Genomic DNA, 56362 nt, shown 5'->3' with positions numbered 1-56362 from the left:
ACGAGCCGCAGTTGGGACAGTTTTCTGAAGCGATGCTGCCTTTCAGACGACCTGCACTTTCTTTGATTTCGTCTTCGCTGCGGGTGTTTTCCAGCTTCAAATCATCCAAGTTCACCATGCGTCCGAAGAAGGTTTCGGGGGTGTCGCCGCTGTAATCGAGCGTGATGAAAAGGTCTTCGCAACGCCAGTCGGCAACTTTATTCTGACGGTCTTCGTCCAAAACAAACGGCAGCTCGCCCTGCGCGGCAGCGCGTTTCAGGCTGATGTGGCGCACGTCTGAGGCGACATAGCGTTTGTTTTGGAAAGTCAGTTCGCTAAATCCTGCCCGAATATCCTCAAATCGCGGCAGGTTGTCGGTTTCGACGGGCATGGTCATCACATACAAATCGCCTGCTTCAGAAAGCCAGCCCGTCCTGCCGTCGTCAAACAGCGCGTACCATTCGTTCCATGCGCCGTCGTCGTATTGCACCTGAAGCCGCCCGACCAGGGTGAAGTGTTGCGTAAGCAATGTGCCGACTGTGCCGATTTGCAGCGGGCTGAAATCTTCCAGCAATGCGGAATCGCGGCCGGAATCGACGATGCCGTCATCCTGCCGCACCAGCATGCTGTTGCAGTAGCCGCACACCAGCGTAACGGCTGAGGCGGAATGCGCTTCGACAGGCGCGCCGCAGCTCGGGCAGTCGGTTTTAAAGAAGGGGGTATTTGACATGTTTGCTTTTTCGAGTGGAGAGGAAGGTTTCAGACGACCTTTTAAAAGCGGATTTGAATAAAAACTACCATGTCGTCATTCCCGCGCAGGCGGGAATCCATTTTTGAGATTCAGAAACGGTTTCAAATCAGGGTTTCTTGAGTTTGACGATGGATTCCCGCCTGCGCGGGAATGACGACACTGAGTTTTGATGTATAGTGGATTAAATTTAAATCAGGACAAGGCGACGAAGCCGCAGACAGTACAGATAGTACGGCAAGGCGAGGCAACGCCGTACTGGTTTAAAGTTAATCCACTATAAAAACGAATTTTCAAAACCACCGACAGGCCGTCTGAAAACCCGCAATCTGTTTTCAGACGACCTTCTTAATATCAGCCGATCAACTGCTTCAACACTTCCGCTTTAGCTTTATCGTAATCCTCTTGAGAAATCAAACCGCCGTCCAGCAAAGATTTGAGTTTCGCCAATTTTGCCTGCGGGTCTTCGGAGGCCGTCTGAACGCTTTGCGCGGGTTGTGCTGCCGGTTGAGCCGCTGGCTGCATCATGCCCGCCATCGCGCCAGCCATTGCCTGACCGACGCCTGCACCTACGCCCAAGCCTGCGCCGATTCCAGCAAGTCCGCCTTCGTTTTGCGCGGCGAGCGGGATGGATTCGGCAGTTTGGTATTGGGTGTAGCGTCCCAAGTCGCCGATGACGCCCATGGAAATTTTCTTATCCAAGGCTTCTTGGATGGCGGCAGGCAGAGTGATGCTTTCGACGGTGAAGTTTTCCAGCGTCAAGCCGAGTTTGGCAAATTCCGCGCCGAGCAGTTCGCCGATTTTTTGCGACAGCAAAACTTGGTTTGCCGCCATGTCCAAAAACGGAATGCCTGAGCTGCCGAACGCTGCCGCAAGCTGGGTTACAGCAATGTTGCGCAACTGGGTTTCCAACTCGGCGCCGCTGTATTCTGCCGCTACGCCGCTGACTTCTTTGAAGAATTTTGCCGGATCGCTGATGCGGTAGGCGTACATGCCGAACGAGCGCAACTGCACCGCGCCGAACTCGGCATCGCGCACGGTAACGGGTTGCGACGTGCCCCATTTCCGCGCAAGCTGTTGTTTGGCATTAAAAAAGTAAACGTCGGATTTAAACGGGGATTCAAAGAGCTTGTCCCAGTTTTTCAGATTGGTCAGCAGCGGCAGCGTTTGCGTGTTGAGCGTGTAACGCCCCGGTCCGAATACGTCGGCGGTTACACCCTCGTCGACAAACATCGCCATCTGCGCCTCGCGCACGGTCAGGCTCGCGCCGTTTTGGATTTCCTCATCGGCAATCGGGAAACGCCACATCAGCAGGCTGTCGTCGGGATTCGGCCATTGGATGACGTCGATAAACTGTTTCTTGATAAAGTTGAACATTGCGGTTCCTTATTTTGAAGAATGGGATAACACGGAGCGGGGCGGAAATGCGGCCAGCCGTATATTTTGTAAACCGGTTATATAAATCAGGTCAAACAAGCGGCATTCAAGATGCCGATGGACACGGACACCGCGCCAAACAGCGCGCCGACTGCGATATTGTTGCCGATAAGTTCTTCCGTTGCGCCTTTAATCATCATCGTGGCGGCAAAATACACCAAAATTTGAATCACCGCCGCGGCGAGACCCCACAGGATAAAATCGACGAAACTGACGCTGTGGGCAATGCTGGACGCGAGTGTCAGACAAAATCCGACCAGCGCACCGCCGAACGAGAAGGCGCAGGCAAGGTTGCCGTTTTTAATCAGCCGCAACTCTTCCGCAGGCGTAATCCGCAGATACACCGCGCCGAAAACGGCAGTCATCACTACACCCGCAAGCATATATTGCAGGTAAAGCAGGTATTGGGGCAGGGAAATACTCACGATAGGGATTCCTTGTCAGATATTTTTGATGCTTTTGATTATGCCATATTTCAATAGTAAAGGTCGTCTGAAAAGGGTTTCAGACGACCTTTTACTGTTTTTTGCTTTTTTTAGGTTGTTAGGGAGGTAAAGGCATAAGAGTGAATAAGACCATCACCTGTCCCGCACCATCCGCGATTAGGCCTCAAAAAGCTATAAAAATCGTCTGAAAAAATGCGCGGAGTTTTCCGCGCATTTTACTTAAAATGTACTCTCGTTTTCAGACGACCTTTTACAAGGCGGCGAGTACGGCGTCGCCCATTTCGGAGCAGGAAACGAGTTTCGTGCCTTCTTCGTAAATATCGCCGGTGCGCAAGCCTTGCTGCAGCACTTTTTGGACGGCGCTTTCGACTTGTTGCGCGCGCGCTTTGTCGTTCAGGCTGTAACGCAGCAGCATGGCAAGGGAGAGGATGGTGGCAAGCGGGTTGGCTTTGTTTTGTCCGGCGATGTCGGGGGCGGAGCCGTGCGACGGTTCATACAGGCCTTTGCCGTTTTCGTCCAGCGAGGCGGAGGGCAGCATGCCGATGGAGCCGGTCAGCATGGAGGCTTCGTCGGAGAGGATGTCGCCGAAGATGTTGCCGGTGGCGATGACGTCGAATTGTTTGGGCGCGCGCACGAGCTGCATGGCGGCGTTGTCCACATACATGTGGGAGAGTTCGACGTCGGGGTATTGTTTGCCGATTTCTTCAAAGATTTCGCGCCACAGTTCGGTAGTTTCCAAGACGTTGGCTTTGCCGACGGAGCAGACTTTTTTGCTGCGTTTTTGGGCGGATTGGAAGGCGACGTGGGCGATGCGGCGGATTTCGCTTTCGCTGTATTTCATGGTGTTGTAGCCTTCGCGTTCGCCGTTTTCCAGAACACGGATGCCGCGCGGTTCGCCGAAGTAGATGTCGCCGGTGAGTTCGCGCACGATGAGGATGTCGAGGCCTGCGACGATTTCGGGTTTGAGCGTGGAGGCGTTGGCAAGCTCGGGGTAAAGGATGGCGGGGCGCAGGTTGGCAAACAGGTTCAGGTCTTTGCGGATTGCCAATAGGCCGCGTTCGGGGCGCAGCGGGCGGTCGAGATTGTCGTATTGCGGGCTGCCGACCGCGCCGAGCAGGACGGCATCGGCTTTGCGGCAGAGGTTTTGCGTGAATTTGGGATAGGGATGGCCGTATTCGTCGTAGGCTTCTCCGCCCAATGGGGCGTATTCGTAGCTGGCGTCCAAGCCTTGGGCGATGAGTTTGTCGAGTACGCGGACGGTTTCGGCGACGATTTCGGGACCGATGCCGTCGCCTCGGAGGATGGCGATATGTTTGGTCATGGCAAAATCCTTATGAGGGTTTGGAAAGGGGAAGGTCGTCTGAAAACGGCGATGCGTTTTCCATTTCTAAGAATGGTGTTTTCAGACGACCTTTTGTGTCTGTTTGCAGGTCGGTTTGCTTGAACGAGGCTGATTGTACCATTGCGGCATTGATAAAGCTGCGTGGAAATCATGCTGGCGGATTCGTCGGGAACGCGATGGAGTTTTACAGTATTTGCGAAGAATTGAAGGGAGTCAGTAACGTTCTGCTTCGATACGGATTTTAAAGACGGCTTTGCGTATGGACTTTTCTTCGCCCACCAATGGGGCGTGCGCATCGTTGGGAAAGAAGAGGGCAAACTCGCCCGGTTGGAGCGTGATCCAGGTTTCCGGTTCGCAGTCGAAAAATTCGATGTCGCGCTTTTCGTCGTAGCCGAAACCGTTTTTCAGACGACCTCTGTCTATCCAGCCGTAGGTTTCCTCTCCGCTGATGGGGACTTGGATGTCGATGTGTTTCAAATGCGCTTCGGGCTTGGCATCGGCTTTGCTTCTCATTGGTTCGCTGCCGATAAAGAGGCGGATGTTTGGGTTTTCACACGGTACTTGTCCGTCGGGCAGAGCGGCGAAATCCAGCGTTTGCAGCAGGCGGACGGCATCGGCGAAGTCGGGGTGCAGCGCGGCGTAGCGGGCGGCGTTGGTGATGGTGTCGGTAATCATGTTTTGAAGGATGGGACGAAAAAAAGGTCGTCTGAAAACTGTTTTTGCGTTTTAGCGAAACTAGCTACGCTCATTTTCAGACGACCTGATCGTTTATCAACCGTTAAACAGCCAAGGCTGGCTTTGGCGGCGTTTTTCTTCGAAATTGCGGATTTCGTCGGCATGTTGCAGGGTTAAGCCAATTTCATCCAAACCGTTTAAGAGGCAGTGTTTGCGGTGTTCGGTAATGTCGAACTTGAACGTTTCGCCGCTCGGCGTGGTCAGGGTTTGCTCGGCAAGGTCGATGGAGAGCTGATAGCCTTCGTTGGCTTCGACTTCTTTGAAAAGCTGGTCGACTTGTTCTTCAGTCAACACGATGGGCAGGAGGCCGTTTTTGTAGCAGTTGTTGAAGAAGATGTCGGCGAAGCTGGGGGCGATGACGGCGCGAAAACCGTAGTCGTCCAATGCCCAAGGGGCGTGTTCGCGCGAGGAGCCGCAGCCGAAGTTTTTGCGCGTCAACAGGATTTGTGCGCCTTGGTAACGCGGCCGGTTCAGCGAGAAATCGGGGTTCAGCGGACGTTTGCTGTTGTCCATACCCGGTTCGCCGTGGTCAAGGTAACGCCATTCGTCAAAGGCGTTGGGACCGAAGCCACTTCGTTTGATGGATTTTAAAAATTGTTTGGGGATGATGGCGTCGGTATCGACGTTGCTGCGGTCGAGCGGGGCGACGATGGCGGTGATTTTGGTAAAAGGCTTCATGTTCTGTACTTTTCTGTTGGTCGGAAGATTATAAGAAGATTACAAAATGCCCCGTCATACGGGGCATTTGAGATTGAATCAAGACAATTTAGTAAGTTTTGTCTTTTTCAGCGGTATCACTAACGGCAGTGCCGGCAGCTTTGACATCTTTGCCCATACCGGAAATAGTGTTGCATGCTGACAAAAGGGTCATTGCGGTCAAAGCAATAAGTGCGAATTTTTTCATAATATAGTTCCTTACGGGTGGTGAATGTTCAATTAGTAGCTTTTTACAGACTCGGCAGAACCGCTGACGGCGGATCCGGCGGCGCTGACATCTTTACCTACACCGGAAACGGTGTTGCATGCCGACAGCAGGGTCATAGCGGTCAAAGCAATAAGTGCGAATTTTTTCATTTGAAGCTCCTAAATTAATCAATCAATCAATCAAAAAGTACAGTGTGTTTTGCTGCGTTGTTAATAATATGCTGCATCCGGATAAAAGGCAATAGGCCGACTGATGTGAAATTTTGATGCTTAAGATGTAAACAGTACTAAATCAATTTCACAAGCCGCGGATGTCGGTAAATTTGCCCTTTACCGCAGCGGCGGCAGCCATAGCGGGGCTGACTAGATGCGTGCGCCCGCCGTTGCCTTGGCGGCCTTCGAAGTTGCGGTTGGAAGTGGAGGCGCAGCGTTGACCCGGAGTGAGGCGGTCGGCGTTCATGGCGAGACACATTGAGCAGCCCGGTTCGCGCCATTCGAAACCGGCGTCGATGAAGATTTTGTCCAAACCTTCCTGTTCCGCCTGCCGTTTGACCAAGCCGGAGCCGGGAACGATTAACACGCGCTGTACGTTGTCGGCTTTTTTACGGCCTTTGGCGACGGCGGCAGCTTCGCGCAAATCTTCGATGCGGCTGTTGGTGCAGGAGCCGATGAATACGATATCGACGGGGATTTCGTTCAGCGGCGTACCGGCTTCCAAGCCCATATATTCGAGGGCGCGTTCCATGCCGCTGCGTTTGACGGGATCGGTTTCTTCGGCAGGATTCGGTACTTTGCCGCTAATGTCCAAAACCATTTCGGGCGATGTGCCCCATGTTACTTGCGGTTCGATGTCTTCGGCTTTGAAACGGTATTCTTTGTCGAATACCGCGCCTTCGTCGGAAACCAGAGTGCGCCAGTATTCGACGGCTTTGTCCCATGCTTCGCCTTTGGGTGCGAAGGGTTTGTCTTTGACGTAGTCGATTGTGGTTTGATCGACGGCAACCATGCCGGAGCGCGCGCCGCCTTCAATCGCCATGTTGCACAGGGTCATGCGGCCTTCCATAGAAAGGCTGCGGATGGCTTCGCCGCCGAACTCGATGGCGTAGCCCGTACCGCCTGCAGTGCCGATTTGTCCGATGATGTAGAGGGCGACGTCTTTGGCGGTAACGCCCGGTTTCAGACGACCTTCAACGGCAATCAGCATGGATTTGGATTTTTTCGCGGTAATGCACTGGGTCGCCATGGTGTGTTCGACTTCGGAAGTGCCGATACCGTGCGCCAGCGCGCCGAACGCGCCGTGGGTAGAGGTGTGCGAGTCGCCGCAGACAACGGTCATGCCGGGCAGGGTCGCGCCTTGTTCCGGTCCCATGACATGAACGATGCCCTGACCTTTATCCATAAACGGGAAGTAGGCGAGTGCGCCGAACTCTTTGATATTTTTGTCCAAAGTATCGACTTGCAGTTTGGAAATCGGGTCTTGGATGCCTTTGTCCCAATCGCCGGTCGGGGTGTTGTGGTCGGCGGTGGAGACGACGCTGTCGATACGCCACAGCTTGCGCCCCGCTATTTTCAGACCTTCAAATGCCTGCGGGCTGGTGACTTCGTGCACTAAATGGCGGTCGATGTAGAGCAGGACAGTGCCGTCTTCTTCTTCGCGGACGACGTGGCTGTTCCAGAGTTTGTCGTAGAGGGTTTGTGCGCTCATGATGGGTTATCTTTACTTATTAATAATAGGGGTAGATGGTTTGTTTTGATTGGCGGATTTTAGGCTTTTTGCAGGGGCAGTGCAATAGAAATTTGTCTAATTTGTACTCTCTTAGATAAATTCTAAAAAATAATCTTAATAAATTAGACAAATTGTACAATTCTGATAAAAATAAGCATTTTGTTTAAAGCACTTTATTCGAAACAATTTAAACAATATATTTAAAACAATGCTTGTCCTACCGCCTAAAAAAGCACTATCATTTCCATCCGTATCCCACATCCGACATCAGAGGTATAGAGAATGAAATTACCGGTCATGGCTGCCGAACATCTGTCGCAACTTCAGGCGTTTGAAGCGAAAATCTTGTGCAACCACGCCAAAATCGAAGCATGGTTCCGTTCGCAATGGAATGCACACCGCCCGCCGTTTTACGGTTCGGTCGATATCCGCAATGCCGGTTATAAAATGTCATCTATTGATATGAACCTGTTCCCCGGCGGTTTCAACAATCTGAATCCGAATTTCATCCCGCTGGCGGCAGTCGCGGCGCAAGACGCAGTGCAACGCGCCTGCGAAACGGCAAAATCCGTATTGATCATTCCCGAAAACCATACCCGCAACACGTTCTACCTGCAAAACGTTTACGCACTCAGCGAGATTTTGCGTTCGGCAGGGTATGAAGTCCGTTTGGGCAGCCTGAATCCGGAAGTTACCGAGCCGACCGAGTTCGAAACTGCATTAGGCAATAAAATCCTGCTGGAGCCTTTATTGCGTACTCGCGAGCGCGTCCATCTTGCAGACGGCTTCTCGCCTTGCGTCGTTTTGTTGAACAACGACTTGTCCGCCGGCGTTCCCGATATTCTCAAGGACATCAGCCAAACCGTATTGCCTCCGCTGCACGGCGGTTGGACGACGCGCCGCAAAACAGAGCATTTCGGCGCATACAATCAAGTCGCTGCCGAATTTGCCAAGCTGATTAATATCGACGAATGGCAGATTAACCCGTATTTTGAAAAAATCGGCGGTTTGGACTTCCAAGAGCGCGAAGGCGAAGATGCATTGGCAGGCGCGGTAGAGCGCGTGCTGGCGAAGATTCAAGCCAAATACGACGAATTGGGCATTACCGACCAGCCTTTCGTGATTGTCAAAGCCGACGCAGGTACTTACGGCATGGGCGTGATGAGTGTCAAATCCGCCGACGAAGTGCGCGGGTTGAACCGCAAAAACCGCAACAAAATGGCTAAGGTGAAAGAAGGCTTGGAAGTCAGTGAAGTGATTGTCCAAGAAGGCATTTATACCTATGAAACCATGAACGGCGCCGTGTGCGAACCCGTTGTTTATATGATGGACCGTTTCGTTATCGGCGGCTTCTTCCGTGTGCACGAAGGACGAGGCGCAGACGAAAACCTCAACGCCGGCGGTATGGTGTTCGTCCCATTGTCCAACAGTATTCCCACCGGCAACGGCGACAATTCCCAAGAAGCCCCCGAAGCATGTAAGCGTGTGTTCGAACAATGGCAATCGCTCGGTATGCCGCGCTCCGGAAAAGACTGCGACGTGGACAACGAACACAACCGCCTCTACGTTTACGGCGTAATGGCGCGCCTGTCGCTTCTTGCCGCCGCGCTTGAGTTGGAGCAAACCGCTCCGTAAAGGATTACTTAAAATAGTGAAAGGTCGTCTGAAAACCCACAATCAGGTTTTCAGACGACCTTTTTCATGACGTTTGCGGTAAATTCAATTATTATTTCCGTTTAATTTCAAAACTAATAATAAAAAAGGGAAACCGTTTTGCTGAAATATTATGGATTGCCGTTTTGGGTAATCGGCGTCATCGCTTCGTTCGCTTTGCCGTCCGTACCGCATTGGGGCGTGTGGCTGGCGGCGGCATTGGTTTTGCTGGCGGCTTCGCGGCGGTTTGCGGCGGCGGGAATGATGCTGTGTGTCCTGCTCGGCGCGGTTTACGGCGTGTTTCGGACGGAAGCGGCTTTGTCGGCGCAATGGCCGCTGAACGTGGCTTCGGAATCGGTGTTGACGGTTGAAGTCGCGGATATGCCGCGCGGCGACGCGCGGCGGGTGCAGTTTGCGGCGAAGGCGTGGACGGAGGATGGGCGGCAGTTTGATTTATTACTGTCGGATTATCAGAAACGCGATTGGGCGGTGGGCAGCCGCTGGAAGGTGTCGGCACGGCTCAAGCCGGTTATCGGCGAAGTGAACCTGCGCGGGTTGAACCGCGAGGCTTGGGCGTTGGCAAACGGTTTGGATGGCGCGGGTACGCTGGGCAAAGGCAGGAGCTTGGTTCGCGAGGGCGGCGGTGTCGGCTTGGCGGTGTGGCGCGATGCGGTCAGCCGCCGTTGGCAGGCCGTCGGGACGGACAGTCCGGATTTTTCCGATGGTATCGGTCTGATGCGGGCTTTGAGCATAGGCGAACAATCGGCATTGAGACCCGAATTGTGGCAGGTGTTCCGACCTTTGGGCTTGACGCACTTAGTCAGTATTTCGGGGCTGCACGTTACGATGGTGGCGGTGTTGGCAGGTTGGCTGGTCAAACTGATTTTCAGACGACTGCCTTGGATACCGGTAAAACCGCGCGTATGGATTTTGGCGGGCGGCGCTGCAGGGGCTTTGTTTTATGCTTTGCTGGCGGGCTTTTCCGTGCCGACGCAGCGCAGCGTCTTGATGTTGGCGGCGTTTGCTTGGGCTTGGTGGCGGGGCAGTCTGTCTTCGGGCTGGACGGCGTGGTGGCAGGCTTTGGCAGTAGTGTTGCTGCTTGATCCGCTGGCGGTTTTGGGCGTCGGTACTTGGCTGTCGTTCGGCTTGGTTGCCGCCTTGATTTGGGCTTCGGCAGGTCGTCTGAAAGAACGCGGCTGGCGTTTGGCAGTACGCGGACAATGGGCGGCGACGATATTGTCGGTGGTATTGTTGGGCTATATTTTTGCGTCCTTGCCCATCATCAGCCCTTTGGTCAATGCGGCGATGATTCCATGGTTTTCTTGGGTATTGACGCCTTTGGCGTTGCTGGGGTCGGTGTTGCCGTTTATGCCTTTGCAATGGGCGGCGGCAGGTTTGGCGGAATACACTTTGCGCGGCTTGGTTTGGCTGGCGGAGGTATCGCCCGAATTTGCCGTAGCTGCCGCGCCTGTGCCGCTGTTGGTTTTGGCTTTTGCGGCGGCTTTGCTGTGGCTGTTGCCGCGCGGGCTGGGTCTGCGGCCTTGGGCGTGTTTGGTGTTGGCCGGATTTGTGTTTTACCGCCCCGACCGTTTGGACGACGGCTTGGCGCGGATTACTGTGATGGACGCTGGACAAGGTTTGTCGGTATTGGTACAGACGCGCAACCGCAACCTGCTGTTCGACACGGGGACGGCGCAGACGGCACAAACGGGTATCGTGCCAAGCCTGAACGCCATGGGCGTGCGCCGTTTGGACACGCTGATTCTGTCGCATCACGACAGCGACCACGACGGCGGTTTGGATGCCGTTTCCGATATTGAAATCGGCGAAACGCTGGCGGGGCAGCCTGAGTTTTATCCGAATGCAAAATTTTGCGCCGAAGTGCAATGGCAATGGGACGGCGTGGATTTCGAGTTATTGAGGTCTTCTGAAAACCCGGGCGGCGAAGACAATGACCGAAGCTGCGTCTTGCGCGTCGTTTCTGACGGACAGGCTTTGCTGGTTACGGGCGATTTAGGCGTGAAGGGCGAAGCGGAATTGGTACAGCATTACGGCGGCTCGCTGTACAGCCAAGTTTTGATATTGGGACATCACGGTAGCAACACGGCTTCATCCGGCAGTTTCTTAAACACGGTCGCGCCCAAATACGCCGTTGCTTCCAGCGGCTACGCCAATGCCTATAAACACCCCACGCCCGCCGTCCAAACCCGCGTCCGCGCACACGGCGCAGCATTGTTGCGCACGGATTTGTCGGGCGCGCTGGTGTTTGAATTGGGCGGCGATGAAATCTTCAAAGGTCGTCTGAAAAAGGATAAGTTTTATTGGCAGAAAAAGCCGTTTGAGTAAATGTGTTCGCGGTATGATAGAAACAGGTTTTCGGACAACATTAAATCTGGATTTCAAGCGCAACACTAGGACACCAATGTTTGGAACAGGCTCAAGAATAAAACACTTGGCGTTTCGTAGCCGAGTGTTTTCCTTAGCCGGTGGTTCAATTGATCTTGAGTATAGAGAGCTTGAAGGCATTGCAATCAAGCTGCCCAATGGCTCGGATATGAAAAAACCGCCTCCTACTTCCGTACGGTCAAAGGCGTTTTGTCAGCCGAAGCGGACAGAAGGATGCAGCTTCATTCCGAACATAACGGATTGAGATAAAACGGGGCATTCTGTTTCTACTTTGCCACATAGAAAATAAAGAAGGTCGTCTGAAACTTTGAGTCCAAGATTTCAGACGACCTTTTTGTATCGTGCCTGCATTTTATGTGCGGCAAAATGAAACGCGCTATATTTTGCCGGCTTATCCAATCATCAGGTTTTCGGCAGGGTAACGCCGGTTTGTCCCATGTATTTGCCGTTGCGGTCTTTGTAGGAAGTTTCGCAGATTTCGTCGCTCTCGAAGAAGAGGACTTGTGCCACGCCTTCGCCGGCGTAGATTTTGGCGGGCAGGGGGGTGGTGTTGGAAAACTCGAGGGTAACGTAGCCTTCCCATTCCGGCTCGAACGGGGTGACGTTGACGATGATGCCGCAGCGGGCATAGGTGGATTTGCCCAAGCAGACGGTCAGGACGTTGCGCGGGATGCGGAAGTATTCGACCGTGCGCGCCAGTGCGAAGGAATTGGGCGGGATGATGCAGCAGTCGTCTTCGACGGTGACGAAGTTTTTAGGGTCGAAGTTTTTGGGATCGACGATGGTGCTGTTGATGTTGGTGAAAATTTTAAATTCGTTGGCGCAGCGGATGTCGTAGCCGTAGCTGGACGTGCCGTAGGAGATGATGCGCTGTCCGTTGGCTTCTTTGATTTGGTTCGGCTCGAAGGGGTCGATCATGCCGAACTCTTCGCTCATGCGGCGTATCCATTTGTCGGACTTGATGCTCATAATGTTTTCCTTGTTTCTTGCGGTTTCAGACGACGTCTGCGGGGAGGTCGTCTGAAAATGCGGGACGGGGTTATTTGGTTTTGGGCAGTTTCACTTCTTTAATGATGCCGTTTTCGCATTTCATGATGAAGACGGTTTCGCCGTTTTGCGAGGCGGTGAATTTGCCGTGTGCGAGGCCTTTTTTGAACGTGCCCGACAGTACCATGTTGCGGAACTTGGTGCTGTTGGAATTGAACGGCTCGATGAAGGTTTCGCGGTTGACGGAGACGGTGTAAACGCCTTGTCCGTCGAATTTGCCGTTTTTAAACGTGCCGGTGTAGCTGCGTCCGTCTTGGCAGCGCCATGTGCCTTTGCCGGCGGGTTTGCCGTCTTTGCCGACTTCGCCGTCGTAGGTGCAGCCCGGCTCCTGATAGGAAGTCAGGACGGCGGCCGAGGTGGGGAGGGTAAGCATAATGGCAAGCGGCAGGAATGCGAGGTGTTTAAACATAAGGTTGTCCATCGGATGTAGGTTTCAGACGACCTTTTATCGTGTAAAGGTCGTCTGAAAAATTAGTCTTGCCAGCCGCCCAAATAGGAAACCAGCTCTTCCAACATGGTGCTGACGGATTCCGCCATCAGGATTTGCGAGGCGAAGGCAAGGCTGGCGGCATCGTCGCCGTTGCTCTCGGCTTCTTCCTGCAATACGTCGAGGTATTGGATGCGCTTGAGCGTGAAGTCTTGCGTGAGGATGAAGGCGATTTGTTCGCGCCACACCAAGCCCAGTTGGGTCACGGTTTTGCCGTTTTTGACGTGTTGGACCACTTCATCGGCGGTCAAATCTTGTTTGGACACTTTGACGACGGGAACAACATCGCCCACGCCTTTGAGTTCGCAATCGCTGTCCAATTCAAAACCGCCTTCGCAATGTCCTCGCAAAAGCCACTCGGTCATCAGGGAAGAGGGCGATTGTTTGGTATTCGGCAGCGAGGCTTTCAAGCCGCCCAAGGCTTCGCGCAGCTTGGTCAGGATGTTTTCCGCTTTGGCGGAAGCCGCGTTGTTGACGAGCAGATAGCCGTGGCGGGTGTTGAACACGGCTTCAGTGCGGCTGCTGCGGGTAAACGCGCGGGGCAGCAGGTCGTCTGTAATTTGCTCTTTAAGCTCTTGTTTTTCCTTGCGGCCGACATTGCGGGCTTCATTGTTTTGAATTTCCGCCACCTTCTCTTCCAGAATATCGCGGATGACGCCGGCAGGCAGGACTTTTTCTTCTTTTTTCAGGGCGACGCGCAAAGTAAAATCGGCAGGGAAAAGGAGTTCGGGAGAGAACGAAACCGGTGCGGCAAAGCCTTCGCTGGACCAGTCCAAACCTTGGCAGCGGGTAAATTCAGCCTCTGCAAGTTTGTCGGCAAGTACGTCCGCTTTGGGTAGCTTTTCTTTGTTGAGCGGATAAAAACTGATCTGCTTGAACCACATGGTTTGTTTTCCTTTTCATTAAAAGCGGCATTATACAGGCAAAGCCGATACAAAGATAAGGCGCAGAAGGGTCGTCTGAAACCAGTTTGACCATAAAAACGCCAGACCCGTTGACAGCGTTTTAACGCTTATGTATAGTTCGCAACTCGGTTACGCGCCCATCGTCTAGAGGCCTAGGACACTGCCCTTTCACGGCGGCAACCGGGGTTCGAATCCCCGTGGGCGTGCCAGATTTTCAATAAACCCTTACTAGAAAATAGTAAGGGTTTATTTTTTGTTTTTTGAAATGGGTGGGATTGGGTTTGAGTGTTTTAATGTAGCCATTTTAGCAGGGCATCATTCTTCATATTTAGATAGATCGATACCTTTGCAATAACATAGGTTACTAAAATTTTATGCTCAATCTCATTTTCAAAATGCAAAACCTTTCTGATTTTTCCTACTTTTTGCTCAATATTAGGAAGAAGGTTTTAGGCAATTGAAAATTTTTTGGCGCATTTTTATGCGTCAAATCTGGTTAACAGACTATTTATTGAAGGCGGCTGACGGGCTAAGTGCATCTGTTGCCGCCTAAAAGGTGACCCGGATGTCCTGTTATCAGGTACCTGCAGGGAATTAAGGGAATATTTGGGTGGTATGGGAAGAGTGATTGGGAATGAAAACAACTGAAAAACTGTGTTTGGGTTTTGACTTTTGGGTGGAAAGGTAAAAAAGCGGAATTTGCTAAGGTCTCAGGTTGTCTGAAAACGCTTACGCGTGTATTTTCAGACGACCTTTGTGCTTCGATTTACAGCCATTGCGCCAAGGACTCGGTATCCAAGTCCCATTGCCAGACACCGTTTTCCGTGCCGTCCAATCCGCGCAGGAAGAGGTATCGGATGGCGATTTTGGGTAACGGTTTGCCGCGTAGTTTGAAGTAGCGGGCTACGGCGATGGCGTAGATAAGTGCTTGCAGGTAGTAGTGGTGGTCTGCTACGGCCTCGTTCATGGCTTGTTGCGTATAGGCTTCGGCGTTGTCGCCCAAATGGTTGGATTTGTAATCGATGATGCACACGAGGTCGTCTGAATCTTGGCAGACCATGTCGATAAAGCCGTTGAGAAAACCTTGTACGTCTTGGAAATCCAATCTTTCTGCGGCTTCGATACATTCCGGCGGCAGTGAACTGTTTTCGCGGGCAAACCAGCGGCGCAGGTCATGGAGCTTGAAGTCTTCGGTGTAGAAGGTGAACCCCATTTCCGGAAGGCGGCGTTCGGGCGGTATTTCAGACAGGCTTTGTGCAGAAAGGCGCGTTTTGCGGCAGGTGTCGAGCATTTGTTTGACGGCATCTGTCCAAAGCAGCTCGAAGCCGTAGCGGGTCAAGGTTTCGGCTATCAGGCTGCTTTGGCTTTCGGCGCTTTGGGCAAAGTCGAATTTTTCCAACATTTCATGCAGGCAGACGCCGGCATTGGCGCCGCGCGGGAAATGGTAAATGTCGGCATTTGGGAGGTCGTCTGAAACGGGAAGGGCGGTTTCAGACGACCTTTCTGTGTCGGCGGCGGTTTCTGCGGGGTCGAGTGCGGGTTGTAATTCTTCGCGCTCGTCGTCTCGGGTTTTGACTTGGCGGCTGAGGCCGGTAAAGCTGGTATGTCGGATGAACTGAAATCCGCGGGCGGGGATAACGGCGGCTTGATAGAGGTCGTCTGAAAGATGGCGGTTTTGCGCGGCAGCGGGTTGCGGGGCTTCTTCGGAAAAGCTGAAGTCGGTATGTTCGGGCTGATTTTTGAGGAAACGCAGCCAGTTGTTTTTCAGCATTTGCAGTTCGCCTAGGGCTTTGTTTGCTTTGCGTTCTTGGTCATAGGCCTGGCGGGTATCCGCCCGATTGCTGTCGGCGCTGCCTTCGAGCAGGTAGGCGAAAGGGGAATCAGCGGTATCGCCGCAATGGGCGGCATAGAGGACGAGCTGTTCTTCGGCGCGGGTCAGCGCGACGTAAAGCAGGCGCAGGCGTTCCGCCATTTCTTCGTCGGCAAGGTGGATGCGGTCTTCATCGTCGAGTTGCGATTTGGCAAGCAGCTCAGTGGTGTTGTCGGCGGTGTGGAGGATTTGCCAATCGGCGGGCTTCATGTCTTTCGCGTCCCAAACGAAAGGGCAATAGACCAAAGGATATTGCAAACCTTTGGAGGCATGCATGGTGACGATTTTGACCAGTGCTTCGTCGCTTTCAAGCCGTAGAAGCCCTGATTCGCCGACGGAACGGTCTTGCGCCAGACTGATTTGGTCGTTGAGCCATTGATGCAGGGCGGCGGGGCTGAGGCTTTGTCCTTCTTCTTCGGAGAGACACTCTAAAAGCTGATGGAAATTGGTGAGGCCGCGTTCGTCGCCGCGTGCGAGCAGTCCGGTTTCGATGCCGTGCAGCGAGGAGAAGTATTGCAACGCGGCATAAATCCCGCTTTTCCGCCAAATGGCGACGGATTCGGCGGCGGTGTTTATCCAGTTTAATAATTCGGCTTCGTTGCGGTTGAGTTGATACAGGGCTTGCGCGTCATAACCGAACAATGTGCCGGATAAGACGAAGCGCAACGAGCCGATTTGTCCGGGATTGAGCCAGTAATCCAACAGCGCGGCAAGGGCGAGGGCTTCGGGCGTGGTGAAAACCGATTCCCTTGAGAGCAAAACGCTTGGTATGCCGCGCGTTTTCAATGCTTTTGCCACCATTACGCCTTCGTTAAACGTCCTAACCAAGACGGCAATGTCGCCCGAAACGACCGGTCTGTCTTTGAATTTCAGACGACCTTCGGCAGCTTCGTTGAGCGTGTGGGCGATTTCGTCGGCGCAATATTCGGATGCGCGGCGGCGTAAGATGTCTTTGTTGAGCACTTCGTCGTCTTTGCCGTTGAGCCAGCGTATCTGTATGGCGGTACGCGGCGGTGAAAGCCGGCTTTCGGAACGTGCGGCGCCGACTTCGGTATAGTCTATGCCGTCCAAGACGAAAGGGCGGTTTTTGCAGCGGAACAATGCACCTATGCCGTTAATCAGCTTAGCATGGCTGCGGTAATTGGTTGCCAACGTGTAGCTGTGTTGCGCGTCGGCTGCGGCTTGCAGATAGGCGTAAATATCGGCGCCGCGAAAGCTGTAAATGGCTTGCTTGGGGTCGCCGACTAGGAATAAGGGCTTGTGTTGGCTGATGAAGATTTTTCGGAAAATCTCATATTGCAGCGGGTCGGTGTCTTGAAATTCGTCAATCAAGGCGATGCGCCAGTTTTGCGCAACCGCCTGAGCCAATGAATCTGCTTGCGGGTTGTCGGTCAGGGCATCGTAAACATCCAGCAGCAAATCGTCGAAACCGCGTTCGCGCTTAGATTTTTTCTGTTCGCTCAGACTGGCATTAAGATGGTCGAGCAGGTCGAGATGGAGCAGGGTAAGCGTCTCTTCCTCGGCTTGCGTAATGGCAGCCGAATCTGCGCCGAGATTCGCCAATATCTGCAAATCGGCAAAGGCTGCAGCGTCAGGAGTATTGCCTTTTTTGACTTTGGACTCTAAAGCTTCTACGGCAAACATGGGCAGCTTGTCTGCCGTCGTTTTGCTAAAAGAAGGAAGGGCATCGGATTGGGCGGCGGATTGGAGTTCGAGAAAGACGGTTTTGAATGTTTTTTCTTGATAGGATTGCCCATTTAATATCGGACGGATGCGCCAGAATGTTTCTTCCAAAGCGTCCAGTTTGGAACGTACTTTTTCCCATGTTTTCCGAAAGTTTTCCTGCGCGGCGACTAAATCTGCTTCGGGTCGTCTGAAAACCAAATACGGACGGCTGACGAACTTTTGTATTGCCGCCAGCATGGTTTGCGGCGTTTGACGGCGTTGGAATACCAGCTTCGCTAAAACGGGATCATTGACGATACGGTCGCGCCAAAAATCTTGGGCAGGAATCAGCAGGCGGTCGCGGTTGTCTTCGGTCAATTCGACATCCATAGGCGCACGGCACAAAAACGCATAATCGCGCAAAATGCGTTGGCAGAAGCCGTGAATGGTATAAATCGCGGCGTTGTCGAATTGTCCGATGGCGGCTTTGAGGCGGACAATCAGCCGCGCCCGACTTTCTTGAGCCAACGCCTGTTTGAGCAAGCCGGTCAAAAACACATCGCCCGGATGATTATCTCGGCAGTATGTTTCAAGGTCGTCTGAAAGATTGTCCGTATCCTCCACGCTTTCTAAAGCCTGCAACACTTCGTCCAAACGCGCGCGCAAACGGGTTTTTAATTCCGCCGTCGCCGCTTTGGTAAAAGTAACGGTCAAAATGCTTTCAACCGGCATCTGCGCAAGCACGACCAAACGCGTGAACAAAGCTGCAATGCCGTAGGTTTTGCCCGTACCGGCAGAGGCTTCAATCAGATTGGTACCTGATATGGGGATGCTTAAAGGATCGAAAGCGGGAATGGAGGCGTTGGCAGGCATGATAAAAGGAGGATGAGTTAAGGAATAACAGGATACGGAGATAATTTTGCTCTTGCGCTTCAGATTGGTTCCCAATCTTCACCGTTTAAATCGGCTATATTTTTCGCTATTGTCGAAGCGTTGTTGGATTTGTTTTCCGGCTTGCCGAGACGGACAATATTGTTCTGTCTAACCATCAGGTAATTTTATAGTGGATTAACTTTAAACCAGTACGGCGTTGCCTCACCTTAGCTCAAAGAGAACGATTCTCTAAGGGGCTGAAGCACCAAGTGAATCGGTTCCGTGCTATCTGTACTGTCTGCGGCTTCGTCACCTTGTCCTGATTTTTGTTAATCCACTATATTCTGTGTATAGGGATACCAAAATGCTTGGTATTGGAGCATAACATTGGAATTGAAAAAAAGGTCGTCTGAAGACAGCTATTTTCCTAAACGGAGAAATGATTTTCAGACGACCTTTTTAAGCGGAGGCTTTTTCATCTAACTACGGTGGTTATTTACCCATACCCGTGCCGCTTCCAATGCCTGCGCCAAGTCAGCAAGCAAATCATCGATATGCTCGATGCCCACGCTCAGGCGTACCATATCGGGGCTGACGCCCGCTGCGGCAAGTTCGGTATCGTCAAGCTGGCGGTGGGTAGTGGTGGCGGGATGGGTGGCAAGCGATTTGGCATCGCCGATATTTACCAAGCGCAGGAAGAGTTGCAGTGCGTCGATGAATTTTGCACCCGCTTCGCGTCCGCCTTTAATGCCGAAACTCAGCAAACCGGAGGCTTTGCCGCCGTAGTAGCGGTCGATTAAGTTTTTGTACGGGCTGTCAGGCAAGGCGGGATAGTTTACCCATTCGACCTGCGGGTGTTTCTTTAAGAATTCGGCTACTTTCAAGGCGTTTTCACAATGACGCTCCATGCGTAGGGCGAGGGTTTCCAAACCTTGCAGCAGTAAAAACGCGCTGTGCGGCGATAGGGCGGCACCGGTATTGCGCAGCGGGACGACGCGGGCACGGGCAATGTAGGCGGCCGCACCAAAATGCTCGCAGTAGTTTACTCCGTGGTAGGACGGGTCCGGCTGGTTGAAGGTTCGGTCAAAACGCGGATTACCTGCCCATTGGAATTTGCCGCCGTCGATAATGGCACCGCCAATCGTTGTGCCGTGGCCGCCGATGTATTTAGTCAAGGATTGGATAACGATGTCGGCACCGTGTTCGATAGGGCGGAACAGCGTGGGTGTAGCGACGGTGTTGTCCACCATCAGTGGCAGCCCTTGAGCGTGTGCGGCTTGGGCAAATGCCTGAATATCGACGACATTGATGGCGGGATTGCCGATGGATTCGCAATACACCAGTTTGGTTCGGCTGTCGGTATTGGCGGCGATTTCTTCGGGTTTGGCAGGATCGATAAAGCGCACTTCTATGCCTTGGCGCGGCAGGCTGTGGGCAAAGAAATTGTATGTGCCGCCGTAGAGGGTTTTGGTTGCGATGATGTTGTCGCCTGCTTCAACCAATGTTTGAACGGCATAGGTAATCGCCGCCATACCGCTGGCAACAGCCAATGCGGCAATACCTCCTTCCAAACGGGCGACACGCTCTTCTAAAACGGCGGTGGTCGGATTCATGATGCGGGTGTAGATATTGCCCGCAACGTCAAGGTTAAACAGGTCTGCGCCATGCTGCGTGTTGTCGAAAGTGTAGGAAGTGGTTTGGTAAATCGGGACGGCAGCGGATTTGGTGGTCGGTTCGGATTGATAGCCTGCGTGTAGGGCGATAGTTTCCCGTTTCATATGAATATCCTTGTAGTGATTTAAACGTTGATAAATAGAGGCCGTCTGAAAAAACGTAGATTGTTTTTCAGACGGCCTGTTTCTTGCTTTATTGCGGTGTATTGTCTTCTGTCGTTACGTTTGACTCGGTAGTGTTTTCTTCACCTGAAGCTGACGCGTCTTCCGGCTCTTCCGCTACCCGCTCGAGGCTGACCAGTTGCTCGCCTTCGTCCAGATTAATCAGGCGCACGCCTGCTGCGGCGCGGCCGGTTTCGCGGATTTGTTCGACTTTGGTGCGGATGAGGACACCGCCGCTGGTAATCAGCATCAGGTCGTCGGTTTCGCTAACCAAAGTTGCAGCGACCAAATCGCCGTTGCGCTCGCCGGTATTGATGGCGATATTGCCTTGTCCGCCTTTGTTTTTGCGGCTGTAATCGGCAATCGGGGTACGTTTGCCGTAGCCGTTGGCGGTGGCGGTCAGCACTTGCAAATCGCTTTGCGCGGCTTCGGGGGCAAAGGTAATCAGGCTGACGATTTTGCCGTCGGCAGGCAGGCGCATACCGCGCAGGCCGCCGCTGCCGCGACCGGACGGACGGACACCGTGTTTGCCGCTTGGCAGGGTGTTTTCGTTGTCTGCGGTTTCGTCTTCGAGGTCGTCTGAAATCTCGGTTTCGATGTCGGCATCTTCTGCTTCGTCGTTACCGGATTTTTCCCAGTATTCGTTGAAACGGATGGCTTTGCCCAAGTTGGAGAACAGCATGATGTCGTCCGAGCCGCCGGTTTGGGCGGCGCCGACGAGGTAGTCGCCTTCTTTGAGCGCGATGGCTTTGATGCCTTGGCTGCGGACGTTTTTGAAGGCGGAAAGCTGGACTTTTTTCACCATGCCTTGCGCGGTGGCGAAGAAGACGTATTGGTCTTCGGGGAACTCGCGCACAGCGAGGATGGCGCTGACTTTTTCGCCTTCTTCCAACTGGATGACGTTGTTAATCGGGCGGCCGCGGCTGTTGCGTCCGCCTTCGGGCAGTTTGTAAACCTTAATCCAGTGGCACTTGCCGAGGTTGGTGAAACACATCAAATAGTCATGCGTATTCGCAACGAACAAGGTTTCGATAAAGTCTTCGTCTTTGGTCGCCGCCGCCTGTTTGCCGCGTCCGCCGCGACGCTGAGCCTGATAGTCGGTGGTCGGCTGGGTTTTGATATAGCCGCCGTGAGTCAGGGTAACGACCATTTCGCGTTGAGGAATCAGGTCTTCATCGGCAATGTCGCCGCCGAACGGGTTGATCTCGCTGCGGCGCTCGTCGCCGAAATTGGTTTTGGTTTCTTCCAATTCTTCGCGGATGATTTGGGTGATGCGTTCCGGCTTCGCCAAAATGTCCAAAAAGTCGATGATTTTTGCCATGATGTTTTTGTAGTCGCCGACGATTTCTTCTTGGTCGAGACCGGTCAGGTTGCGCAGGCTCATGCGCAGGATGGCGTCAGCCTGGATTTCGCTCAGATAATAGCCTTGTTCCTGCAAGCCGAGGTTGGCGGGCAGACCTTCGGGGCGCGCCATGCTCAGGTCGAGGTCGGTACGGCTCAACATGTCTTCAACCAAACCGCTGCGCCATGGGCGGGACAGCAGTTTTTCTTTGGCTTCAGGCGCGTCGGCGGATTCTTTAATCAACCGAATCATCTCGTCGATATTGGACAGAGCAACGGCTTTACCTTCGGCGATGTGGCCCTCATGACGCGCTTTTTTCAGACGGAACAGGGTGCGGCGGGTAACGACTTCGCGACGGTGACGCAGGAATTCCGCCAAAATCTGTTTCAGGTTCAACAGGCGCGGCTGACCGTCAACCAAGGCGACCATGTTGATGCCGAAGCTGTCTTGAAGCTGGGTGAGTTTGTAGAGTTGGTTTAAAACGACTTCGGCGTTTTCATTACGTTTCAATTCGATAACGACGCGCATACCGGATTTGTCGGATTCGTCGCGCAGGTCGGATACGCCTTCCAACGTTTTTTCGCGCACCAACTCGCCGATTTTTTCCACCAGCTTGGCTTTGTTCACCTGATACGGGATTTCATCGATGATGATGGCTTCGCGTTCGCCGTTTTTGCCTATGGGTTCGATATGGGTTTTACCGCGCATAACGACGCGGCCGCGGCCGGTTTTATAGCCTTCGCGCACGCCGCTCAAGCCGTAGATGGTTGCGCCGGTTGGGAAATCGGGTGCTTGAAGGATGTTGATCAATTCGTAGATTTCGGTTTCGGGTTCGTCCAAAAGACGCAGACAGGCGTTGATGGTGTCGGTGAGATTGTGCGGCGGGATGTTGGTCGCCATACCGACGGCAATACCGGACGAACCGTTGACCAAAAGCGCGGGGAAGCGGGTCGGCAACACCAGCGGCTCGTGTTCGCTGCCGTCGTAGTTCGGACCGAAATTAACGGTTTCTTCTTCGATGTCCGCCAGCATTTCGTGGGCGATTTTCGCCATGCGGATTTCGGTATAACGCATCGCCGCGGCGCCGTCGCCGTCAACCGAACCGAAGTTGCCCTGACCGTCGATTAAGACGTAGCGCATCGAAAAATCCTGCGCCATGCGCACGATGGTGTCGTAAACCGCGGAATCGCCGTGCGGATGGTATTTACCGATGACGTCGCCGACGATACGCGCCGATTTTTTGTAGGCGGCATTCCAGTTGTTTTTCAGCTCGTGCATGGCGTAAAGCACGCGGCGGTGCACCGGCTTCAAACCGTCGCGCACATCGGGCAGCGCGCGGCCGACAATCACGCTCATGGCGTAATCGAGATAGCTTTTGCGCATTTCGTCTTCAAGGCTGACGGGCAGGGTTTCGAGTGCGAATTTATGGTCGTTGCGGATAGTTGCGTCGGTCATGGTTTTCTTTATTTCGTATGGCAAAAATTAGCTCGAATTTTAGCATAAAAACGGCTTGGACAGGGCGTTTTGCGGGGCAATGCGGCAAATCCGGGCAACTTGCAGAACGATGGTTGTAAAATAGACAAAAGGTCGTCTGAAACTTTTCAGACGACCTTTTGTCTTGGATTGCAAACGATGCTTAAGCGCGTTTGCGGAATTCGCCGGTACGGGTATCGATTTCGACTTTGTCGCCGTTTTCGATGTAAGACATCACTTGGATTTCAGTGCCGCCGACCAGACGCGCGGTTTTCATCACTTTGCCGGAAGTGTCGCCTTTAACGGCAGGCTCGGTGTATTCGACTTCGCGTACGATGATGGTGGGCAGCTCGACAGAAATAGGGTTACCTTCGTAGAAGGTTACTTCGCATTGGTCTTCCATACCGTCAACGATGAATTTCAACGCGTCGCCGATGTTGTCGGCTTCGATTTCGTATTGGTTGAATTCTTCGTCCATGAAGACGTACATAGGGTCGGCAAAGTAGCTGTAAGTACAGTTTTTGCGGGACAGGATGACGACGTCGAATTTGTCGTCGGCTTTGTAAATGGTTTCGGAAGCGGCACCGGTCAGCAGGTTTTTCAGTTTCATGCTGACTTTGGCGGAAGAGCGACCGCCTTTGATGTATTCGGTTTTTTGAACGACCATAGGATCGTTGCCGACCATGAATACGTTGCCGGCGCGCAGTTCTTGTGCTGTTTTCATGTATTGTCCAATCAAATCGGTTGTAAATAAACGCGCTATTTTAGCGTATTTTTTTAAGCTTTGAAATAAAGGCGGCGAGTTTTTCGGGGGCGGAAGGCTGCTCGGAAAGATAACGGCTCCAGTCCTCCGCACCTTGCCGCCAGTCGTTTTGGTGTTGTTGCAGGATTTGCCAACATTCTAGGCGCTGCGTGGCGGATAATGCCTCTTTGCCGTTGAGGTCGTCTGAAAGGCGGCGGTGTGCCGAGGCGGTTTCGGGCGTGTAGAAGCCGTGTGCCTTATCCCAAAAGGCGTGGAGTTTGTCGAGATGGACATGCTCGTCTTGCGGGTAGATGTGCCAAAAAAAGGGTTTGCCGGCAAGCTGGGCGCGGACGAAACTGTCTTCGCCGCGTATCACGGCGCAGTCGGCAAGGTGCAGCAGTTGGTCGAAATCCTGTTGCGGCACGAAAGGGATTTTGACGAGACGGATTGAGGTCGTCTGAAAAACATCGCCGTCGTTTTGCAGAGCATCTTGCGGAATAACGCCGCTTTGTTTAAGGCTGTCAATAATTTGCGTACCCGCCAGCAACAGGGTCAGCGGGCTGCCTGCCTGTTGCCACATGTCCAGCCATTTCGCCCAAACATCGCTCCGATAGCCGAAAAGCAGCCATTCGGGGGCATTTTTTTCAGGAAGCATCAGCCGCTGACGCAGGGCTTCGGTATCGAAATGGACGGCGTCGCGATAATCCCGCTCGCGTATCAGCCCGCCGCTTTTTTCGCTAAATCCCATAAACCAAAAATATTTTTGAACACCCTCCTGCGGCGAAGGCATCAGATGCAGCCTCTCATTGCTTTCTTCCGCGCTCAAATACTCCCAATTCAGCCAAAGCGGTTTGTGCTGGCGGATAACGTTCAAGACATTTTCAGGCAGGTCGCAGGCGAAAGTTTCGATGACGATATCGGGAACAGGGGCAGCATCGATGTCTGCCGCATCGGAACGCCAAGTGCGGACATGAATATCCTGATGAACACAGGGAACATCAGGCAAATCCGGGCAAAGCGCACGCAAGGCGGACACATCGTCCGTCCACAAATGCACCTGCCAACCGAGTTCACGATGCAAAACACGGGCAAGCCGCAGGGAAACGCCGATGTCGCCGAAATTGTCGATGAGGTTGCAAAAAATCCAACAAACAGGAAAAGCGTGTGTATTCATAAAAGACTTGAGGTCGTCTGAAATCGGTTTCAGACGACCTTTTCAAAACTAAAACGCGCCGAAATAGTGGAACAAATACACAATCAGCAAAACGATCGGAATAAACAGCAACATGGTTTGACGTTTCAAATCAAACTCTTGCTTAAGATGATGCTTGATGGTTTCGAAGAGGATGAATTTGAAGAGAAACGTCGCTTCGCAGGCAAGGATAATGCCGTTGATTAAGTGTTGCGCCGCGTCTTCAGGCGGATTGACGGCAAAAACGGCAAGCGTCGCCAAGGGTATCAGGCAGACGACGAGCCAGCGAATGATAAGCGGTTTGGACATGGTGTGTAATCAGTTCAAAATAATTAGAAGAGGGCGGTTATTTATGCCGGATTTCCCAACACTGATGGATTTTCTTGTTGCGGAAATCGTCGGGAACGGATTGTTTGGAAATGTCTTTGACGGCGTATTGTTCTGATACCGAGTCGTCCAAGACGAAGCTGCGCAAGTTGTTGGAGAAGTACAAAATGCCGTCTGAGGCGAGCAGGTTCATCGTGCCGTCAATTAATTTTTTGTGGTCGCGCTGGATGTCTAGGATGTCGAGCATCTTTTTGCTGTTGGAGAAGCTGGGTGGATCCATGACGATGAGGTCGAACTGTTTGCCTTCGGCAGAGGCGTTTTGCAGGTATTGGAACACGTCGGCGCGGACGATTTGGTGTTGTTCGGGGCTGATGCCGTTGAGTTCGAAATTGCGTTTTGCCCAATCGAGATAAGTGTTTGACAAATCGACGGTTTCGCTGGACGCTGCGCCGCCGGTGGCGGCATAGACGGTAAAGCTGCCGGTGTAGGAAAACAGGTTGAGGAAGCGTTTGCCCGCTGCGGTTTCGCCGACTTTTTTGCGCGTGTTGCGGTGGTCGAGAAAGAGGCCGGTGTCGAGGTATTTGTCAAGGTTGACCCAAAACTTGCGGCCGTTTTCGGTGATGACGAAATCGTCGCCGGTTTTGCCGGTTTTCTCGTACTGCTGCAAACCTTTTTGGCGTTCGCGGCGTTTGAGGTGGATTTGATCGGGCGCAAAACCGGTAACGAAGGCGACGGCTTCCAAGACTTCGGCAAGCCACGCTTCGTATTCTTCGGGCTGCATCAGCCAGCCGGTATCGTATTCCTGAAGGTGGATTTGGTCGCCGTAAACATCGACGGCGAAGGGGAATTGGGGGATGTCGCGGTCGTAAATGCGCCAGGCTTCGATGCCGTTGCGTTTCGCCCATTTCATGAGATGTTTGATGTTTTTGCCCATGCGGTTGGCGAAGGGGGTGATGTCGGTCATGGTTTCAGACGGCCTGAATGAGTATTGGGAAAGTTTGGATTTTAACGCACTTGATGCCTTTTTGCTTGACCGTTGTCTATAAAATCTATATTATCCGCCGTTCGACTTTTTATACGAAGCCATCGTCTTCCAACCTAAACCGCCGTTTCGGGCGCGTTTCTTTTATTGCTTGCATATTTGCCAAGCCTTTCTGTGCAGGTTGTCGTCGATGTTAACCACAAGCAAGATGCTTGCGACAACCCTGTAACTTCACATTTCCCGTATCGTTACTTTCCTTTGCTTCAGGTCGTCTGAAAACTGTTCAGGCGTGCGCGTTGTTGTCTCTTTAGGATAGCCATGTCTATTAAATTTGCCGATTTGAACCTTGATAAAAACATTTTGTCCGCCGTAAGCAGCGAGGGTTACGAAAGCCCGACGCCGATTCAGGCGCAAGCCATTCCGTTTGCTTTGGAAGGCCGAGACATCATGGCTTCGGCGCAAACCGGCTCCGGCAAAACCGCCGCCTTCCTGCTGCCGACTTTGCAGCGGCTGACCAAACGCAGCGAAAAACCGGGCAAAGGCCCGCGCGCGTTGGTATTGACGCCAACCCGCGAGTTGGCGGCGCAAGTTGAGAAAAACGCGCTGGCGTATGCCAAAAATATGCGCTGGTTCCGCACCGTCAGCATCGTCGGCGGCGCATCGTTCGGCTACCAAACCCGCGCCCTGAGCAAACCGGTTGACCTGATTGTCGCCACTCCGGGCCGTCTGATGGACTTGATGCAAAGCGGCAAAGTCGATTTTGACCGTTTGGAAGTGCTGATTTTGGACGAAGCCGACCGTATGTTGGACATGGGCTTTATCGACGACATCGAAACCATTGTCGAAGCCACCCCGACCGACCGTCAGACTTTATTGTTCTCCGCCACTTGGGATGGCGCAGTCGGCAAACTCGCGCGCAAACTGACGAAAAACCCTGAAGTCGTCGAAGTCGAGCGCGTGGACGATCAAGGCAAAATCGAAGAGCAGTTGCTGTACTGCGACGATATGCGCCACAAAAACCGCCTGCTCGACCACATCCTGCGTGATGCCAACATCGACCAATGCGTGATTTTCACGTCCACCAAAGCCATGACCGAAGTCATCGCCGACGATTTGTACGAAAAAGGTTTCGCCGCCAACTGCCTGCACGGCGACATGCCGCAGGGCTGGCGCAACCGCACGCTGATGGATTTGCGCAAAGGCCGCTGCAAAATTCTGGTTGCCACTGATGTCGCCGCACGTGGTATCGACGTGCCGACCATCACCCACGTTATCAACTACGACCTGCCGAAACAGGCGGAAGACTACGTTCACCGCATCGGCCGTACCGGACGGGCAGGGCGCACGGGTATTGCGATTACCTTTGCCGAAGTGAACGAATACATCAAAGTACACAAAATCGAAAAATATATCGACCGTAAGCTGACCGAAGTGACCGTCGAAGGTATGGAACCGACCCGCAAACGAAAATCCGTAGGAGGCAAGCCGAAAGGCAAAGGCGGCTGGGGCGATAGAAAATCCGGCGGCTGGCGCGGTGATAAGAAACCGGGCAAAGAAGGCTTCGGCGGAAAATCGCGCGGCGAAGGTTTCAAAAAAGAAGGATTTAAGAAAGGCTGCGAAGGCTTTAAAGGTAAACGTAAAGCCAACGATTCTTTCGGCTCGAAACCAAGCCGTCCAGCGAAAAGAGGCTGATGCTAAAGTCAAATCAATAGCGGATATTAAGCAGTATTGATACCTCGTTGTCCGACAAAAAAGGTCGTCTGAAAATTGATTTCAGACGACCTTTTTATTATGATGAAACGGAGGACGGCAATGGCCTGAGATAGATGGTTTCAATGATGGCATAAAAAATTTATACCGGCTCATGCGCCCATTGAGGAAGCGTGGTTTTCTGTTTGCAAAATGCAAATAACCGCTGCCCGCTGAATTTCTCAAACATCAGTTCCACACCGCTTTGCAAGCGCAGAATCAGGGCGGAAGGTGTATCTATTTTGATAAAGTCAATGCGGTGCTGTACCAGTTTTGCAATAGTCGAATACAAATCAAGCTTGTCTGCATGATTGAAAAACCAGGGATTAAGACTTAACCAGCGTCCGCCGTTTAATGGCTCTCCAGGTTGGAAATCAGCACGGATTTGAGTAAGGCGGTCGTCTGAAAAATGCAGCTCAATATTGCCATAAAGCCAGATATTCCATCCTTTTTTCACTAAAAGCCCTTTAGGAACACATTCGGGGGCGGGGAACATTTGTAAAATCATTTCTGCAGTTTGTCCGATTTCCAGATAATCAAATCGGCCTGTGGTCAGAAAGTCAAACATATCGACAGAAATCGGAAAGTGGTAACGCATGGCGAGCTTCAGACGAGGTAGGAAGGATGGCGTTATATTAGTTCAAAAGTTAAATGCAATCAATTCTTATTTCTATTTTTATTTGGTTTCACTATTTGAGGACATTTTATTTTTTGTATAGTGGATTAAATTTAAATCAGGACAAGGCGACGAAGCCGCAGACAGTACAAATAGTACGGCAAGGCGAGGCAACGCCGTACTGGTTTAAAGCTAATCCACTATACAATTTAAAATTAAGAAACTTTCATCAATACCATCATTTCCGCATAGGCAGGAATATGAAAGTTTGAAGTAGCAGCAAACTTTGAATATTTTTATAAAACCAAGTTGTTTTCGCAGGGAAAGTCCAAGCTACAAATAAAAGAAGGTCGTCTGAAAATTTTCAGACGACCTTTTGTTTCCATCAGGGCAATTAACGGCTGCGTTCGATAAAACGGTAATAGGTTTCGCCGTCTTGGACGTAACCCAATTCCACACGGGCAATTTCAGAAATCGCTTCTTGACCGTTCGCCAAATCATCGACTTCCGCAGCAAGGAACTGGTTGCGCAAAGTGAGCGTCTGGTTTTTCTCCTCCTGCACGGAAAGTTGTTCCTGCAATTCTTCCGTATGCCCGATACTGCCTTTTCCAAACCAAAGGCTATATTGGCAGTAAGCGAGCGCGATGGATAAAACAACAGTTACCCACTTCATACATCAATACCTTTTCTTATTTGCCCAGTTGATAGAATGCGGCTTTGCCCGGGTAGTAGGCAGCTTCTGCCAATTCTTCCTCGATACGCAGCAGTTGGTTGTATTTCGCCATGCGGTCGGAGCGGCTCAATGAACCGGTTTTGATCTGCATACAGTTGGTCGCAACAGCCAAGTCGGCAATGGTGCTGTCTTCGGTTTCGCCGGAACGGTGGCTCATTACGCTGGCGTAACGGCTGCGTTTTGCCAAGTCAACCGCTTGCAAGGTTTCGCTCAAAGTACCGATTTGGTTAACTTTGACCAGCAATGCGTTTGCCACGCCTTTTTCGATGCCTTGGGCAAGGATTTTCGGATTGGTTACAAACAAGTCGTCGCCGACCAGTTGTACTTTGCTGCCGAGTTTTTCGGTAAGGAGTTTCCAGCCTTCCCAGTCGTTTTCATCCATACCGTCTTCGATGGAGATAATCGGGAATTCGTTAACCAAGCCTTCAAGGTATTCGGCAAATTCAGCGCTGGTGTAAGAACGGCCTTCGGCTTCCAAGTGGTATTTGCCGTCTTTGTAGAACTCGCTGGATGCGCAGTCCAGAGCAAACAATACGTCATCACCCGCTTTGTAGCCGGCGGCTTCGGTTGCTTCAACCATCAGTTGCAGAGCTTCTTTGTGGCTGTTCAGGTTAGGGGCGAAACCGCCTTCATCGCCGACAGTAGTCGGGAAGCCTTTACCGTCGCACAGTTTTTTCAGCGCGTGGAAAATTTCGGCACCGCAGCGCAGGGCTTCGCGGAAAGATTTCGCGCCGACAGGCATAATCATAAATTCTTGAATGTTCAAGCTGTTATTGGCATGTTCGCCACCGTTGATAACGTTCATCATCGGAACAGGCAAAGCCATAGGACCAGCGCCGCCCAAGTAACGGTAAAGAGGCAGACCTGAATCTTCGGCAGCCGCGCGGGCAACAGCCATAGAAACCGCTAAAGTAGCGTTCGCACCCAAATTACCTTTGTTTTCAGTGCCGTCCAGCTCGATCATGATTTTGTCGATGTAGGATTGTTCGTTGGCATCGATACCGATCAGGGCTTGGGCGATTTGGTTGTTGACGTGTTCGACTGCTTTCAATACGCCTTTACCCAAGTAACGGGATTTGTCGCCGTCGCGAAGTTCCAAAGCTTCTTTTTGACCGGTAGATGCACCGCTCGGTACAGCGGCACGGCCCATTACGCCGGACTCCAGCAATACATCGCATTCTACGGTAGGGTTGCCGCGTGAATCCAAAATCTCGCGGGCAAAAATATCAACGATTGCGCTCATAAATATTCTCCAAATGAGGATGAAAAAAGAAAAGTAGCTTTGTTACATTTCAGACGACCTGTAAGTGTCGCTGAAAACACATCAACGGCGATTATACCGATGGGGTGGTATTGGAATTACGATGAAACCGACTGTAAGTTTGTTTCACGTCAACATCGGTTTGCACAAGAAATAATATCTGCTCAAGCAGCCCCGCATTTTAACAGTTTTTGAGGTTTCAGGGCAGGGGAGCTTGCTGAGAATACTTTGTTTTAGGCAGGGAGGTCGTCTGAAAAACGATTCGAATGAGCATTTAACCAGCCGATAATATTCAATATCTTTTCGAATTTTGGGATAAATGAGGATGTTTTTAAGGGGTTGGAGAGCAGCATTGTCTAATCTGTGATAGCCGCTGCTTTCAATAATGCGAACCATATTTGAGAGATTATTTAAAGTCCTTACGCCGAGAATGACTTGTCCTTTCTCTCCATTTTCTAGGAAATAAACAGGATATTTGGGAGCAGGTATATTGACAACTTTGTTGGAAAAGCAAAATCGGTATCAAAATTTCCGGGCATTTATCATCGTGTAAAAAAATAACAAAGGCCCTGCAAAATTTTGTCAAGGTTGGCGTTTAAATGCTATAATGCCGTGCATCTTGCACAAACTGAAAGACTGAGCATCATGCGTATCGTAGAAAAAGCCTATACTTTCGACGATGTTTTGTTGGTTCCTGCACATTCAACCGTGCTGCCACGAGACGTTAAACTTCAAACCAAGCTCACCCGCGAAATCACGCTCAACCTCCCCTTACTTTCCGCCGCAATGGACACCGTTACCGAAGCACGCCTCGCTATTTCCATGGCACAAGAAGGCGGTATCGGCATTATCCATAAAAACATGACGCCCGAAATGCAGGCGCGTGCCGTTTCCAAAGTGAAACGCCATGAGAGCGGCGTAGTGAAAGACCCTATTACGGTTGCGCCGACGACGCTTATCCGCGAAGTATTGGAAATGCGTGCGCAACGCAAACGCAAAATGTCCGGTCTGCCCGTCGTAGAAAACGGCAAAGTGGTCGGTATCGTTACCAACCGCGACCTGCGTTTTGAAAACCGTCTCGACCTGCCCGTTTCCGCCATCATGACCCCGCGCGAACGCTTGGTTACCGTCCCCGAAGGCACAAGCATCGACGAAGCACGCGAACTGATGCACGAACACAAAGTCGAGCGCGTTTTGGTCTTGAACGAAAAAGACGAGCTGAAAGGCTTGATTACCGTAAAAGATATTTTGAAAACCACCGAGTTTCCGAATGCCAACAAAGACTCTGAGGGTCGTTTGCGCGTAGGCGCGGCAGTCGGCACCGGTGGCGACACCGAAGAACGCGTCAAAGCCTTAGTCGGAGCAGGAGTCGACGTGATCGTCGTCGATACTGCACACGGCCATAGCCAAGGCGTTATCGAACGCGTGAAATGGGTGAAAGAAACCTATCCGCACATCCAAGTCATCGGCGGCAATATCGCAACCGCCAAAGCCGCTTTGGATTTGGTTGCAGCAGGCGCAGATGCCGTCAAAGTCGGTATCGGTCCGGGTTCGATTTGTACCACCCGTATCGTTGCAGGCGTAGGCGTGCCGCAACTGACCGCCATCCACAACGTTGCCGAAGCCCTCAAAGGCACAGGCGTTCCGCTTATTGCAGACGGCGGCATCCGCTTCTCAGGCGACATCGCCAAAGCTCTGGCAGCGGGCGCATACAGCGTTATGCTGGGCGGTATGTTTGCCGGTACGGAAGAAGCACCGGGCGAAATCGAACTCTACCAAGGCCGCTCGTACAAATCCTACCGCGGCATGGGTTCCTTGGGGGCAATGAGCCAAGGCTCCGCCGACCGCTACTTTCAAGATAAAACCGACAGCACCGACAAATACGTCCCCGAAGGTATCGAAGGCCGCGTCCCCTACAAAGGCCCGATTGTGAACATTATTCACCAACTGACCGGCGGACTGCGTTCCAGCATGGGCTATTTGGGCTGCGCCAATATCGCAGAAATGCACGAAAAAGCGGAATTTGTAGAAATTACCTCCGCCGGTATGAGCGAATCCCACGTTCACGATGTTCAAATTACCAAAGAAGCGCCGAACTATCACCGCTAAGGTAAAGTAAAAAAAGGTCGTCTGAAAGTTTCAGACGACCTTTTTCTATTGTTTGAATAATGCCCTAAAAATCAGATTGCTTCACCGTTCTGCTTAGCTTCCAGAAGCTCCCAGCGTTCCAATTTTTCCAAGAGCAGTGTTTCGATTTCTTCGGCGCGGTTTTGCAATGCGCCGGCTTTTTCGTAATCTTTGAAAATTTCAGGATCGGAAAGTTGCGCGTTGATTTCCGCCTGTTCGGTTTCCAAGGCGGCGATTTCGTCGGGCAGGGCGTCGAGTTCGCGTTGTTCTTTGTAGGAAAGTTTGACCGTGCGGTTGGCTTTGGGTTTGGCTTTTTCCGGTTCAGCGGCTGCTTTGGGCGCGGAGGTCGTCTGAATTTTCTCTTCGCGTGATTTTGCGTCGATGTAGTCCTGATAGCCGCCGATGTATTCTTTCAGACGGCCTTGTCCTTCGAAAACAATGCTTTGGGTAATTACGTTATCAAGGAACATACGGTCGTGTGAGACGAGGAATACCGTGCCCTGGTAATCGCGCAGCAGGTCTTCGAGCAGCTCTTGGGTGTCGATGTCCAAGTCGTTGGTCGGTTCGTCCAAGACCAGGATATTGGCAGGGCGGGTAAAGAGTTTTGCCAGCAGGAGGCGGTTGCGTTCGCCGCCGGAGAGCGATGAAACAGGGCTTTGCGCGCGGGCAGGGTGGAACAGGAAATCTTCCAGATAGCTCATGACGTGTTTTTTCTTGCCGCCGATTTCGACGTAATCGTTGCCTTGTCCGAGCGTGTAAAACACGGTGTCGTTTTCGTTCAACGCGTTGCGGAACTGGTCAAAATAGGCGACTTCCTGCTTGCTGCCGATGCGGATTCTGCCGTAGGTCGGCTGCAATTCGCCCAGAATCAGCTTGAGGAAGGTGGTTTTGCCGATACCGTTGGGGCCGATTAAGCCGATTTTGTCACCGCGCTGCAAGATGGCGGAAAATTTGTCCATGATGACTTTGTCGCCATAGGCAAACGAGGCGTGTTCCAGCTCGGCGATGATTTTGCCGCTTTTCTCGCCGCTGTCGAGTTTGAAGTTGACCTGCCCTTGTACGTTGCGGCGTTCGGCGCGCTGGCGGCGCAGTTCTTCCAAACGGCGCACGCGGCCTTCGTTGCGGGTACGGCGCGCTTCGATGCCTTTGCGTATCCACGCTTCTTCCTGAGCGTGGAATTTGTCGAAGAGGCGGTTATGTTCCGCTTCTACTGCCAACTCTTGCGCTTTTTTTTCGCTGTATTTGGAGAACGAGCCGGGATAGGAGCGCAATATACCGCGATCGAGTTCGACGATTCGCGTAGCGATGTTGTCCAAAAAACGGCGGTCATGGGTAATCACGACCAGGCTGCCTTCAAACGCTTTGAGCAGGTTTTCCAGCCAGATAATCGCGTCTATGTCCAAATGGTTGGTCGGCTCGTCCAGCAGCAATACGTCGGGCTTCTGCACCCAAGCCTGCGCCAGGGCGACGCGCTTTTTCTGCCCGCCGGAGAGGTTGCCGATTTTTTCGTTTTCCGGCAAACCGAGTTCGCCCAAAGTCTGCTTCACCGCGGCATCCAGCTTCCAGCCGTCCTTCGCTTCGATTTCAAGCTGTAATTCGTTGAGTTCTTTCAATAAGGTTTCACTTGAACCATTTTCCAAGTCATGGCTGACGCGGTGGTAACGGCGCAGCAGGTCGCGGATTTCGCCCAAGCCTTCGGCGACGGTGTCGAATACGGTGGCTTCTTTGTCGAAAAACGATTCCTGCGGCACATAAACGATTTTGAGGTTGTTTTGAACGATAATCTGCCCGTCGTCGAGCTTCTGCACGCCGGCGAGGATTTTTAGAAACGAAGATTTACCCGCGCCGTTGCGGCCGATTAAGCCGATTTTTTCGCCGCTGTCGAGTTGGAAGGAAGTTTTGTCGAGCAGGGCGACATGGCCGACGGCAAAGGAAGCGTTTTCTACGGATAAGATGTTCATAAGGCAGATTGAGAAAGATGAAAGGGTATGGATTTTAAACGATTTTGAAGGTTTCTTTGAAATCAGGCAAAAAGGTCGTCTGAAAAACGAAAATCCGTTTTCAGACGACCTTTTTTATATCAGGCTTCGGGTAATTCCATGTCTAAAACGGTTTGCTCCTGCTTGGCGCGGAAATCGGCAAGTTTTTGCGCCAGCTTGAGATCTTCGTTGGCAAGCAGCGAGATAGCGAACAGGGCGGCGTTGGCGGCTCCTGCTTCGCCGATGGCAAAAGTGGCAACGGGAACGCCTTTGGGCATTTGCACGATGGAGAGCAGGGAGTCTTCGCCTCGCAGGTATTTGCTGGGTACGGGAACGCCCAATACGGGGACGGTGGTTTTGGCGGCAACCATGCCGGGCAGGTGTGCCGCGCCGCCCGCACCGGCGATGATGGCTTTGATGCCGCGTTCGCGGGCGGTTTCAGCGTATTCGAACATTAAATCGGGGGTGCGGTGTGCGGACACGACGCGGGCTTCGTATTCGACGCCGAACTCTTTGAGAAACTGCGCTGCCTGCTGCATGACGGGCCAGTCGCTGTTGCTGCCCATGATAATGCCGATTTTGGCCATATTTGCTCCTATTGTATAAAACATTATTCAATGAATGATTTCAGACGACCTTCGAATAGGGGGGAGATCGTCTGAAAAGTTATCGTTGCTTGATACTGATAGCGGCGCGTTTGGCAGCTTCGCTATCGGGATAGCTCTGTATCAGCTTGCGCCATGTGTTGAGGGCGATGTCTTTCTGTTGCAGTTTGTATTGGCATTGTCCGATGCTGAAGAGCGCGTCGGGGGCTTGCGGGCTGCTGCGGAAGCGGTTGGCGTAGCGTCCGCCGATTTCGATGACGGATTCGCAGTGGCCCATGCGCTGCTGGCTTTGCAGCAACAGATACATATTGCGGCGCGCAATATCGCTGCCGTTACCGCCGTCGGCTTCCTTCAGAATGGCTGCCGCCGCCCGATAATTCCCGCTGCGGTAGTATTTGGATGCACGCTCGTAAAGACGGGTTTCGTTTAGGGTAAGGGAATCTGTTTCGGTCGGCGCGGTACCGCCGTTCTCCAGATAATGTTTTTTGAGCTTCTGGTCGTCCAAGCGTTGCGACACGGTTTTCTTAGCAGGACGGGAGTGGATTTTGTTTTGCTGCTCGATTTGCTGCAAACGAAGGTTTACCGCCTCCATTTCCCGCTCAATGCGTGCAACCTGTACGCCCAAATGGTCGATTTGTGTCTGTTCGTCGAGCTTGGGATAGGGGATGGATACTTTCTGCGGGCTATCGGGAATATCCGGCAGCGAAAAAGTGTCGTCTGAAGACGGGGATGAAACGGAAGTACAGGCGGCGGTAACGGCAATGGGAAGCAGTCGGATAAGCAGGTTTGTTTTCATCGGTTTATTTTTTCAATAGAAGGGTCAATCCGTCGCCGACGGGTAGGGTAATGGGAACGATACGTTCATCTTCGGGTAGGCTGCGGTTGAATGTTTGCAGTATTTTCAAGCTGGGCGGGGAGTGTTCGTCGCCCTCATGCAAGACCCGGCCATTCAGCAAAACATTGTCGATGGCGATAATGCCGCCCTTACGCACAAGCTTCAGGCAACGTTCGAAATATTGCGGGGTAGGGGGCTTATCCGCATCTATCAGGGCCAGGTCGTAACTTTCCGCTTCGCCTTGCGCTATCAGGTCGTCCAAAGTCAAAAGGGCAGGTTGCAGGTACAGCGAAATTTTGTGTTCCACCCCTGCCGCCCGCCAAGTTTCGCGCGCTATGTCGGTAAATGTTACGTTGATGTCGCAGGCGGTAACTTTGCCATGCTCGGGCAATGCAAGCGCGACGGCGGTGCTGCTGTATCCTGTAAACACGCCGATTTCCAAATATTTTTCGGCACGGATAAGCTGCGTCAACCAAGAAAGCAGGGCGGCTTGTTCGCGGGCAATGGCCATATTGCCCAATCGGTGTGAAAGCGTGCGCTCGCGCAATGCGGCAAGGACGGGATGCTCCGCTTGTCCGATGGTATTGAGGTAGTCCTGTAGTCCGGCAGGGGTGTTGGATGTGCGGACAGTCATTTCGGCACGATCAGTCTTGATAGTATGTGTAAGGTTTTTTGGCGACTTTGGCAGCCTCAAACTCTGCCTGCTCTTGCGGATTTAATTCGACATCCCAAAGCAGGTGGCGGTTTTCTAGGCGTTGCGTTTCCAGTTGCGGATTGTCTTCGATAAGTTTGTCGAGAAACTGGGTGGCTTCGGATTTGTAGTGGTACATTTTTGTACGCTCCGTGGGGATAGGGTCGTAAAAGACGGGTTTTGTTATGCGGTGATATTATAGCGGATAATCCTAATGCAAAGGTCGTCTGAAAACGCATTTTGGTTTTCAGACGACCTTTTTTTCAGACGACCTTAAAAGAAATAATTCGCCAGCAACAAACCGAATGCCAAGCTAAACGCCATGCTTAAGAGGCCGGGGATCATAAAGCTGTGGTTGAAAATAAATTTGCCGATTTTGGTTGAACCTGTGCTGTCAAAATCAATCGCCGCGATAATCGGACCGTAGTTCGGAATGAAGAAATAGCCGTTCACCGCGACAAACGTGCCGATGATAATCGGAGCGGGAATGCCCAGCGAAATACCGATGGGGAACAGCGTTGCGACGGTCGCCCCCTGGCTGTTGACCAAGACGGACAAAACGAACAGGGCAAACGCAAAAGTCCACGGCGCGGTTTCGACCAGATGCGATACGGTTTCTTTGACTTCTGCCAGATGACCGTGCATCAGCGTATCGCCCAGCCATGCCACACCGAATACGGCGATAACGGCACGCATCCCCGCGTGGAACACCGAGCCTTTTGTAATCGCGTTACCATCCGGTTTACACAGTAGGATAATCAGCGCGGCGGCAGAAAGCATGACGATTTCGATAGCGTGCGCCATGCCCATCAGTTTCGGGCCTTCTTCCGTTTGGAAGGTCGGACGCAACTCGGGGACGGCACCCATCACGACCACCAGTAATGCGGCGGCGAGGAAAATACCGACCGAGAGTTTCGCCTCTTTGCTGACGGGCGCGTTGGAAACTTCAACCGAATCTTTTTCGTTGGCTTTTACATATTCCGGGTCTTTCAGCAACGCCTGATAATGCGGGTCATCTTTCAACTCTTTGCCGAGCTTGTTGACGAATACGCAGGCGAGACCGATACCGAGAATGGTTGAAGGAACAGTCACTTTCAGTACATCAGCCATGGTGATGTGTTGCGGCTCAAGGTAGGTAACGCAGGCAACGACCGCGGCCGCAATCGGGCTGGCAACAATGGCAAATTGCGATGCGATAACCGCCATCGTCAACGGACGCGACGGGCGGATGCCGTTGCGGCGGCTGACTTCGGCAATAACGGGCAATACCGAATAAGCGACGTGTCCCGTGCCTGCCAATACGGTAAACAGGTATGTAACCGCAGGCGCGATGAAGGTGATGTATTTCGGATTGCGGTGTAAAACGCGGGTGGCGATTTTAATCATGTAGTCCAAGCCGCCGCTTGCCTGCATCGATGCGGCGGCGGAAACAACCGCCATAATCATCAGCATCACGTCAATCGGCGGACTGGTCGGCTCAAGATGAAAACCAAAAGCCAAAACCGCCAACCCGACACCGCCGAGTACGCCCAAGCCGATACCGCCGACCCGTGCGCCGATTAAGATACACACCAGTACGATGGCGAACTGGATAAAAAACATTGTGGACATGGACACTTCCTAATTCGAGGATATAAAGCAAATATCAGATTCGGGCTGGCCAAACCAATACCGATGGAGCAAATATTCAATATTTTCAACAGACAAAAAAGAGGATGAAGTCATTTGCCCATAAAATACAAAAACTTCATCTTTCAATATGGCAGGAATTATAAATCAGGCAAATTCGCTTAACAATATTTTACTGTAATAAAAATACATTTATTTCATTTGGCCGGCGCTTTTCAGACGACGCTTACGGATATTATGCTGTATGATTCGCCAAGTTCTTTCATCAGTACGTTAAACTCACTTCACTCTATAAAATGACAATATGAAATCCATCTCCATTTGGCTGGTAATATTAGCAGGCGCGCTTGGTCTGTTTTATTACCAGCAAAATCGCTATTTCTTTTCAGACGACCTTATCCACCCTCAAGCCGGTCAAGACCATTCGTCCGTAGAAACTTTAAGCGGTTTGGGTTACCTTAATTTTTTGCGTGCTGCTGCCGGTTTGAATTCTCTGTCGAATTCCCCGGTATTGGAACGCTCAGCCCGCAGGCACGCCAAATATCTGCTGATCAATCCTGAAGACGGCCATGACGAAAAACATCGGAATAATCAATTTTACACGGGATACAAGCCCTCCGACCGCGCCCGCAAGGCAGGCTATTATTTCGATGGGGTTCATGAAAACATCAGCACGGGCGAGTACCGCCATCAGGATGGATTTAAAAGCACGCTTGTCCTGCACGAGCAAACTGATGCCCTGATGACAGCCATTTACCACCGTTTTTCTTTGCTTGATCAAAATATTGACGAGGCGGGCGTAGCTGTTGAGCATGGCAACGGAAAAACCGCCGTCGTCTTCAATCAGGGCAACCGGGAATTCAATCATTGGTGTTCGTTAGGGCGATCTTATCCGGAAGCAGGCCGCCGTTTCTATAAAAATTCTTGTTTCAATGGCTCTATCGTTTACGCCGACGAAATTAAAAATCAAACAAAATTAGCGTATATCGCTTATCCGAAGGGAAATTTTGCCGCGCCGGATTTTTACGGCGAACATCCTGATCCCATGCCCGGTTATGAATTTACCGGAAATCCCGTCAGCATTGCATTTTCAGACGATGGGAGTGAAGTCAAGATGCTGTCGTTCAAACTTTATCAAGGCAAAAACGAAATCGACAAAACCAAAATTTTGGATAAATACACAGATCCAAACGGACAGTTGACTGACAAACAATTCGCGCTTTTCCCGCTATCGCCGCTCGAATACGACACTGCCTACCGCGCCGTATTCGAATACAGTCAAAACGGTAAGAAACAGAAAGCAGAATGGACATTCAAAACCAAAAAGCCCGATTATCCTTATTTTGTCGTCAATGGCGGAGAAACGCTTGCCGTCAAACCGGATAACATTTATTTCATTCATTGGAAAAACCACTGGTGTCTTCGCGAATGCGAAAAAATCACATTCCGCCCGCGAGGTGATGCAAAGCTTGAGGTTTTGGAACGCAAACCCGGAGGCTTCCTCGTGCGCCTCAAAGGAAAAACCGGCACAGCCGTGCGCCTGATGCCGAATGAGGAAACCGAAAAAGCAGTTGTCCTGCTTATCGAGTAAGCCTGATAAAGCAAAAGCCAAAAGGTCGTCTGAAACAGGCGTTTCCGTTTCAGACGACCTTTTATCGAAATTAGCCTGCAAAACTGATAGAATGACCCGACTTCAAGTTCAGCAACCCTTGCGCAGCCATGAGCCGTCATCACAAAATCAATGCAGATACCCGCTATGCCCTCATTTCTGTCGCTTTAATGGTTTCGGAGTTTTTAATATTTGCAGGACTGATGATGTTACCTTTGGGCTTAATCGGGCAGACGAGGATAAATTTGATACGCCTGTCCCTTTATTTAATTTTGCTGTTTGCCGCGGCCGGTGGCGTTTTTTCCATCAGAGTTGCGTGGCTGCGTAAAAAATCCGGAGTATGACCGTGAACGAAAACAACCTCATTCCGACTGAAATCCGTCTGTCGAAAGACCGTGCATCGCTGACGCTGCGTTACGATGCCGATGAAAAACCACTTTCCGCAGAGTTTTTGCGTGTTTATTCGCCCAGTGCGGAAGTGCGCGGACACGGCGTAGGGCAGGAGGTTTTACAAACCGGAAAGGCAAGCGTTACCGTTGCTGATTTGGAGCCGGTCGGTAATTACGCCTTGAAAATCACTTTTTCAGACGGCCACAACAGCGGTTTATACGACTGGGCCTATCTGCACAAACTGGCGCACAATTACGACGCGCTGTGGGCGGACTACCTGCGCCGTATGGAGCTGGCTGGTGCGTCCCGTATTCCTTCTCCTGACGATTTGAATGCCGAACCGAAATCCGGCCATACCTGCGGCAGCGGAGGTTGCGGCGGAAGACATTGACGAAAAGGTCGTCTGAAAATATGGAGCTGCAATTTTTAGGTACCAAAGCAGGCTGCGCACAACGTTTTAAGATGGAACAGGCGAAAAATATATTTCCTGCGTCGAAAGCGATTGGTGATTTCGACGTATTTAATATCTGAATTCACATTATTTTAATTTTAGATTTATAAAAGGCAGGCAACATGAGCGACCACAAAACCCATTTTGGTTTCAGTACCGTAGATGAGAACGAAAAGGCAGGCAAAGTAGCCGAAGTATTCCATTCGGTAGCGAAAAACTATGACATTATGAACGATGTAATGTCCGGCGGCCTGCACCGTGTTTGGAAGCATTTCACCATCAATACCGCACGGTTGAAAAAAGGCGACAAAGTATTGGACATTGCCGGCGGTACGGGCGATCTGTCTCGAGGCTGGGCCAAACGCGTGGGTAAAGAGGGCGAAGTTTGGCTGACTGACATCAATTCTTCGATGCTGACCGTCGGACGCGACCGATTGCTCAACGAAGGGCTGATTCTGCCCGTATCGCTGGCTGATGCTGAAAAACTACCGTTTCCCGACAACTATTTCAATCTGGTTTCTGTCGCCTTCGGTCTGCGCAACATGACGCACAAAGAGGCCGCGCTGAAAGAGATGTACCGCGTGTTGAAACCGGGCGGCACGCTGCTGGTATTGGAGTTTTCCAAAGTCTACAAACCGCTGGAAGGCGCGTACGACCTTTATTCCTTCAAGCTGCTGCCGGTTATGGGCAAACTGATTGCAAAAGACGCTGACAGCTATCAATATCTCGCCGAATCCATCCGTATGCATCCCGACCAAGAAACTTTGAAACTGATGATGCTGGACGCGGGGTTCGACAGCGTGGACTATCATAATATGAGCGCAGGGATTGTGGCATTGCATAAAGGCGTGAAATTCTAGGGAATAAAATTCTAAGATATCCATATCAACAAAAAAGGCCGTCTGATAATCAAGATAGCCTTGCATTCGGATTTCAAGTGCAACATTTAGACACCGGTAGTTGCAACAGATTCTTATGGTATTTTTTCGTGGCGGTTAAGCTATGTAGCGATTTCGGTGATGGTGCAGTAGGGGGCAGATATTGTATCGGATAGGTATAGTTCGTCTTGGGTAAGTTGTGTGTGGCCCTTGGCAATCTTTCTTACAGAAAAGGCCGTATGCTGCCGCATACCGGCCTTTTTGCGTTATGGAGAGTTGCACTTCAAACCCGAATCGTCGGTCGTCTGAAATTTGGAACTCGGTTTCAGACGACCTTTTTTTCGCCCGCATAAAATACTTTCTTTCCGCCTGCAAACGGAGTACATTTACCCCCATTGTTAACAATTTTACGGAACACACATCATGGAGAAATTTCCCAAATCGTCCAAGCTGGACCATGTTTGCTACGACATCCGCGGCCCGGTACACAAAAAAGCCCTGCAACTCGAAGAAGAAGGCCATAAAATCCTCAAGCTCAATATCGGCAATCCTGCCCCGTTCGGCTTTGAAGCGCCCGATGAAATTTTGGTGGACGTAATCCGCAACCTGCCGACCGCGCAGGGGTATTGCGATTCCAAAGGGCTGTATTCCGCCCGCAAGGCCATCGTTCATTACTATCAGACCAAAGGCTTGCGCGACATTACGGTCAACGACGTTTATATCGGCAACGGCGTGTCCGAGCTGATTACCATGTCTATGCAGGCGCTTTTGAACGACGGCGACGAAATCCTGATTCCCGCGCCCGACTATCCGTTGTGGACGGCTGCCGCCACTTTGGCGGGCGGTACGGTGCGCCATTATTTGTGTGACGAAGAAAACGATTGGTTTCCCAACCTTGCCGATATGGAAGCCAAAATCACACCGAAAACCAAAGCCATCGTCGTCATCAACCCCAACAACCCCACCGGCGCGGTGTACAGCAAAGAAATCCTGCTCGAAATCGCCGAGTTGGCGCGAAAACACGGCCTGATCATCTTCGCCGACGAAATCTACGACAAAATCCTCTACGACGGCGCGGTACACCACCACATCGCCGCACTCGCGCCCGACCTGTTGACCATTACCTTCAATGGTCTTTCCAAAGCCTACCGCGTTGCCGGATTCCGCCAAGGCTGGATGGTGCTCAACGGCCCGAAAGAACATGCCAAAGGCTATATCGAAGGTCTCGATATGCTCGCCTCCATGCGCCTGTGTGCCAACACGCCCATGCAACACGCCATCCAAACCGCTTTGGGCGGCTATCAAAGCATTAACGAATTCATCCTGCCCGGCGGCCGCCTGCTGGAGCAACGCAATAAAGCGTGGGAACTGATTAACCAAATCCCCGGACTTTCCTGTGTCAAACCGATGGGCGCGATGTATATGTTCCCGAAAATCGATACCGAAATGTACGGCATCCATGACGACATGAAATTTATCTACGACCTGCTCGTGCGCGAAAAAGTCTTGTTCGTACAAGGAACGGGCTTCAACTGGATACGCCCCGACCACTTCCGCATCGTTACCCTGCCGTACACCCACCAAATCGAAGAAGCCATGGGTAAACTCGAACGCTTTTTGCAGACTTACCAGCAATAATCGAATAAGGAAAAAGGTAATCTGAAATAGGTTGCACGTGGTACTCTTCTTTAATCGGCTGCTCTTTTCAGTTAAGACTTTGTTAAATAATGTCTTTGTTAATTAGGCAAAATACCAACCTTTCTCATCTACATAGAAGTCTGAAAATAACAAAATTTTTTAACTGATTGCATTCGGAAGACTAGCCCTACCTATCGGGGATTAAAATCAAACGGCCTTGATGGTTGTCCCATCAAGTCCGTTTGGCGTCATGAGTGTTTTCCAAATCTTTTTTGATATTGAATTAAGCGTAAAACAAGACAGATTCGAGTGCGTCAAATCAAGCTGCTATCGCATCAAATTCTCAACGAATGCACAATAAGTCCGGGGATTTCCACCCTCTCCTTTTACGCTCCAAATCCATCACATCAAATCAATCCCGCTTACCGGATTGGAGGCATTTTCATATACGGTAATCAAATATTTTCCCACTTCATCAAACACAATTTCCAAATAAGGTTTATAGACATAAAAAGGTCGTCTGAAAATCTGTCCTTTCATTTTTCAGACGACCTCTTGTTAGTACAACTGAAGAACCTCGTTATTGCCAACAAGGTTCTCAGCCTATCTTACCCGACGCGGTAAAACGCCAAGCTGCCCAAAAGGTTGGGGAAATGTTTGACCTGTTTGTTGCCCGCCATGACGGCGCGTTCGAGGACGCGGATTTTGTTTTTGGCGCACAATAAATCAAAGTCTTTGAGCGTACACCAATGGATGTTCGGCGTGTCGTACCAATGGTAGGGCATGCGTTCGGAGACGGGCATATGCCCGCCGATGGCGATTTGGAAGCGGTTGCGCCAGTAGCCGAAATTCGGGAAGCTGACAATCGCCTGTTTCGCCACGCGCATGAGGCAGCGCAGGATTTTTTCGGTATTTTGCATGGCTTGGATGGTTTGGCTCAAAACGATAACGTCAAACGTCTGGTCGCCAAATTCCGCCAAACCCTGCTCCAAATCGGCTTGGATGACGTTCACGCCGCGCGACATGGCGGCGATGACGCTGTCGGTGTCGATTTCGATACCGTAGCCGCTGCATTTTTTGTATTCCACCAAAGCCGCCAGCAATTCGCCGTCGCCGCAGCCCAAGTCCAATACGCGGCTGCCTTCGGGAATCCAGTCGTAAATCAATTGCAAATCGTCGCGCAAGTTCATGATCGGCAATCCTTATCCACATTGTTCATATAAGCCGTTACGGCGCGCATATAAGCCTCGTCTTCCATCAAAAAGGCATCATGGCCGTGGTTGGATTTGACTTCGATATACTGCACCGGCTTGTGCGCGGCAATCAACGCTTTAACCAGCTCTTTGGAACGTTCGGGCGAAAAACGCCAGTCGGTACTGAAGCTGGCGACAAAGAATTTCGCTTTCACATTTTGCAGGGCGCGGGTCAGGCTGTCGCCGAAATCCGCCGCCGGATCGAAATAGTCCAAAGCCTTGGTCATGAGCAGGTAGGTGTTGGCGTCGAACCGTCCGACGAATTTGTCGCCCTGATAGCGCAGATAGGATTCCACTTCAAATTCAACGCCAAAGCCGTATTGATAGCCGTTGGAACGCAAATCACGTCCGAATTTTTTGCCCAAACCGTCTTCGGCAAGATAAGTGATGTGTCCCATCATGCGGGCAATCCGTAAGCCCCGTGCAGGAACGGTATTGTGGCTGCGGTAATGTCCTTCATTGAAATCAGGGTCGGTCAAAATCGCCTGACGCGCTACATCGTTAAACGCGATATTTTGCGTGGACAGCTTCGGCGCAGATGCAATCACCAACGCATGACGCACGCGCTCGGGGTAGGAAATCGTCCACTGCAAAGCCTGCATACCGCCCAAGCTGCCGCCGACAATCGCCGCCCATTGTTCGATGCCGAGATAATCGGCAAGCGCGGCTTGGGATTTTACCCAGTCCTTCACCGTAACCACCGGAAAATCCGCGCCGTATTCCCTGCCTGTTTCAGGATTGATCGACAAAGGCCCGCTGCTGCCGTCGCAGCCGCCCAGATTGTTCAAACCGACCACGAAAAAACGTTCCGTATCAATCGGTTTGCCGGGTCCGACCATATTGTCCCACCAGCCCGTATATTTATCCTCCGCCGAATGCCTGCCCGCAACATGATGGTTGCCCGACAGCGCATGGCAGATTAAAACCGCATTGTTTTTTTCGGCATTCAACTCGCCGTAGGTTTCAATCATCAGATCGAAACGCGGCAAAGTTTTACCGTTTTCCAAAACCAGCGGCATCTCAAACGGAATTTTTTGGGGCGTTACAATGCCCACCGAGGCATTTTGACTCATATCCTGTTCCAACAAATGCGGCGAAAGCGTTATTATATAGCAAACGGCATGACTTTTTGACACGGTCGGACAAGCAGCCCGATGCGCTGAAACATCCGTCCCCATGCCGCCACGCCCAAACCATACTTTTTCAGACGACCTCCCCCGCTTCCCGACATGATAGGCAGACTTTTCCGTATTTTTTTCTTTTTCGCACTTGCCGCGCTGATTATCAACCGCCTCTTCAGCCGCAAGCAAAAACGCGCCCTGCGCGATGTCGCCAAAATCAGCGCATGGGTGCTGCTCGGCGCCGCCGCCGCGACGCTGTTTTGGTATCTGGTCATGCTGTATTTCAAACACATCCCGGATTCTTATTGACCGGATGTTGGTAGCCAAACAAAAGGTCGTCTGAAAACGCAAATTGAGGGTTCAGACGACCTCTGTCCGATTGATGGAAAAGCAGCCCGAGAGAAAATGTTTGAAACGTTACAATAAAACTGTGTTTTTTAGCATAACCGCTTTAGCAGAATGGGTACAAAACTTCGAATAGACAAACGGTACATTTGAAAAACGTTTTGATGAAATTCCTGAAAACTTACCCAAAAAGTTAACCCGAGACCTTTGCAAAAATCCCCTAAATTCCCATCAAGACATTTAGGGGATTTCTCATGAGCACTTTCTTCTAGCAAACCGCACAAGCCATGATTGCCAAACACATCAACCGAGACCTTTGCAAAAAAGCCCTTCCTTCGACATCCGAAACCCAAACACAGGTTTTCGGATGTTAACAAAAAGGTGAAGAGAGATATTTTGCAAAGGTCTCGGTTTATCAAAATACGATGACCGGAGTCTTTTTTGAAGCGTGGTTTCAGCAATGCCTACACGCCACCAAACTCAGGGAAGAAATATGTACCCGACAAATCGCCATCGGCGTATTCGACTACGCTGAATTCTTCCCCCACTCCAAACGTGCGGAAGGAACGGAAAGCAGCCCCACTTTCCGTGAGATGGCCGAAGCCTGGCTGGCCACCGTTAAACCAGCTATCCCACTCCACCCTATCCCGCTATCGCGGCATGCCCAACAGCCACGTTCTGCCCAAAATTGGCGACATACCGATAGACCGTATCCAGTACAGTACCCTAGCCGGGCTGCTGGCTACCTTAGACTGTAGCGCAAATACTCGCAACAACATCGCCACTGTTATTCGGCAGCCGTTTGTTCTTGCGCTCCGCAACGGTAGGATAAAAGACAACCCCGCCCAGCATCTGACCAACGCCAAAGTGCAGAAAGAGCCGCCTGACCCGTTCACGCTTGAAGAAGCCGAAGCCATCCTAGGTTACCTGAAAAATAAACCTGTGTTTCACAATTACTTCGAACTGGCCTTTTATCAGCGGTATGCGTCAGCGAGCTCATCGCTCTCATCACTTGGCAAAACATCGACTTCCAGAGGCAGTGCGTGCGCGTAACAAAGCATCCGTGGCCGGCAAGTTGAAAAGCACTAAAACCCACAGTCACCGAGACATCGAACTCAATAGCCGCGCCTTGGAAGCCTTACGCAGCCAATGGCAAAGAACAGGACTAGCAAGCGGATACGTTTTCATCAATCCAAAAACCGGCAGCCCGTTTGAGAATGTCAAAGTACCTTGAAGACCGTGGCAGCGCGCCATAAAAATAGCGGGGGTAAGGTACAGGAAACCCTACAACACCCGCAATACATTTGCCATATCAACCTCATGGCCGGAGCCAACCCCATGTGGGTAGCTCGGTAGATGGGACACGGCACCATGAAGATGCTACTTGAAAACTATTCTCGCTGGATTAACTTAGCCGACAGGCAGCGTGAAAAGTCTAAAATCGATCAGCTTTTTGATGGGAAATGTGCCAATAGTGTGCCCAAAAACAAAGAAATGAAGATAAGTATCGGATACTTATCGGATATCTTGGTGGAGGCGGGGGGAATTGAACCCCCGTCCGAAAGTCCTCTACAGAGCGTTCTACATACTTAGTCGTGTCTATTTAAAATCTTGTTCCTATCATGCCGACCGACAGGCCTTCTAGGAACCAGTTACCTTAAATCTTATTTCCCGTCAAGTAACCCGGCGGAAAACCAGTCAATGTAGAATGACGTTGCTGTAGCTTGCGCTACACAGCCCATTGACCGACTGCTGCAACGGCAGGCCTTAAGCGGCCAGTGCGTAAGTTTCGTCGTTTGCGACTATTTAGATTCAGTGTTTTACGGGAAATCTGAGACCCCGGTATGCCCGCATCTGCTTTGCAACCCTCGTCGAAACCAAGATCGCCCCCAGATAGGAAAGACCGATTATACGTATACCAGGCTGTTTTGCCAAGCAGAACGGACATAACAAAGGTCGTCTGAACACGCAAATGATGCTTTCAGACGACCTTTTACCTGCCCTCTCTCGTTTCAGCCCTTCCCTTTCGCCGCCAACATATCCAACATCCCCGCCAGATGGCTTCTGCCCTCTTCCTTACTCACAATCGGCTCGCCGCCTTTGCGCCCTAAAATCTTGATGTCTTCCTGCGGCATTTCGTCTATGAAGCGGCTGGGTTCGGGGAACTGCCATGTGCCTTGTTTTTTGCGTTTGACGCAGTGGGTCAGCGTAAGCTGGCGCTTGGCGCGGGTGATGCCGACGTACATCAGGCGGCGTTCTTCTTCGACGTTTTCTTCTTCGATGCTGTCGTTGTGCGGCAGGATGCCCTCTTCGCAGCCGACGAGGAAGACGTAGGGGTATTCCAAGCCTTTGGAGGCGTGCAGGGTCGAGAGTTTGACGGCATCGACTTCTTCTTCGCTTTTGCCTTCCAAGAGCGTCATTAAGGCGACGGTTTGGGCAAGTTCGATGATGTTTTTGCCGTCTTGCTCGCCTTTGCGCTCTAGCCAGCCGGTCAGGTCGCTGACGTTGCGCCATTTGATTTCGCCGGCGTTGCCTTCTTCACTGGCAAGCAGGTGGTTTTCGTAGTCGATTTCTTTGAGCAGGCTGTTGATGAGTTCGCCCGCTTCGCTGGTTTCTGCTTTGGCGCGGTAGCTGCCGAACATATCCATAAAGGCTTGCAGGTGTTGGCTGTTCGTATTGTTCAGTAATGCTAGAGCTTCTTCGGTTTGCGCGGCTTCATACAGGCTGCATTCGTGTTCGTGCGCGTAGGTATTGAGTTTGCCGAGCGTTACGTCGCCGATGCCGCGTTTGGGCGTGGTGACAGCGCGCAGAAAGGCGGGATCGTCGTTGGGATTGGCGAGCAGGCGCAAATAGGACAACACGTCTTTAATTTCGGCTTTGTCAAAAAAACTTTGCCCGCCGGAGAGTTGGTAAGGAACGCGCGCGCTGCGCAAGGCTTCTTCAAAAATCCGCGCCTGGTGGTTGCCGCGGTATAACACGGCGAAATCGGCGTATTGGGTTTTGTCGCCACCGACCAGCTTCTGTTTGACGATTTGGCTGACGACCCAGTCGGCTTCGTGTTGCTCGTTTTGGCAGGCAACGACTTTGACGATTTCGCCTTCGCCGAACTGCGACCAAAGTTTTTTGGTGAACAGCTTGGGGTTGTTTTCGATGACTTTGTTGGCGATTTTGAGAATCCGCGCGGTGGAGCGGTAGTTTTGCTCCAATTTGATGACTTTCATCTGCGGATAGTCTTCCTGCATTTTGCGCAGGTTTTCCATGTTCGCGCCGCGCCATGCGTAGATGGACTGGTCGTCGTCGCCGACGGCGGTAAACATGCCTTCCGCGCCGGTCAAGAGCTTCATCAGCGTAAATTGGCAGGTATTCGTGTCCTGACATTCGTCAACCAACAGATAACGCAGCCGCCGTTGCCATTTGTTGCGCACTTCGCTGTTTTGCTGCAACAACACGGCGGGCAGGCGGATTAAGTCGTCGAAGTCCACCGCCTGATAGCTTTGTAGGGTTTCCTGATAGCTCGCATACACGCGCGAGATTTGTTCTTCCCATGCGTTGGAGGTCGTCTGAAGTACGTCTTCGGGTGTTTTCAAATCGTTTTTCCACAGGGAAATCTGATGCTGCGCTTTGAATAAGGCTTCTTTTCCCGTGCCGCCCAAGAGTTCGCCGATGATTTTCGCGCTGTCGGTGGAATCGAGGATGGAGAAGTTTTTTTTGTAACCGATATGGTTCGCCTCTTCACGCAAAATCTTCATGCCCAAAGAGTGGAACGTGCAAATCGTCAGCCCGCGCGTTTGCGACTTGGGCAGCATTTTGGCAACGCGCTCCTGCATTTCCGTGGCGGCTTTGTTGGTAAAGGTAATCGCGGCAACGGTATGCGGCAGATAGCCGACATTGACAATCAAATGTTTGATTTTTTGCGTAATTACGCCGGTTTTGCCGCTACCGGCACCGGCAAGCACGAGCAAAGGCCCGCCGAGGTATTTGACGGCGGCTTGCTGTTGGGGGTTGAGTTTCATGGGGAAAGAGTAGGGGAGTGTGTGTGGGAGAATTATATAACAGCCGTCGAAACGGGATGTAAGGAGGAGATAAAAGGTCGTCTGAAACCTTATTCCGAAAGATTTCAGACGACCTTGTTATCGCGGACGGGCTATTCTTCAGAAATGGAAAAGAAAAGTTTTTCCTGTTTCAATACGTTGCCGTCTGCATCCGTAAGAGGAGATTGCGCTGCGGAAAACTTGATGACGGCAAGGCTTAAGCTGCCATTTTCAGTTAGCGCAGTGTTGATGATTTGTCCGGCTTCCGCACCTTCGGAAACCACGCCTACACCTGCTGCTTCCAATGAATCTCCGCTCAATACCGCCAGCCCGCGTTTTACTTGGCCGCGATACTGGGCGCGCGCAATAATTTCTTGACCGGGGTAGCAGCCTTTTTTGAAATGTACGCCGCCGATGATGTGTTGGTTGATCATTTGTGCAACAGCGGTTTCTTTGGTCGCAGCAGAAATCCATGGATAGCCGCTGCGGATTTCGTGCAGATTCCACGCATTTTCGGCTTGGGCATCATATTCGGGGAGCTGCGCCGCCTCGCCGATTTTCAGACGACCTTTATGGGGCAGGGGAATGGTATATACACCGTTTTCCAGTGATGCCTCGAAAGAAAGGCTGGGTGAGTCGGGCGGGGTAGCAGGGCAGCTTTTATCGAGCATGCCTGCAACGGCAAAATCGGGTAGGGGGGTAAATTCGACTTTAGCGCGCAATACGAACATACGTAGCCGTTTCACGATAGATTCAGCCAAATCCGCCGCCATAACCAGCAATAAATCTTCCCCTCGGTTTAATACAACCATATTCGCCAAAACACGCCCCTTAGGTGTGTTGTAAGTCGCGTAGCAGGCATGATTTACAGGTAAGTGATTAATGTCATTGGATAGTTGGCCATGGAGAAATGAAGCGCGATCTTCTCCGCCGACACGGATGACGCTGAAAAAAGGTAAACGGCTTTGCATAGGGAATCCTTCTATAACCTGTTTCCCGATTAAGGGATTGCGGACAGGTATTCTAGCTTATTTCACTTGGGGAATATAGTAAAATGAGAGCTTACCAAGCATCAGCAAGAAAGAAACAGCATGATTGAATTATACGGAATCACAAATTGCGACACTGTTAAAAAGGCACGCAACTGGTTGGCTGAAAATAATATTGTGTACGAATTTTCCGATTTTAAGAAAAACGCCCCAAGCGAGGCAGTTATCCGCCAATGGTTGGAACAGGTTCCTTTGGAAACCCTGCTCAACAAACGTGGTACGACATGGCGCAAACTTGACGATGCCGACCGTCAAGCAGCCGAAAATAATCCGGACGGGGCGATTCGACTGATGGCGGAAAATCCAAGTTTGATCAAACGTCCGGTTTTGCGTAAAGAGGACAGGGTTTACGTCGGATTTTCTGTCGAAAACTATCAGAAGATTTTTTCGGAATAAAACGTCGTCTGAAAGATGCGGAGTCTCTGAAAAAACGCTACAATGCGCGTTTGCCATTAACCATTACGCCCTCAAACCAATATGTTCCATACCGTTGAAAAATATAAAACTCCCGCCCAAATCCTACTGGGTCTGATTGCGTTGACCTTTATCGGCTTTGGTGTTGAAACTGCGAGAAACTCCGGCTCCGACTATATCGTCAAGGTCGGCAGCGAAAAAATAAGCGACTATACCTTGAATAATGCCGTACAGGCGGATCAGGCCGCAGGCGGCGGGCAAAGCCGCGAAGCCATATTTAGCGGGCTGGTTCAGCGTGCCTATCTGAAAGAGGGCGCAAAGATGATGGGCATAGATGTGTCTATGGATCAGGTTAAACAGGCTATTGTCGATGATCCGGCATTTCATGATGCCAACGGTAAATTCAGTCAAGCATTGTTTACGCAATATCTGAGCCAACGCCATATGTCCGAAGACCAATTTATCGATGATTTACGCGAGCAGTTTGCCTTACAAAATTTGATTAACTTGGTTCAGAACGGGGCAATTATCAGCGATTCTCAAGCAGAGCAGCTGATTAAGCTGACTCAGTCAAACCGTACCGTCCGTTCATTTACATTCAGCCCGGAAACATTTGCGGCACAAGTCAAAACGGATGATGCCACTTTGCAACGTTATTATGAATCGCATAAAAAAGATTATCTGATTCCCCAAGCCGTGAAGCTTGAATACGTTACCCTGAATGCAGCCCATTTGGCGGAGAAGCAAAGCGTCAGTGCGGATGAAGTCAAAAAAGTATTTGACGAAGAAGTTGCCGCATTGCCACAAAATGCTCCTAAGCCTGAGTTTGACAAAGAAAAAGCACGCATTGAGGCTGCTTTGAAACTTAAAAAAGCCTCCGCAGATTTTAATGCCGCCAAAGAAAAACTTGCTGAAGAAGCGTTTAATCATCCGAATTCCTTAGATGAGGCGGAGAAAAAACTAGGTTTGAAAATCGAAACTTCCGATCAATGGCTGACGCAGGCAGATGCCAAAGCGGCAGGTATGCCCGATGCGTTGATTAGCGCGGCATTCAGCGAAGATGTCTTAAAGAAAAAACACAATTCAGACATTATCAATATTGACAACAATACTGTTTGGGTCGTTCGCGCCAAAGAAGTCCGTGAAGAAAAAACAGCCGGATTTACCGAAGCGGGAGATAAAGTTCAGGCTGCCTATGTCCGTAGCGAATCGGTTAAACTTGCCGAGAAGAAAGCACAAGAAACTTTGGCGGACTTGAAAGCAGGAAAGAACGTAGATTTACAATGGTCGCCCGTTGAGCAGTTGTCAGCACAGGATGCTCGAAAATCCATGCCGCCCGAAGCCTACAACGAATTGGTCAAAGCCCGCCCTGCGAATGGCAAACCGGCTTTTGCTTTGTTGGAAGGGTTGCCTTCGCCGGTTATTATGGAAGTTCAAAGCATTTCCGCACCGGAAAATGTTTCGGCACAAATTCCCGCTGCCAAACAGGCTTTGGTACAAAATCAATCTGCCAATATATTCAGCCGGTTTCTGCAATATCTGAGTAAGCAGATTGAGCAAGTTCAAGGTTCGCAAAAACTGGATAATTCTGCCGAATAAAACGGCACATTTTAAGCAAACGGTCGGATATTCCCGACCGTTTCGTTTACAAAGCCCTCAAAGGTCGTCTGAAAAAATGAGTAAATCACCCGATGCGTTGACACGCCTGATTAACGCTTTGAAAGTTCTGCCCAATGTCGGTCCCAAGTCTGCACAAAGGATGGCACATCAACTTTTGCAGCATAAACGGCAGGAAGCCGAAAATTTGGTTGAGGCTTTGCAATACGCTTTGTTGCAAGTTCAGCATTGCCGGATGTGCAACAATTTTTGCGAAAGTGATTTATGCGAAATTTGTTCCGATGCCAACCGTGATCCCCGCAGGCTGATGATAGTCCATATGCCTGCTGATGTTTCTAATATGGAAACAGCCAATTGCCATGACGGACTTTATTTCGTTTTAATGGGGCAGGTCAGTCCTGCCCAAGGCATGGATATTTCTCATATTTCTTTAGACAAACTGGTTGCACGCCTGCAAAACAGCGAAGTGGAAGAAATTATTATCGCAACCAACTTTACCGCCGAAGGTGATGCGACAGCCTATGTGTTGGCGGAATTATTCAAACCTTTGCACTATAAAGTCAGCCGCCTTGCACGAGGCATTCCTTTAGGCGGAGAGCTTGAATACATCGATGCGGGCACTTTGGCACAGGCAGTATATGAACGGCGTATGTTGAAAACCGATTCGACGGAAGAGTAGGGCAATCAACGCTAACAATGACAAAGGTCGTCTGAAAATGTTCAGACGACCTTTGTTATGAAAACATGATGTAACGAAATCAATCGGATAAATTATTTACAGCTTACGCCTTGAATTTGCGGAGACGAACCGCTGCCGACTTTAAATGTACAGGTTGTCGCGCTGTTGCCGGATACGGTAACAATCCCGCTACCCGCATTCAGGCTGACAGGCTCTTTAACACCCATCCCGACTGCAGTCGCAGCCAGTTTTTGGACGTCTGCATCAGAGTAAGATGTGTTATTTGAACTAATTTTGATTTCTTTTGCGTATGAATTGGCACTCAAAGCCAAGCCGGCAGCAATGATGGGCAAAACCAAAATTTTACTGATTTTCATGAGGTTGTTTCCTTTTTTAATATCGGTAGTGTGTACCGTTTGCTCAGAATAAGGCCACATGACGGATTATGCAAGCCTCAGAGCGAAATTTACGGTATTTGGCAGTTTGACCGTCGGCATTTACATACGGATGTCGGCTTATCGGAATGACTCGGACTAGGACGGTATTTTACGGTACAATATTCGATTCTCAACATACACTGGAGCATTCGGATGGTTTCTTTGGAAACATGGATCGGACTTCGCTATCTCAGGGCGAAAAAACGCAATGGATTCATGTCGTTTATCACCATGATTTCAATTATCGGTATTGCATTAGGCGTTACCGCGCTGATTACCGTACTGTCTGTAATGAACGGTTTTCAAAAGGAAATCAGAGGGCAGTTACTGAATGTCGCCCCTCATGCTGAAATCGGTTATTACGATAATGGCAATGGGTTAGGGTGGCAAAACCTTCGTGAAATCGTCAAAGATAAGAAAGAAGTATTGGCAAGCGCGCCTTACATATCCGATCAAGCCTTGCTTGCCAATGCGGGAGAAGTTAGAGGGGTTCAAATCCGCGGTATCTTACCATCCGAAGAAAAGAATGTTGTAGATTATGGAAAAGATATGCTTGCGGGCAGTTTCGATAGTCTGAAACCCGGTAACTTCGATATTATTTTAGGAGAAGGATTGGCTCAAGCTTTAGGCGCGGAAGTCGGAGGAAAAGTTACCGTTATCACCCCCGAAGGCAATGTTACCCCCGCAGGCGTCGTACCTCGTCTGAAACAGTTCAACGTTGTAGGTTTAGTCAAAACAGGCGTATATGAAGTAGACAATTCCCTGGCGATGACGCATATCCAAGATGCCCAAGTATTGTATAGATTGGGTGAAAATTTCGGTGGGCTGCGCCTGAAACTGGCTGACCCGCAAAATGCTCCCTCGTTTACTGCAAATTTAATCCCACCTGCTAAAAAAGACTCAATTTGGGTCAGAGACTGGACGTTCAATAACCGCAGCTACTTTGAAGCAGTAGAGTTGGAAAAACGCATGATGTTCATCATCCTGACGTTGATTATTGCCGTTGCAGCCTTCAATTTGGTATCGTCCTTAGTGATGGCGGTAACGGAGAAACAAGCCGATATTGCCATTTTGCGCACATTGGGTCTTGCGCCATCAGGAGTTATGAAAATTTTCATGGTGCAAGGGGCTTTTGCAGGCTTTTTTGGAACGCTTATCGGCGTGGTATGCGGCGTATTACTCGGTTGGAACGTCGGCAAAATCGTTGCATTCTTTGAAAAACTTTTCGGCGTCCACCTTATCAACTCACAAATCTATTTTATCGACTATTTGCCCAGCGACGTAAACATGCGAGATGTGGCGGTTATTTCCTGTATTTCTTTAGGATTGGCATTCCTTGCCACACTCTATCCAAGTTGGCGTGCAGCCAAAACACAACCGGCGGAGGCCTTACGATATGAATAACAATATAGTATTGAAATGCACAAATATCGGAAAAAGTTACCGAGACGGTTCATTAAACGTACAAGTATTGAAAAACCTGAATCTTGAAGTAAAAGAAGGAGAAGGTATCAGTATTATCGGTTCGTCAGGTAGCGGTAAATCAACCCTTTTACATATTTTAGGAGGCTTAGATAAACCATCAGAGGGGAAAATTACCTTGATGAATCAAGATATAAGCGATATGTCTCAAAGAAAACTGGGAGAATTGCGCAATATTTATCTGGGTTTTGTTTACCAGTTCCATCATTTGCTGCCTGAATTTTCTGCACTTGAAAACGTAATGATGCCGCTTTTAATCGGCAAAAAAAACAAAGCGGAAGCAGAAACGCAAGCTGCCGATATGCTTGAAAAAGTTGGATTGAAACAAAGGATATTACATCGTCCAAGCGAACTGTCAGGAGGTGAAAGACAGCGCGCTGCCATTGCAAGAGCCTTAGTTACACGCCCCAAATGCCTCCTGGCTGATGAACCGACAGGTAATTTAGATAGAAAAAATGCCCAAAACATTTTGGACATGATGATGGATCTGAAAACAGAATTAAATACGAGCCTGATTGTTGTCACTCACGATGATGAGCTTGCTACGCGGTTTGAAAGAGTAATGACCATGCAGGATGGACATTTGCAAAGTAAGGTGTAAAAACCA

The 56362-nt window shown here is 51.0% G+C and carries 53 protein-coding genes, 1 tRNA gene, 1 other RNA gene and 1 pseudogene (1 of these 56 cut by a window edge); 18 read left to right on the top strand and 38 right to left on the bottom strand.

Features of this window, described 5'->3' with window-relative positions; translation table 11 throughout:
- The 10 genes from NSCA4_RS0109690 to leuC all read right to left on the bottom strand — a co-directional run.
- A protein-coding gene (locus NSCA4_RS0109690) for a DUF4178 domain-containing protein (protein WP_016687941.1) crosses the window boundary here: on the bottom strand, positions 1–709 show its 5' portion. Its footprint begins 812 nt before the window's first position; 709 of the gene's 1521 nt are visible here — the first part of the coding sequence; its start codon is at positions 707–709; its stop codon lies beyond the left edge, outside the window.
- 372 nt (positions 710–1081) lie between these two features.
- Positions 1082–2104 carry an SPFH domain-containing protein gene (locus NSCA4_RS0109685; protein ID WP_016687940.1) on the bottom strand — a complete coding sequence of 341 codons (1023 nt, stop codon included), beginning with the start codon at positions 2102–2104 and terminating at the stop codon, positions 1082–1084.
- Between the two features lie 86 nt (positions 2105–2190).
- Positions 2191–2589: a DUF350 domain-containing protein gene (locus NSCA4_RS0109680; protein WP_016687939.1), complete on the bottom strand. Its 399-nt coding sequence runs from the start codon at positions 2587–2589 to the stop codon at positions 2191–2193.
- Between the two features lie 271 nt (positions 2590–2860).
- The gene (gene leuB, locus NSCA4_RS0109675; protein ID WP_016687938.1) at positions 2861–3931 is read right to left on the bottom strand and encodes a 3-isopropylmalate dehydrogenase; all 1071 of its coding nucleotides are present in this window, start codon (positions 3929–3931) and stop codon (positions 2861–2863) included.
- Positions 3932–3941: 10 nt separating this feature from the next.
- Positions 3942–4073, bottom strand: a complete 132-nt coding sequence (locus tag NSCA4_RS16105) for a hypothetical protein (RefSeq protein ID WP_255265305.1) — start codon at positions 4071–4073, stop codon at positions 3942–3944.
- A gap of 92 nt (positions 4074–4165) precedes the next feature.
- The gene (locus NSCA4_RS0109670; RefSeq protein WP_016687937.1) at positions 4166–4627 is read right to left on the bottom strand and encodes a NanQ anomerase/TabA/YiaL family protein; all 462 of its coding nucleotides are present in this window, start codon (positions 4625–4627) and stop codon (positions 4166–4168) included.
- 96 nt (positions 4628–4723) lie between these two features.
- Positions 4724–5365, bottom strand: a complete 642-nt coding sequence (leuD, locus tag NSCA4_RS0109665; protein WP_016687936.1) for a 3-isopropylmalate dehydratase small subunit — start codon at positions 5363–5365, stop codon at positions 4724–4726.
- A gap of 88 nt (positions 5366–5453) precedes the next feature.
- A complete protein-coding gene (locus NSCA4_RS0109660; RefSeq protein WP_016687935.1) occupies positions 5454–5591 on the bottom strand; it encodes an entericidin A/B family lipoprotein in 138 nt (45 codons plus the stop codon).
- 32 nt (positions 5592–5623) lie between these two features.
- On the bottom strand, positions 5624–5761 hold the full coding sequence (locus NSCA4_RS0109655) for an entericidin A/B family lipoprotein (RefSeq protein WP_016687934.1): 138 nt from the start codon (positions 5759–5761) through the stop codon (positions 5624–5626).
- Between the two features lie 148 nt (positions 5762–5909).
- A complete protein-coding gene (gene leuC / locus NSCA4_RS0109650; RefSeq protein WP_016687933.1) occupies positions 5910–7316 on the bottom strand; it encodes a 3-isopropylmalate dehydratase large subunit in 1407 nt (468 codons plus the stop codon).
- A 303-nt stretch (positions 7317–7619) separates the two neighbouring features.
- On the opposite strand from leuC, the gene gshA reads away from it, so the two are divergent.
- Together gshA and NSCA4_RS0109640 are read left to right on the top strand one after the other, a co-directional pair.
- On the top strand, positions 7620–8972 hold the full coding sequence (gene gshA, locus NSCA4_RS0109645) for a glutamate--cysteine ligase (RefSeq protein ID WP_016687932.1): 1353 nt from the start codon (positions 7620–7622) through the stop codon (positions 8970–8972).
- Positions 8973–9110: 138 nt separating this feature from the next.
- Positions 9111–11336, top strand: a complete 2226-nt coding sequence (locus NSCA4_RS0109640) for a DNA internalization-related competence protein ComEC/Rec2 (RefSeq protein WP_016687931.1) — start codon at positions 9111–9113, stop codon at positions 11334–11336.
- A gap of 462 nt (positions 11337–11798) precedes the next feature.
- Here the strand turns inward: NSCA4_RS0109640 and dcd are convergent, their stop codons facing one another.
- The 3 genes from dcd to NSCA4_RS0109625 form a co-directional block, all read right to left on the bottom strand.
- Complete coding sequence (dcd, locus tag NSCA4_RS0109635; protein ID WP_003741335.1) at positions 11799–12365, bottom strand: dCTP deaminase; 567 nt, start codon at positions 12363–12365, stop codon at positions 11799–11801.
- Between the two features lie 70 nt (positions 12366–12435).
- Positions 12436–12852, bottom strand: a complete 417-nt coding sequence (locus NSCA4_RS0109630) for an MORN repeat-containing protein (protein ID WP_029609716.1) — start codon at positions 12850–12852, stop codon at positions 12436–12438.
- 62 nt (positions 12853–12914) lie between these two features.
- Entirely contained in the window at positions 12915–13814 is a 900-nt protein-coding gene (locus NSCA4_RS0109625; protein WP_016687929.1) for a recombination-associated protein RdgC, read from the bottom strand.
- 154 nt (positions 13815–13968) lie between these two features.
- On the opposite strand from NSCA4_RS0109625, the gene NSCA4_RS0109620 reads away from it, so the two are divergent.
- Positions 13969–14044: transfer RNA gene (locus NSCA4_RS0109620), tRNA-Glu, on the top strand.
- A gap of 557 nt (positions 14045–14601) precedes the next feature.
- On the opposite strand, the gene recB is transcribed toward NSCA4_RS0109620, so the two are convergent.
- The 7 genes from recB to NSCA4_RS0109585 all read right to left on the bottom strand — a co-directional run bounded on the left by recB (position 14602) and on the right by NSCA4_RS0109585 (position 26118).
- A complete protein-coding gene (gene recB / locus NSCA4_RS0109615) occupies positions 14602–18243 on the bottom strand; it encodes an exodeoxyribonuclease V subunit beta (RefSeq protein ID WP_029609715.1) in 3642 nt (1213 codons plus the stop codon).
- A 479-nt stretch (positions 18244–18722) separates the two neighbouring features.
- Positions 18723–20021, bottom strand: a complete 1299-nt coding sequence (locus tag NSCA4_RS0109610) for an O-acetylhomoserine aminocarboxypropyltransferase/cysteine synthase family protein (protein ID WP_016687927.1) — start codon at positions 20019–20021, stop codon at positions 18723–18725.
- Between the two features lie 88 nt (positions 20022–20109).
- Complete coding sequence (gene gyrA / locus NSCA4_RS0109605) at positions 20110–22875, bottom strand: DNA gyrase subunit A (RefSeq protein WP_016687926.1); 2766 nt, start codon at positions 22873–22875, stop codon at positions 20110–20112.
- A 181-nt stretch (positions 22876–23056) separates the two neighbouring features.
- Positions 23057–23617, bottom strand: a complete 561-nt coding sequence (gene efp / locus NSCA4_RS0109600) for an elongation factor P (protein ID WP_002219406.1) — start codon at positions 23615–23617, stop codon at positions 23057–23059.
- Positions 23618–23657: 40 nt separating this feature from the next.
- Entirely contained in the window at positions 23658–24809 is a 1152-nt protein-coding gene (earP, locus tag NSCA4_RS0109595) for an elongation factor P maturation arginine rhamnosyltransferase EarP (RefSeq protein WP_016687925.1), read from the bottom strand.
- A gap of 48 nt (positions 24810–24857) precedes the next feature.
- Positions 24858–25136, bottom strand: a complete 279-nt coding sequence (locus NSCA4_RS0109590) for a hypothetical protein (protein ID WP_016687924.1) — start codon at positions 25134–25136, stop codon at positions 24858–24860.
- A 37-nt stretch (positions 25137–25173) separates the two neighbouring features.
- Positions 25174–26118, bottom strand: a complete 945-nt coding sequence (locus NSCA4_RS0109585; protein ID WP_016687923.1) for a class I SAM-dependent methyltransferase — start codon at positions 26116–26118, stop codon at positions 25174–25176.
- 336 nt (positions 26119–26454) lie between these two features.
- Between NSCA4_RS0109585 and NSCA4_RS0109580 the strand changes: the two genes are divergently transcribed.
- Complete coding sequence (locus NSCA4_RS0109580) at positions 26455–27828, top strand: DEAD/DEAH box helicase (protein WP_016687922.1); 1374 nt, start codon at positions 26455–26457, stop codon at positions 27826–27828.
- A 160-nt stretch (positions 27829–27988) separates the two neighbouring features.
- Here NSCA4_RS0109580 and NSCA4_RS0109575 read toward each other — a convergent pair whose 3' ends face one another.
- Positions 27989–28483 carry a hypothetical protein gene (locus NSCA4_RS0109575; protein ID WP_003743239.1) on the bottom strand — a complete coding sequence of 165 codons (495 nt, stop codon included), beginning with the start codon at positions 28481–28483 and terminating at the stop codon, positions 27989–27991.
- Between the two features lie 116 nt (positions 28484–28599).
- On the opposite strand from NSCA4_RS0109575, the pseudogene NSCA4_RS15195 reads away from it, so the two are divergent.
- A pseudogene (locus NSCA4_RS15195) lies at positions 28600–28758 on the top strand (IS5/IS1182 family transposase); the annotation flags it as partial.
- Between the two features lie 137 nt (positions 28759–28895).
- Here the strand turns inward: NSCA4_RS15195 and ftsB are convergent.
- From ftsB to NSCA4_RS16305, 3 genes are all read right to left on the bottom strand, one after another.
- Entirely contained in the window at positions 28896–29174 is a 279-nt protein-coding gene (gene ftsB, locus NSCA4_RS0109570; protein WP_003743241.1) for a cell division protein FtsB, read from the bottom strand.
- A 16-nt stretch (positions 29175–29190) separates the two neighbouring features.
- Positions 29191–30477 (bottom strand): phosphopyruvate hydratase, encoded by a 1287-nt coding sequence (gene eno, locus NSCA4_RS0109565; RefSeq protein ID WP_016687921.1) that lies wholly within the window; start codon positions 30475–30477, stop codon positions 29191–29193.
- 144 nt (positions 30478–30621) lie between these two features.
- Positions 30622–30984, bottom strand: a complete 363-nt coding sequence (locus NSCA4_RS16305) for an energy transducer TonB (protein WP_141565468.1) — start codon at positions 30982–30984, stop codon at positions 30622–30624.
- Between the two features lie 156 nt (positions 30985–31140).
- On the opposite strand from NSCA4_RS16305, the gene guaB reads away from it, so the two are divergent.
- Positions 31141–32604, top strand: coding sequence for an IMP dehydrogenase (gene guaB / locus NSCA4_RS0109560; protein ID WP_003743246.1), 1464 nt, complete (start codon positions 31141–31143; stop codon positions 32602–32604).
- 71 nt (positions 32605–32675) lie between these two features.
- On the opposite strand, the gene NSCA4_RS0109555 is transcribed toward guaB, so the two are convergent.
- The 6 genes from NSCA4_RS0109555 to NSCA4_RS0109530 form a co-directional block, all read right to left on the bottom strand.
- A complete protein-coding gene (locus NSCA4_RS0109555) occupies positions 32676–34583 on the bottom strand; it encodes an ATP-binding cassette domain-containing protein (protein WP_016687920.1) in 1908 nt (635 codons plus the stop codon).
- Between the two features lie 119 nt (positions 34584–34702).
- Positions 34703–35188 (bottom strand): 5-(carboxyamino)imidazole ribonucleotide mutase, encoded by a 486-nt coding sequence (gene purE / locus NSCA4_RS0109550; RefSeq protein ID WP_016687919.1) that lies wholly within the window; start codon positions 35186–35188, stop codon positions 34703–34705.
- Between the two features lie 79 nt (positions 35189–35267).
- Complete coding sequence (locus tag NSCA4_RS0109545) at positions 35268–36002, bottom strand: tetratricopeptide repeat protein (RefSeq protein WP_016687918.1); 735 nt, start codon at positions 36000–36002, stop codon at positions 35268–35270.
- 4 nt (positions 36003–36006) lie between these two features.
- Positions 36007–36675, bottom strand: a complete 669-nt coding sequence (locus NSCA4_RS0109540) for a class I SAM-dependent methyltransferase (RefSeq protein ID WP_016687917.1) — start codon at positions 36673–36675, stop codon at positions 36007–36009.
- Between the two features lie 10 nt (positions 36676–36685).
- Positions 36686–36871, bottom strand: coding sequence for a DUF3460 family protein (locus NSCA4_RS0109535; protein ID WP_003743254.1), 186 nt, complete (start codon positions 36869–36871; stop codon positions 36686–36688).
- 134 nt (positions 36872–37005) lie between these two features.
- Positions 37006–38334, bottom strand: coding sequence for an anaerobic C4-dicarboxylate transporter family protein (locus NSCA4_RS0109530; protein WP_029609714.1), 1329 nt, complete (start codon positions 38332–38334; stop codon positions 37006–37008).
- A 331-nt stretch (positions 38335–38665) separates the two neighbouring features.
- On the opposite strand from NSCA4_RS0109530, the gene NSCA4_RS0109525 reads away from it, so the two are divergent.
- From NSCA4_RS0109525 to NSCA4_RS0109500, 5 genes are all read left to right on the top strand, one after another.
- On the top strand, positions 38666–39952 hold the full coding sequence (locus NSCA4_RS0109525; protein WP_016687915.1) for a CAP domain-containing protein: 1287 nt from the start codon (positions 38666–38668) through the stop codon (positions 39950–39952).
- A 128-nt stretch (positions 39953–40080) separates the two neighbouring features.
- Positions 40081–40314, top strand: a complete 234-nt coding sequence (locus NSCA4_RS0109520) for a hypothetical protein (RefSeq protein ID WP_016687914.1) — start codon at positions 40081–40083, stop codon at positions 40312–40314.
- Positions 40311–40751: a gamma-butyrobetaine hydroxylase family protein gene (locus NSCA4_RS0109515; RefSeq protein WP_016687913.1), complete on the top strand. Its 441-nt coding sequence runs from the start codon at positions 40311–40313 to the stop codon at positions 40749–40751. The genes NSCA4_RS0109520 and NSCA4_RS0109515 overlap by 4 nt, the downstream gene beginning before the upstream one ends.
- 182 nt (positions 40752–40933) lie before the next feature.
- Positions 40934–41671, top strand: coding sequence for a bifunctional demethylmenaquinone methyltransferase/2-methoxy-6-polyprenyl-1,4-benzoquinol methylase UbiE (ubiE, locus tag NSCA4_RS0109505; protein ID WP_016687911.1), 738 nt, complete (start codon positions 40934–40936; stop codon positions 41669–41671).
- Positions 41672–42112: 441 nt separating this feature from the next.
- The gene (locus NSCA4_RS0109500; protein ID WP_016687910.1) at positions 42113–43327 is read left to right on the top strand and encodes a pyridoxal phosphate-dependent aminotransferase; all 1215 of its coding nucleotides are present in this window, start codon (positions 42113–42115) and stop codon (positions 43325–43327) included.
- A 402-nt stretch (positions 43328–43729) separates the two neighbouring features.
- Here the strand turns inward: NSCA4_RS0109500 and NSCA4_RS14715 are convergent, their stop codons facing one another.
- From NSCA4_RS14715 to NSCA4_RS16100, 4 genes are all read right to left on the bottom strand, one after another.
- A complete protein-coding gene (locus NSCA4_RS14715; protein ID WP_016687909.1) occupies positions 43730–43867 on the bottom strand; it encodes a hypothetical protein in 138 nt (45 codons plus the stop codon).
- 68 nt (positions 43868–43935) lie between these two features.
- Positions 43936–44517 carry a methionine biosynthesis protein MetW gene (gene metW, locus NSCA4_RS0109490; RefSeq protein ID WP_016687908.1) on the bottom strand — a complete coding sequence of 194 codons (582 nt, stop codon included), beginning with the start codon at positions 44515–44517 and terminating at the stop codon, positions 43936–43938.
- Entirely contained in the window at positions 44514–45653 is a 1140-nt protein-coding gene (gene metX, locus NSCA4_RS0109485; protein WP_016687907.1) for a homoserine O-succinyltransferase MetX, read from the bottom strand. The genes metW and metX overlap by 4 nt, the downstream gene beginning before the upstream one ends.
- Before the next feature lie 32 nt (positions 45654–45685).
- On the bottom strand, positions 45686–45811 hold the full coding sequence (locus tag NSCA4_RS16100) for a hypothetical protein (protein ID WP_255265304.1): 126 nt from the start codon (positions 45809–45811) through the stop codon (positions 45686–45688).
- Between NSCA4_RS16100 and NSCA4_RS15575 the strand changes: the two genes are divergently transcribed.
- Positions 45810–46010: a protein MIGRI gene (locus tag NSCA4_RS15575; RefSeq protein ID WP_003675061.1), complete on the top strand. Its 201-nt coding sequence runs from the start codon at positions 45810–45812 to the stop codon at positions 46008–46010. The genes NSCA4_RS16100 and NSCA4_RS15575 overlap by 2 nt on opposite strands.
- 461 nt (positions 46011–46471) lie before the next feature.
- On the top strand, positions 46472–46804 hold the full coding sequence (locus NSCA4_RS16300; RefSeq protein ID WP_141565467.1) for an Arm DNA-binding domain-containing protein: 333 nt from the start codon (positions 46472–46474) through the stop codon (positions 46802–46804).
- 770 nt (positions 46805–47574) lie between these two features.
- Here the strand turns inward: NSCA4_RS16300 and ssrA are convergent.
- The 3 genes from ssrA to ygfZ all read right to left on the bottom strand — a co-directional run bounded on the left by ssrA (position 47575) and on the right by ygfZ (position 51048).
- Positions 47575–47937, bottom strand: a transfer-messenger RNA (tmRNA) gene (gene ssrA / locus NSCA4_RS14085).
- 121 nt (positions 47938–48058) lie between these two features.
- A complete protein-coding gene (gene rep, locus NSCA4_RS0109465; protein ID WP_016687905.1) occupies positions 48059–50059 on the bottom strand; it encodes a DNA helicase Rep in 2001 nt (666 codons plus the stop codon).
- Positions 50060–50190: 131 nt separating this feature from the next.
- Positions 50191–51048, bottom strand: coding sequence for a CAF17-like 4Fe-4S cluster assembly/insertion protein YgfZ (ygfZ, locus tag NSCA4_RS0109460; RefSeq protein WP_029609712.1), 858 nt, complete (start codon positions 51046–51048; stop codon positions 50191–50193).
- A 120-nt stretch (positions 51049–51168) separates the two neighbouring features.
- Between ygfZ and NSCA4_RS0109455 the strand changes: the two genes are divergently transcribed.
- The 3 genes from NSCA4_RS0109455 (at position 51169) to recR (ending at position 53836) form a co-directional block, all read left to right on the top strand.
- A complete protein-coding gene (locus tag NSCA4_RS0109455; protein ID WP_016687903.1) occupies positions 51169–51522 on the top strand; it encodes an ArsC family reductase in 354 nt (117 codons plus the stop codon).
- An 81-nt stretch (positions 51523–51603) separates the two neighbouring features.
- A complete protein-coding gene (locus NSCA4_RS0109450) occupies positions 51604–53139 on the top strand; it encodes a SurA N-terminal domain-containing protein (protein ID WP_016687902.1) in 1536 nt (511 codons plus the stop codon).
- Between the two features lie 76 nt (positions 53140–53215).
- The gene (gene recR, locus NSCA4_RS0109445) at positions 53216–53836 is read left to right on the top strand and encodes a recombination mediator RecR (protein WP_016687901.1); all 621 of its coding nucleotides are present in this window, start codon (positions 53216–53218) and stop codon (positions 53834–53836) included.
- A gap of 92 nt (positions 53837–53928) precedes the next feature.
- Here recR and NSCA4_RS0109440 read toward each other — a convergent pair whose 3' ends face one another.
- On the bottom strand, positions 53929–54213 hold the full coding sequence (locus tag NSCA4_RS0109440; protein ID WP_016687900.1) for a hypothetical protein: 285 nt from the start codon (positions 54211–54213) through the stop codon (positions 53929–53931).
- Between the two features lie 213 nt (positions 54214–54426).
- Between NSCA4_RS0109440 and NSCA4_RS0109435 the strand changes: the two genes are divergently transcribed.
- Positions 54427–55677, top strand: a complete 1251-nt coding sequence (locus NSCA4_RS0109435; protein ID WP_029609711.1) for a lipoprotein-releasing ABC transporter permease subunit — start codon at positions 54427–54429, stop codon at positions 55675–55677.
- A complete protein-coding gene (gene lolD / locus NSCA4_RS0109430) occupies positions 55670–56356 on the top strand; it encodes a lipoprotein-releasing ABC transporter ATP-binding protein LolD (protein ID WP_016687898.1) in 687 nt (228 codons plus the stop codon). The genes NSCA4_RS0109435 and lolD overlap by 8 nt, the downstream gene beginning before the upstream one ends.
- Positions 56357–56362 lie beyond the last annotated feature (6 nt).

The organism is Neisseria sicca 4320 (assembly GCF_000193735.1).
GTDB classification, from domain to species: Bacteria; Pseudomonadota; Gammaproteobacteria; order Burkholderiales; family Neisseriaceae; genus Neisseria; species Neisseria sicca_E.
Note: the sequence above shows the minus strand (reverse complement) of the source record. Positions and strands in the feature narration are given on the sequence as shown.

Coding starts and splice junctions, on each gene's coding strand:
- NSCA4_RS0109685 (WP_016687940.1), bottom strand. CDS start 2,104: ATGTTCAACTTTATCAAGAAACAGTTTATCGACGTCATCCAATGGCCG.
- leuB (WP_016687938.1), bottom strand. CDS start 3,931: ATGACCAAACATATCGCCATCCTCCGAGGCGACGGCATCGGTCCCGAA.
- NSCA4_RS16105 (WP_255265305.1), bottom strand. CDS start 4,073: ATGGTACAATCAGCCTCGTTCAAGCAAACCGACCTGCAAACAGACACA.
- NSCA4_RS0109670 (WP_016687937.1), bottom strand. CDS start 4,627: ATGATTACCGACACCATCACCAACGCCGCCCGCTACGCCGCGCTGCAC.
- leuD (WP_016687936.1), bottom strand. CDS start 5,365: ATGAAGCCTTTTACCAAAATCACCGCCATCGTCGCCCCGCTCGACCGC.
- NSCA4_RS0109660 (WP_016687935.1), bottom strand. CDS start 5,591: ATGAAAAAATTCGCACTTATTGCTTTGACCGCAATGACCCTTTTGTCA.
- NSCA4_RS0109655 (WP_016687934.1), bottom strand. CDS start 5,761: ATGAAAAAATTCGCACTTATTGCTTTGACCGCTATGACCCTGCTGTCG.
- leuC (WP_016687933.1), bottom strand. CDS start 7,316: ATGAGCGCACAAACCCTCTACGACAAACTCTGGAACAGCCACGTCGTC.
- gshA (WP_016687932.1), top strand. CDS start 7,620: ATGAAATTACCGGTCATGGCTGCCGAACATCTGTCGCAACTTCAGGCG.
- dcd (WP_003741335.1), bottom strand. CDS start 12,365: ATGAGCATCAAGTCCGACAAATGGATACGCCGCATGAGCGAAGAGTTC.
- NSCA4_RS0109630 (WP_029609716.1), bottom strand. CDS start 12,852: ATGTTTAAACACCTCGCATTCCTGCCGCTTGCCATTATGCTTACCCTC.
- NSCA4_RS0109625 (WP_016687929.1), bottom strand. CDS start 13,814: ATGTGGTTCAAGCAGATCAGTTTTTATCCGCTCAACAAAGAAAAGCTA.
- recB (WP_029609715.1), bottom strand. CDS start 18,243: ATGCCTGCCAACGCCTCCATTCCCGCTTTCGATCCTTTAAGCATCCCC.
- NSCA4_RS0109610 (WP_016687927.1), bottom strand. CDS start 20,021: ATGAAACGGGAAACTATCGCCCTACACGCAGGCTATCAATCCGAACCG.
- gyrA (WP_016687926.1), bottom strand. CDS start 22,875: ATGACCGACGCAACTATCCGCAACGACCATAAATTCGCACTCGAAACC.
- efp (WP_002219406.1), bottom strand. CDS start 23,617: ATGAAAACAGCACAAGAACTGCGCGCCGGCAACGTATTCATGGTCGGC.
- earP (WP_016687925.1), bottom strand. CDS start 24,809: ATGAATACACACGCTTTTCCTGTTTGTTGGATTTTTTGCAACCTCATC.
- NSCA4_RS0109590 (WP_016687924.1), bottom strand. CDS start 25,136: ATGTCCAAACCGCTTATCATTCGCTGGCTCGTCGTCTGCCTGATACCC.
- NSCA4_RS0109585 (WP_016687923.1), bottom strand. CDS start 26,118: ATGACCGACATCACCCCCTTCGCCAACCGCATGGGCAAAAACATCAAA.
- NSCA4_RS0109580 (WP_016687922.1), top strand. CDS start 26,455: ATGTCTATTAAATTTGCCGATTTGAACCTTGATAAAAACATTTTGTCC.
- NSCA4_RS0109575 (WP_003743239.1), bottom strand. CDS start 28,483: ATGCGTTACCACTTTCCGATTTCTGTCGATATGTTTGACTTTCTGACC.
- ftsB (WP_003743241.1), bottom strand. CDS start 29,174: ATGAAGTGGGTAACTGTTGTTTTATCCATCGCGCTCGCTTACTGCCAA.
- eno (WP_016687921.1), bottom strand. CDS start 30,477: ATGAGCGCAATCGTTGATATTTTTGCCCGCGAGATTTTGGATTCACGC.
- guaB (WP_003743246.1), top strand. CDS start 31,141: ATGCGTATCGTAGAAAAAGCCTATACTTTCGACGATGTTTTGTTGGTT.
- NSCA4_RS0109555 (WP_016687920.1), bottom strand. CDS start 34,583: ATGAACATCTTATCCGTAGAAAACGCTTCCTTTGCCGTCGGCCATGTC.
- purE (WP_016687919.1), bottom strand. CDS start 35,188: ATGGCCAAAATCGGCATTATCATGGGCAGCAACAGCGACTGGCCCGTC.
- NSCA4_RS0109545 (WP_016687918.1), bottom strand. CDS start 36,002: ATGAAAACAAACCTGCTTATCCGACTGCTTCCCATTGCCGTTACCGCC.
- NSCA4_RS0109540 (WP_016687917.1), bottom strand. CDS start 36,675: ATGACTGTCCGCACATCCAACACCCCTGCCGGACTACAGGACTACCTC.
- NSCA4_RS0109535 (WP_003743254.1), bottom strand. CDS start 36,871: ATGTACCACTACAAATCCGAAGCCACCCAGTTTCTCGACAAACTTATC.
- NSCA4_RS0109530 (WP_029609714.1), bottom strand. CDS start 38,334: ATGTTTTTTATCCAGTTCGCCATCGTACTGGTGTGTATCTTAATCGGC.
- NSCA4_RS0109525 (WP_016687915.1), top strand. CDS start 38,666: ATGAAATCCATCTCCATTTGGCTGGTAATATTAGCAGGCGCGCTTGGT.
- NSCA4_RS0109520 (WP_016687914.1), top strand. CDS start 40,081: ATGAGCCGTCATCACAAAATCAATGCAGATACCCGCTATGCCCTCATT.
- NSCA4_RS0109515 (WP_016687913.1), top strand. CDS start 40,311: ATGACCGTGAACGAAAACAACCTCATTCCGACTGAAATCCGTCTGTCG.
- ubiE (WP_016687911.1), top strand. CDS start 40,934: ATGAGCGACCACAAAACCCATTTTGGTTTCAGTACCGTAGATGAGAAC.
- NSCA4_RS0109500 (WP_016687910.1), top strand. CDS start 42,113: ATGGAGAAATTTCCCAAATCGTCCAAGCTGGACCATGTTTGCTACGAC.
- NSCA4_RS14715 (WP_016687909.1), bottom strand. CDS start 43,867: ATGAAAGGACAGATTTTCAGACGACCTTTTTATGTCTATAAACCTTAT.
- metW (WP_016687908.1), bottom strand. CDS start 44,517: ATGAACTTGCGCGACGATTTGCAATTGATTTACGACTGGATTCCCGAA.
- metX (WP_016687907.1), bottom strand. CDS start 45,653: ATGAGTCAAAATGCCTCGGTGGGCATTGTAACGCCCCAAAAAATTCCG.
- NSCA4_RS15575 (WP_003675061.1), top strand. CDS start 45,810: ATGATAGGCAGACTTTTCCGTATTTTTTTCTTTTTCGCACTTGCCGCG.
- NSCA4_RS16100 (WP_255265304.1), bottom strand. CDS start 45,811: ATGTCGGGAAGCGGGGGAGGTCGTCTGAAAAAGTATGGTTTGGGCGTG.
- NSCA4_RS16300 (WP_141565467.1), top strand. CDS start 46,472: ATGACCGGAGTCTTTTTTGAAGCGTGGTTTCAGCAATGCCTACACGCC.
- rep (WP_016687905.1), bottom strand. CDS start 50,059: ATGAAACTCAACCCCCAACAGCAAGCCGCCGTCAAATACCTCGGCGGG.
- ygfZ (WP_029609712.1), bottom strand. CDS start 51,048: ATGCAAAGCCGTTTACCTTTTTTCAGCGTCATCCGTGTCGGCGGAGAA.
- NSCA4_RS0109455 (WP_016687903.1), top strand. CDS start 51,169: ATGATTGAATTATACGGAATCACAAATTGCGACACTGTTAAAAAGGCA.
- NSCA4_RS0109450 (WP_016687902.1), top strand. CDS start 51,604: ATGTTCCATACCGTTGAAAAATATAAAACTCCCGCCCAAATCCTACTG.
- recR (WP_016687901.1), top strand. CDS start 53,216: ATGAGTAAATCACCCGATGCGTTGACACGCCTGATTAACGCTTTGAAA.
- NSCA4_RS0109440 (WP_016687900.1), bottom strand. CDS start 54,213: ATGAAAATCAGTAAAATTTTGGTTTTGCCCATCATTGCTGCCGGCTTG.
- NSCA4_RS0109435 (WP_029609711.1), top strand. CDS start 54,427: ATGGTTTCTTTGGAAACATGGATCGGACTTCGCTATCTCAGGGCGAAA.
- lolD (WP_016687898.1), top strand. CDS start 55,670: ATGAATAACAATATAGTATTGAAATGCACAAATATCGGAAAAAGTTAC.